Origin of the sequence: Chryseobacterium vietnamense, assembly GCF_031454475.1 — a bacterium.
In the GTDB taxonomy this organism is placed as follows: domain Bacteria; phylum Bacteroidota; class Bacteroidia; order Flavobacteriales; family Weeksellaceae; genus Chryseobacterium; species Chryseobacterium vietnamense.
Map to the genome: position 1 here is coordinate 115,344 of NZ_JAVDQX010000002.1, position 57,671 is coordinate 173,014.

Annotated in this window: 59 protein-coding genes and 1 tRNA gene (2 of these 60 cut by a window edge); 34 read left to right on the plus strand and 26 right to left on the minus strand. The window is 35.4% G+C overall.

Annotated features, from left to right (window positions below):
• The 4 genes from J2786_RS09765 to tilS form a co-directional block, all read right to left on the minus strand.
• Positions 1–220, minus strand: the 5' end (the start) of a protein-coding gene (locus J2786_RS09765) for a protein-disulfide reductase DsbD family protein (RefSeq protein WP_047435602.1). 1,850 nt of this gene lie to the left of the window's left edge; the window shows 220 of its 2,070 coding nt (coding positions 1–220); its start codon is at positions 218–220; its stop codon lies beyond the left edge, outside the window.
• 330 nt (positions 221–550) lie between these two features.
• On the minus strand, positions 551–1,492 hold the full coding sequence (locus J2786_RS09770; protein ID WP_185097570.1) for a redoxin domain-containing protein: 942 nt from the start codon (positions 1,490–1,492) through the stop codon (positions 551–553).
• A gap of 98 nt (positions 1,493–1,590) precedes the next feature.
• A complete protein-coding gene (locus J2786_RS09775) occupies positions 1,591–2,151 on the minus strand; it encodes an RNA polymerase sigma factor (RefSeq protein WP_310024969.1) in 561 nt (186 codons plus the stop codon).
• Positions 2,124–3,476 carry a tRNA lysidine(34) synthetase TilS gene (gene tilS / locus J2786_RS09780; RefSeq protein WP_047435597.1) on the minus strand — a complete coding sequence of 451 codons (1,353 nt, stop codon included), beginning with the start codon at positions 3,474–3,476 and terminating at the stop codon, positions 2,124–2,126. The genes J2786_RS09775 and tilS overlap by 28 nt, the downstream gene beginning before the upstream one ends.
• Positions 3,477–3,563: 87 nt before the next feature.
• On the opposite strand from tilS, the gene J2786_RS09785 reads away from it, so the two are divergent.
• Complete coding sequence (locus J2786_RS09785) at positions 3,564–4,397, plus strand: OmpA family protein (protein WP_047435593.1); 834 nt, start codon at positions 3,564–3,566, stop codon at positions 4,395–4,397.
• Between the two features lie 55 nt (positions 4,398–4,452).
• Here J2786_RS09785 and J2786_RS09790 read toward each other — a convergent pair whose 3' ends face one another.
• The 3 genes from J2786_RS09790 to J2786_RS09800 are packed head-to-tail and all read right to left on the minus strand — an operon-like array spanning position 4,453 to position 6,635.
• Positions 4,453–5,454: an HTTM domain-containing protein gene (locus tag J2786_RS09790; RefSeq protein ID WP_310024974.1), complete on the minus strand. Its 1,002-nt coding sequence runs from the start codon at positions 5,452–5,454 to the stop codon at positions 4,453–4,455.
• Positions 5,417–5,989 (minus strand): hypothetical protein, encoded by a 573-nt coding sequence (locus J2786_RS09795; RefSeq protein ID WP_047435590.1) that lies wholly within the window; start codon positions 5,987–5,989, stop codon positions 5,417–5,419. Before J2786_RS09795 ends, J2786_RS09790 begins: the two co-directional genes overlap by 38 nt.
• Before the next feature lie 52 nt (positions 5,990–6,041).
• Positions 6,042–6,635, minus strand: a complete 594-nt coding sequence (locus J2786_RS09800) for a hypothetical protein (protein WP_047435587.1) — start codon at positions 6,633–6,635, stop codon at positions 6,042–6,044.
• 782 nt (positions 6,636–7,417) lie between these two features.
• Between J2786_RS09800 and J2786_RS23090 the strand changes: the two genes are divergently transcribed.
• From J2786_RS23090 to J2786_RS09825, 6 genes are all read left to right on the plus strand, one after another.
• Positions 7,418–7,573 (plus strand): CCPGW family putative bacteriocin, encoded by a 156-nt coding sequence (locus J2786_RS23090; protein ID WP_445343317.1) that lies wholly within the window; start codon positions 7,418–7,420, stop codon positions 7,571–7,573.
• A 129-nt stretch (positions 7,574–7,702) separates the two neighbouring features.
• Positions 7,703–8,350, plus strand: a complete 648-nt coding sequence (locus J2786_RS09805; protein WP_047435582.1) for an O-methyltransferase — start codon at positions 7,703–7,705, stop codon at positions 8,348–8,350.
• A gap of 83 nt (positions 8,351–8,433) precedes the next feature.
• A complete protein-coding gene (locus J2786_RS09810) occupies positions 8,434–9,150 on the plus strand; it encodes a C40 family peptidase (RefSeq protein WP_310024978.1) in 717 nt (238 codons plus the stop codon).
• A gap of 22 nt (positions 9,151–9,172) precedes the next feature.
• On the plus strand, positions 9,173–9,640 hold the full coding sequence (locus J2786_RS09815; RefSeq protein ID WP_052187140.1) for a DUF1648 domain-containing protein: 468 nt from the start codon (positions 9,173–9,175) through the stop codon (positions 9,638–9,640).
• Complete coding sequence (locus tag J2786_RS09820) at positions 9,637–9,981, plus strand: cupin domain-containing protein (protein WP_047435575.1); 345 nt, start codon at positions 9,637–9,639, stop codon at positions 9,979–9,981. Before J2786_RS09815 ends, J2786_RS09820 begins: the two co-directional genes overlap by 4 nt.
• 4 nt (positions 9,982–9,985) lie before the next feature.
• Positions 9,986–11,224 (plus strand): 3-deoxy-D-manno-octulosonic acid transferase, encoded by a 1,239-nt coding sequence (locus J2786_RS09825; RefSeq protein WP_047435572.1) that lies wholly within the window; start codon positions 9,986–9,988, stop codon positions 11,222–11,224.
• On the opposite strand, the gene J2786_RS09830 is transcribed toward J2786_RS09825, so the two are convergent.
• From J2786_RS09830 to J2786_RS09840, 3 genes are read right to left on the minus strand one after another with little or no spacing between them, the layout of a single operon-like run.
• The gene (locus J2786_RS09830) at positions 11,216–11,842 is read right to left on the minus strand and encodes a hypothetical protein (protein ID WP_047435570.1); all 627 of its coding nucleotides are present in this window, start codon (positions 11,840–11,842) and stop codon (positions 11,216–11,218) included. The two genes, J2786_RS09825 and J2786_RS09830, sit on opposite strands and share 9 nt — an antisense overlap.
• Positions 11,842–12,597 carry a glycosyltransferase family 2 protein gene (locus tag J2786_RS09835; RefSeq protein WP_047435567.1) on the minus strand — a complete coding sequence of 252 codons (756 nt, stop codon included), beginning with the start codon at positions 12,595–12,597 and terminating at the stop codon, positions 11,842–11,844. The genes J2786_RS09830 and J2786_RS09835 overlap by 1 nt, the downstream gene beginning before the upstream one ends.
• A gap of 22 nt (positions 12,598–12,619) precedes the next feature.
• Entirely contained in the window at positions 12,620–13,651 is a 1,032-nt protein-coding gene (locus tag J2786_RS09840) for an acyltransferase family protein (RefSeq protein ID WP_052187139.1), read from the minus strand.
• Positions 13,652–13,796: 145 nt separating this feature from the next.
• Here J2786_RS09840 and J2786_RS09845 point away from each other — a divergent pair, with 145 nt between their 5' ends.
• From J2786_RS09845 to J2786_RS09905, 13 genes are all read left to right on the plus strand, one after another.
• Entirely contained in the window at positions 13,797–14,273 is a 477-nt protein-coding gene (locus tag J2786_RS09845) for a lipocalin-like domain-containing protein (protein ID WP_047435565.1), read from the plus strand.
• Positions 14,274–14,445: 172 nt separating this feature from the next.
• Positions 14,446–17,259 carry a leucine--tRNA ligase gene (leuS, locus tag J2786_RS09850; RefSeq protein WP_047435564.1) on the plus strand — a complete coding sequence of 938 codons (2,814 nt, stop codon included), beginning with the start codon at positions 14,446–14,448 and terminating at the stop codon, positions 17,257–17,259.
• Positions 17,260–17,499: 240 nt separating this feature from the next.
• Positions 17,500–18,363: a MotA/TolQ/ExbB proton channel family protein gene (locus tag J2786_RS09855; protein WP_047435562.1), complete on the plus strand. Its 864-nt coding sequence runs from the start codon at positions 17,500–17,502 to the stop codon at positions 18,361–18,363.
• A gap of 61 nt (positions 18,364–18,424) precedes the next feature.
• Positions 18,425–19,033, plus strand: a complete 609-nt coding sequence (locus J2786_RS09860) for an ExbD/TolR family protein (protein ID WP_047435560.1) — start codon at positions 18,425–18,427, stop codon at positions 19,031–19,033.
• Positions 19,034–19,044: 11 nt separating this feature from the next.
• A complete protein-coding gene (locus J2786_RS09865; RefSeq protein ID WP_047425067.1) occupies positions 19,045–19,614 on the plus strand; it encodes an ExbD/TolR family protein in 570 nt (189 codons plus the stop codon).
• A gap of 29 nt (positions 19,615–19,643) precedes the next feature.
• Positions 19,644–20,483 (plus strand): energy transducer TonB, encoded by an 840-nt coding sequence (locus J2786_RS09870; RefSeq protein ID WP_047435559.1) that lies wholly within the window; start codon positions 19,644–19,646, stop codon positions 20,481–20,483.
• Between the two features lie 75 nt (positions 20,484–20,558).
• Positions 20,559–20,756 (plus strand): DUF308 domain-containing protein, encoded by a 198-nt coding sequence (locus tag J2786_RS09875; RefSeq protein WP_171006307.1) that lies wholly within the window; start codon positions 20,559–20,561, stop codon positions 20,754–20,756.
• Positions 20,746–21,618, plus strand: a complete 873-nt coding sequence (locus J2786_RS09880; protein WP_047435557.1) for a PstS family phosphate ABC transporter substrate-binding protein — start codon at positions 20,746–20,748, stop codon at positions 21,616–21,618. The genes J2786_RS09875 and J2786_RS09880 overlap by 11 nt, the downstream gene beginning before the upstream one ends.
• A 91-nt stretch (positions 21,619–21,709) precedes the next feature.
• Positions 21,710–23,362, plus strand: coding sequence for a tetratricopeptide repeat protein (locus J2786_RS09885; protein WP_047435556.1), 1,653 nt, complete (start codon positions 21,710–21,712; stop codon positions 23,360–23,362).
• 82 nt (positions 23,363–23,444) lie between these two features.
• The gene (gene bshB1 / locus J2786_RS09890; protein WP_047435554.1) at positions 23,445–24,164 is read left to right on the plus strand and encodes a bacillithiol biosynthesis deacetylase BshB1; all 720 of its coding nucleotides are present in this window, start codon (positions 23,445–23,447) and stop codon (positions 24,162–24,164) included.
• Between the two features lie 35 nt (positions 24,165–24,199).
• Positions 24,200–24,275, plus strand: a tRNA-His gene (locus tag J2786_RS09895).
• Between the two features lie 151 nt (positions 24,276–24,426).
• Positions 24,427–26,097 carry a T9SS type A sorting domain-containing protein gene (locus J2786_RS09900; protein WP_047435553.1) on the plus strand — a complete coding sequence of 557 codons (1,671 nt, stop codon included), beginning with the start codon at positions 24,427–24,429 and terminating at the stop codon, positions 26,095–26,097.
• A 207-nt stretch (positions 26,098–26,304) separates the two neighbouring features.
• Positions 26,305–28,632: an FG-GAP repeat domain-containing protein gene (locus J2786_RS09905; RefSeq protein WP_142018024.1), complete on the plus strand. Its 2,328-nt coding sequence runs from the start codon at positions 26,305–26,307 to the stop codon at positions 28,630–28,632.
• Between the two features lie 132 nt (positions 28,633–28,764).
• On the opposite strand, the gene J2786_RS09910 is transcribed toward J2786_RS09905, so the two are convergent.
• On the minus strand, positions 28,765–29,100 hold the full coding sequence (locus tag J2786_RS09910; RefSeq protein ID WP_027375472.1) for a DUF3276 family protein: 336 nt from the start codon (positions 29,098–29,100) through the stop codon (positions 28,765–28,767).
• Positions 29,101–29,199: 99 nt separating this feature from the next.
• Complete coding sequence (locus J2786_RS09915) at positions 29,200–30,861, minus strand: ABC transporter ATP-binding protein (protein ID WP_047435549.1); 1,662 nt, start codon at positions 30,859–30,861, stop codon at positions 29,200–29,202.
• Positions 30,862–30,952: 91 nt separating this feature from the next.
• On the opposite strand from J2786_RS09915, the gene J2786_RS09920 reads away from it, so the two are divergent.
• The 5 genes from J2786_RS09920 to J2786_RS09940 all read left to right on the plus strand — a co-directional run bounded on the left by J2786_RS09920 (position 30,953) and on the right by J2786_RS09940 (position 34,730).
• Positions 30,953–31,858, plus strand: coding sequence for a transcription antitermination protein NusB (locus J2786_RS09920; protein ID WP_034693040.1), 906 nt, complete (start codon positions 30,953–30,955; stop codon positions 31,856–31,858).
• Position 31,859: 1 nt separating this feature from the next.
• Positions 31,860–32,366 carry a DUF1573 domain-containing protein gene (locus J2786_RS09925; RefSeq protein ID WP_047425084.1) on the plus strand — a complete coding sequence of 169 codons (507 nt, stop codon included), beginning with the start codon at positions 31,860–31,862 and terminating at the stop codon, positions 32,364–32,366.
• Positions 32,367–32,376: 10 nt separating this feature from the next.
• The gene (yajC, locus tag J2786_RS09930; RefSeq protein ID WP_047435547.1) at positions 32,377–32,739 is read left to right on the plus strand and encodes a preprotein translocase subunit YajC; all 363 of its coding nucleotides are present in this window, start codon (positions 32,377–32,379) and stop codon (positions 32,737–32,739) included.
• A gap of 138 nt (positions 32,740–32,877) precedes the next feature.
• On the plus strand, positions 32,878–33,612 hold the full coding sequence (locus J2786_RS09935) for an SDR family NAD(P)-dependent oxidoreductase (protein WP_047435545.1): 735 nt from the start codon (positions 32,878–32,880) through the stop codon (positions 33,610–33,612).
• Positions 33,613–33,884: 272 nt separating this feature from the next.
• Complete coding sequence (locus J2786_RS09940) at positions 33,885–34,730, plus strand: mechanosensitive ion channel family protein (RefSeq protein WP_047435543.1); 846 nt, start codon at positions 33,885–33,887, stop codon at positions 34,728–34,730.
• Positions 34,731–34,781: 51 nt separating this feature from the next.
• On the opposite strand, the gene J2786_RS09945 is transcribed toward J2786_RS09940, so the two are convergent.
• The 4 genes from J2786_RS09945 to ku all read right to left on the minus strand — a co-directional run bounded on the left by J2786_RS09945 (position 34,782) and on the right by ku (position 38,693).
• On the minus strand, positions 34,782–35,192 hold the full coding sequence (locus J2786_RS09945; protein ID WP_156121600.1) for a hypothetical protein: 411 nt from the start codon (positions 35,190–35,192) through the stop codon (positions 34,782–34,784).
• 167 nt (positions 35,193–35,359) lie between these two features.
• The gene (gene ligD, locus J2786_RS09950; protein ID WP_047435540.1) at positions 35,360–37,231 is read right to left on the minus strand and encodes a DNA ligase D; all 1,872 of its coding nucleotides are present in this window, start codon (positions 37,229–37,231) and stop codon (positions 35,360–35,362) included.
• Between the two features lie 71 nt (positions 37,232–37,302).
• Positions 37,303–37,908 carry a DNA polymerase ligase N-terminal domain-containing protein gene (locus tag J2786_RS09955; protein WP_047435538.1) on the minus strand — a complete coding sequence of 202 codons (606 nt, stop codon included), beginning with the start codon at positions 37,906–37,908 and terminating at the stop codon, positions 37,303–37,305.
• Positions 37,908–38,693 carry a non-homologous end joining protein Ku gene (gene ku, locus J2786_RS09960; protein ID WP_047435536.1) on the minus strand — a complete coding sequence of 262 codons (786 nt, stop codon included), beginning with the start codon at positions 38,691–38,693 and terminating at the stop codon, positions 37,908–37,910. Before ku ends, J2786_RS09955 begins: the two co-directional genes overlap by 1 nt.
• Before the next feature lie 146 nt (positions 38,694–38,839).
• Here ku and J2786_RS09965 point away from each other — a divergent pair, with 146 nt between their 5' ends.
• Complete coding sequence (locus tag J2786_RS09965) at positions 38,840–39,409, plus strand: Crp/Fnr family transcriptional regulator (protein ID WP_047435534.1); 570 nt, start codon at positions 38,840–38,842, stop codon at positions 39,407–39,409.
• A 172-nt stretch (positions 39,410–39,581) separates the two neighbouring features.
• A complete protein-coding gene (locus J2786_RS09970; protein WP_047435530.1) occupies positions 39,582–40,853 on the plus strand; it encodes an adenylosuccinate synthase in 1,272 nt (423 codons plus the stop codon).
• A 67-nt stretch (positions 40,854–40,920) separates the two neighbouring features.
• Here the strand turns inward: J2786_RS09970 and J2786_RS09975 are convergent, their stop codons facing one another.
• The 6 genes from J2786_RS09975 to J2786_RS10000 form a co-directional block, all read right to left on the minus strand.
• On the minus strand, positions 40,921–42,252 hold the full coding sequence (locus tag J2786_RS09975) for a M12 family metallopeptidase (protein ID WP_047435527.1): 1,332 nt from the start codon (positions 42,250–42,252) through the stop codon (positions 40,921–40,923).
• 504 nt (positions 42,253–42,756) lie between these two features.
• Positions 42,757–44,511 (minus strand): aspartate--tRNA ligase, encoded by a 1,755-nt coding sequence (gene aspS, locus J2786_RS09980; RefSeq protein ID WP_047435524.1) that lies wholly within the window; start codon positions 44,509–44,511, stop codon positions 42,757–42,759.
• Between the two features lie 138 nt (positions 44,512–44,649).
• On the minus strand, positions 44,650–45,012 hold the full coding sequence (locus J2786_RS09985; protein WP_142018015.1) for an ankyrin repeat domain-containing protein: 363 nt from the start codon (positions 45,010–45,012) through the stop codon (positions 44,650–44,652).
• Positions 45,013–45,162: 150 nt separating this feature from the next.
• Complete coding sequence (locus tag J2786_RS09990) at positions 45,163–45,603, minus strand: ankyrin repeat domain-containing protein (protein WP_047435520.1); 441 nt, start codon at positions 45,601–45,603, stop codon at positions 45,163–45,165.
• Between the two features lie 12 nt (positions 45,604–45,615).
• Complete coding sequence (locus J2786_RS09995) at positions 45,616–45,819, minus strand: helix-turn-helix domain-containing protein (protein WP_082002040.1); 204 nt, start codon at positions 45,817–45,819, stop codon at positions 45,616–45,618.
• A gap of 2 nt (positions 45,820–45,821) precedes the next feature.
• Positions 45,822–46,406: a DUF2975 domain-containing protein gene (locus tag J2786_RS10000; RefSeq protein ID WP_047435517.1), complete on the minus strand. Its 585-nt coding sequence runs from the start codon at positions 46,404–46,406 to the stop codon at positions 45,822–45,824.
• 185 nt (positions 46,407–46,591) lie between these two features.
• On the opposite strand from J2786_RS10000, the gene J2786_RS10005 reads away from it, so the two are divergent.
• Both J2786_RS10005 and J2786_RS10010 read left to right on the plus strand, forming a co-directional pair.
• The gene (locus J2786_RS10005) at positions 46,592–47,986 is read left to right on the plus strand and encodes an MATE family efflux transporter (protein ID WP_047435515.1); all 1,395 of its coding nucleotides are present in this window, start codon (positions 46,592–46,594) and stop codon (positions 47,984–47,986) included.
• A gap of 228 nt (positions 47,987–48,214) precedes the next feature.
• On the plus strand, positions 48,215–48,334 hold the full coding sequence (locus J2786_RS10010; RefSeq protein WP_082002039.1) for a 30S ribosomal protein THX: 120 nt from the start codon (positions 48,215–48,217) through the stop codon (positions 48,332–48,334).
• Positions 48,335–48,394: 60 nt separating this feature from the next.
• Here the strand turns inward: J2786_RS10010 and J2786_RS10015 are convergent, their stop codons facing one another.
• A complete protein-coding gene (locus J2786_RS10015) occupies positions 48,395–49,054 on the minus strand; it encodes a DUF937 domain-containing protein (protein WP_047435512.1) in 660 nt (219 codons plus the stop codon).
• Between the two features lie 111 nt (positions 49,055–49,165).
• Positions 49,166–49,675 (minus strand): DUF2480 family protein, encoded by a 510-nt coding sequence (locus J2786_RS10020; RefSeq protein ID WP_047435509.1) that lies wholly within the window; start codon positions 49,673–49,675, stop codon positions 49,166–49,168.
• A gap of 78 nt (positions 49,676–49,753) precedes the next feature.
• On the opposite strand from J2786_RS10020, the gene lpxB reads away from it, so the two are divergent.
• Entirely contained in the window at positions 49,754–50,860 is a 1,107-nt protein-coding gene (lpxB, locus tag J2786_RS10025; RefSeq protein WP_047435507.1) for a lipid-A-disaccharide synthase, read from the plus strand.
• A gap of 33 nt (positions 50,861–50,893) precedes the next feature.
• On the opposite strand, the gene J2786_RS10030 is transcribed toward lpxB, so the two are convergent.
• Entirely contained in the window at positions 50,894–51,589 is a 696-nt protein-coding gene (locus J2786_RS10030) for a GLPGLI family protein (RefSeq protein WP_052187138.1), read from the minus strand.
• 202 nt (positions 51,590–51,791) lie between these two features.
• Positions 51,792–52,436: a hypothetical protein gene (locus tag J2786_RS10035; RefSeq protein ID WP_310024999.1), complete on the minus strand. Its 645-nt coding sequence runs from the start codon at positions 52,434–52,436 to the stop codon at positions 51,792–51,794.
• 348 nt (positions 52,437–52,784) lie between these two features.
• Here J2786_RS10035 and J2786_RS10040 point away from each other — a divergent pair, with 348 nt between their 5' ends.
• The 4 genes from J2786_RS10040 to J2786_RS10055 form a co-directional block, all read left to right on the plus strand.
• A complete protein-coding gene (locus J2786_RS10040; protein ID WP_047435498.1) occupies positions 52,785–53,876 on the plus strand; it encodes a glycoside hydrolase family 99 protein in 1,092 nt (363 codons plus the stop codon).
• A gap of 141 nt (positions 53,877–54,017) precedes the next feature.
• Positions 54,018–55,790: a ComEC/Rec2 family competence protein gene (locus J2786_RS10045; RefSeq protein ID WP_047435496.1), complete on the plus strand. Its 1,773-nt coding sequence runs from the start codon at positions 54,018–54,020 to the stop codon at positions 55,788–55,790.
• 145 nt (positions 55,791–55,935) lie between these two features.
• A complete protein-coding gene (locus J2786_RS10050) occupies positions 55,936–56,598 on the plus strand; it encodes a succinate dehydrogenase cytochrome b subunit (RefSeq protein ID WP_047435493.1) in 663 nt (220 codons plus the stop codon).
• Positions 56,599–56,613: 15 nt separating this feature from the next.
• A protein-coding gene (locus J2786_RS10055) for a fumarate reductase/succinate dehydrogenase flavoprotein subunit (RefSeq protein ID WP_047435492.1) crosses the window boundary here: on the plus strand, positions 56,614–57,671 show its 5' portion. Its footprint extends 955 nt past the window's final position; 1,058 of the gene's 2,013 nt are visible here — the first part of the coding sequence; it begins with the start codon at positions 56,614–56,616; its stop codon lies off the right edge, out of view.

Genomic DNA, 57,671 nt, shown 5'->3' on the forward strand with positions numbered 1-57,671 from the left:
TCCCTGTTACTTTATACTCCGTCGGAATTCCGGTATCTTCCGGTAAATCTTTAGAGTAAATGTGCCATCCGCTTTCCATGGTAGCATTCAATACCGCTTCGTATTGATTGTTTCCCAGTTCGTTGATGGTGAATTTAAACTTTACAGGATTTTTTATCTGCGCATTAATTCCTGTCGCTAAAAATAGTAGAATTAATAAAAACCAATTTCTAAATTTCATTGTTCATTTCATTAAAGTTTTGAGACTCCATTTCGTTTTCTCATTCTTTGCATATCTTCTGTTTTCCCTTAAGAACAGCTGTCGAATACAGTATTTTTCCTAATGAGTGCGTGTCCGGATTTTTTGCCTCGCTAAAATAGATAATTTTTCGTCCCTAAAAAATTTAGAAACTTTCTTTTTTTAAGCCTGATGCGTAAAATATTTTATCATATGCTCCAATCACAATACATATGTTGCTTATTTTGCATTCAAAATGATTATTGATTTTTTCAATTTTGCCAACTTGGTATGATCATTTGAATTTTTACCAGGATAGAAAAACTGGAAAAATCAATTCAGATTTTTTAAAATATCTTCTACTGATGCTCTTTTTTTATAATCGGGATCAAAATGTCTCCATGTAATTTCTTTACCTTCATTAAGAATGAATGTTGCGGATACAGGAAGTCGTCCTGAATGATCTGATCTGCTGTCAGCAAAATCCTCCTTTAATTTTGAATTGTAAAAATTAAGAGTTTCACTATCAGGAGTGTAAAGAACATCAAATGCTTCTGCAATTTTATACCCTTCGTCATATAAAACAGTATAGTCTGTCTTTGTTTTACTGATCGTCTTCTCTATAAATTCCGGTTTTTCGGGAGAAATAATAACGAGTTTTGCATTTTTCGACTTCAATTCCGGAGACAGATTCTGTAATGTTTCAATATATTTGTTACAGTACGGGCACCATTGTCCGCGGATAAAAACAACCACCAGTTTTTTGTTTTCTTTTGATGAAGAAAATGTATTTCCCAGGTGATCTTTCGCATTGAAATTATCAATTTTATCTCCTACCATTTTTCCTTTTACCTGATCTAAAGTTTTACCTGACTGGGGCATTTTTTTTTCCAGAACAGATGCTCCTACGCCTAAAAACTGTTCTGCATTATAATATCCGAAATCATATTGAACCAGTTTCCCATTAGAATCCAGGAATAAAAAGGAAGGATAGTTGACCACTTTAAACTCTTTGGCGAGTCCCAGACCTTCTTTTTCTGCGTCTATGGCAAGGTTTACAAAATTTTTGTTGAACATCTCTCCAACTCTGGTGTCTGTGAAGGTGTTTTTTGCCATGAGCTTGCATGGGCCGCACCATGTGGTGAACAGGTCAATGAAGATAAGTTTATTCTCTTTTGCCGCTATTTTTTTCGCCGCCTCTAAATCAATTTTTTGAAAACTGATACCTGTGCTTTGTGCATTCAATGAAATTCCTATTGCTATAAGAAAACTCAAAATGATTTTTTTAAACATATATTTCTTTTCTTATTAGGTTCCCTGATCCATAAAAAAATCACCCATCATTAAATTACTTTTTTTTAATAACTTGATTGTCAGGTAGAAAAAACACTGTTGTTTTTTATCTTTTTGATCTGTTCTACACATTTGTATTTTTGATTCTGAGCATTATGCCTGCTTGAATACTGATACTTGTTCTGGATTTCCTCAATACTTTTATTTTCAATAAAAATGTCATGGATCAGATTCTGGCAGTGTGAAGAAATAGACTTGATATAACCCGCCAGCTTTTCCCAATAATATCTTTCATCTTCAATGGCAGCACTTATTTCCTGCTGATGTTCTATGAAATAGATTTCGGGAGACTCTATATAAAAATTTCTGTTTCTTAATTTTTTTAACCACAGATTTTTAACAATTCCGATAATGTAGTTTCCCAGACAGGTTTGAACTTTAAACTCATCGGCATTCAGTTTTTCATACAGAATGAGCAGGACATCCTGGAAAATATCTTCTGCATCTTGCAGATTCCCTTTATTCCTGAGAATGAATTTTTGAGTATAACCAAAATACTGTTGGTATAAAATTCCAAAAGCTATATTGCTGTCTTTCTTAAAATCATCAACAGCTAACGAATTAGTTGTTTTTCTGTCCACGTTACAGTTATCTTTTTTTGAGTTGTCCTGTCTGCCTGATACCTGCGATCCTGTCTGAGAGGGATGACGCCCAGAATATGGTTTCCAAAGTCACATAATAACCAGATATTTTCCCTGACCAAGGCAGATAATTTTTCGTCCCTAAAAAATTTAGAAACTTTCTTTTTCCCTGAAAATCCTGTTGGATAAAATTCATCTCCATCCTGTTGTTTTCTCAAAAGAAGAGGGAACTGGAGCTTTTCAGCATCGAAGTCCCATTCAAATTCTTTATTGATTTCAACAATGTTTTCAAGATCATCTACGAGATCGATGCTGATCTGGTTTTCGGAAAAATCAAAGTGGTCAATCAGTACTATTTCTTCCGGAGTTTCCTTTTTTCCACTTTTATCAATAAAGATCAGTTCATCACGATTGACGATCAGCTGATAATCTTTTGAAAAAAAAGAACTGTTGTTTTCTGCTTTAAAAATTTTGGGGATTTCTTCCTCCTGATTAAATCCGTATTTCTTTAAAATTTCAAATTTTACGAAATCACTTTCCAGATCCAGCTTTTCCTTTGATAAGATTTTATAGTTTTGGTTAAATAGGGTAAGGCGTTTTTCTATCTCCTGAATTTGTTCATGAACAAAATCCTTAGTCTGATTAAGATATAAAGAACTCTTTCTGAAATTTTCCAGAAAATGATCGTTGGTTTCCATCAGCATCGGAACAATCTCATTCCTGATCTTATTCCTCAGATAATCACTCTTTTTATTAGAAAGATCTTCCCGGAATTCAATAGTATGCTGCTCAGCAAACTGATAAATTTCTTTTTTTGAAACACTTAAAAGGGGACGAAGGATTTTATTATCATTCGGAGGAATTCCACTCAATCCATTGATGCCTGCAGCTTTGGAAAGATTAATGATGAACGTTTCCAGCTGATCATTAAGATGATGGGCAGTAACGAGAAATTCCAGTTTTTCTTTTTCCTGAATTTCTTTAAAAAAGGCGTACCGAAGCTCTCTTGCCCAGAGCTGGATAGAATTTTCAGGCTTATGATCTTTTTCCGAAACTTCATACAGATGAAATTTTATATGATTTTTCTCACAAAAATCCTGCACCGTTTTCTGGTCCATATCCGAATCATTCCCCCGAAGTTTATAATTGATATGCGCTACCTGAAACTGAAACCTGGCATCTTGAATTTCCTGCTTTAAATCCCTGAATAATGAGGCTAAAACCATAGAATCTGCTCCTCCGCTTACTGCTAAAAGATAGGAGTGGTTTTCCGGCTCGTGAACAAGATTTTTTAATTGACTGATAAAGGTTAATTTATTCAACATCGATGTTGAGAATTTCTTTTATGCAAAGATAACCGATATAATTCAATTGAATTTTCCTAACTTTGAGTAGTCTAAAAATGATTATTTATGAAGATTTTAAAAATTTTAGCAGTTTCTGCAATGGCGCTGGGGATGACATCATGTGTCAGCAAAAAGCAGTATGATGCTTTGAGCACAAACTATAAGCAGTGTATTGAAAATATTGGAGAAAGACAGAGAGAAATTCAGGATTTGAAATCTCAAAACTCTGCATTGGCAGGTGAAAACAACTTGTTGAAAAGCCAGCATGATGCTTTAAAATCATCACTTGATGCATGTCTGTCCAATACTGGAAAAAGTTCTGCAAACATTGATAAACTGGTAGGAGAAATCAATGCTTCCAATTCTTATATCAAGCAATTGATCTCCAGTAATGCTAAAAATGACAGTCTGAACCTTGCATTGTCTAATAAGCTGAAGAGATCTTTGGATAATGTATCAGATGAAGATGTACAGGTGAAAGTACTGAAAGGTGTTGTAATGATCTCTCTTTCAGATAAAATGCTATATAAAACCGGAGACTACAATATTCTACCTGCAGCTCAGGAAGTGTTAGGTAAAGTAGCGAAAGTTATCAACGACTACGATAAATACTCAGTATTAATTGAAGGTAACACGGATAACGCTCCGTTGAACTCTCCAAATCTTCCGAGAGACAACTGGGATCTTTCTGCGTTAAGAGGTACTTCTGTTGCTAAAGTTCTTCAGACTCAGTTTGGAGTAGATCCGGCAAGAATTACTGCCGGCGGACGTTCTGAATACAACCCGAAAGCAACTAACATGAGCGTTTCAGGAAGATCAGAAAACAGAAGAACGGAAATCATCATTATGCCTAAACTTGATGAGTTTATGAAACTGATGGATATCGCTCCTAAGAAATAATGACTAAACCCTATATCATCATAAATCCCGAAGCAATTCGGGATTTGTTTTTTTATCAACCGGCCTGTTTGGGAATATATTCTGTTGATATTTTTTTCTTTGAAGAAAAAACAGTCTTTTTAGCGGGCTGTTCAAAGTAAAAGTTGGTGATATTCCAGACGATCATAATGGCTGAAAAATAATATAAATTCAGTACGAGCGCAATTCCTATATGCATAGAGATGGTAAGAAAAAGCCATATTTTCTGTGTAGGTTTGTACCAGATAAAGAACGGGTAGCACATCTCAATGATAATGGTGCTCCATCCGATCAGACTTACAATATAAGAGTGTTCTGCCAGCCAGCTGAAATCAATATTCAGGTCTCTGTTGGAATAGGGAAGATGAATGGCTTTCCATATAGATTCACCGTTCCACCAGTTGAAACCTAAAGCTTTGTCAAGTCCGGAAAAGAAATAGGCCATAGAAATATGAACCTGGAATAATCTTTTGACCGGAGTGAAATTACGATCATCCGGTTTTCTGCTGAAAATAAAATTCCTTAGCGAAAAATGCTGATCAGCAGGAAAAATAATCAGATAAAATAAGGACATGCTCGTGAAAAAATCTGCACCGTAAGCAAAGAATGAACTTCCTTTGAGCAATGCAATCTGCAGTATAAGTAACAGAAGTGCTGACACTCTTGAATACAACCCGATGATGATAAAAACACAAAACGTAATAAACGACACCTTGGTTATTACTATTGTTGTACTTTCTTCAATTCCGAAAGTTTGTAAGAAACTGACAATTTTTGAAAACGTAATCAGCCAGTCTGGAGTGAAAACACCCATAATATCCTGTGGAATAATACTGCTGCTTGAAAATAATTTGTTAAAATCCGGCAACACTGCAGTAAACTGTAATAGGATAACGATTCCTATGGCCACCCGGAAGAAACTTAAGAATTCTGTTTGGTTATCTTGTTTGAAAAAGAAATTTTCAATTTTGTTGTAGAGTATATTCAGCTTTTTCATCACTTTAGTATTTGAATTCATCAATAAGGATAAGGTTTTCATTCGTTTTTCCTTTTTTGAAATCTGCAATAGTAGGGTAGTCGTACAGATAAAGTTTTGTGGTAATGCTGGCCGCATTTGGGTTTTCTGCCATCACATGGGCAGCAATCTGTCTGATGATAATATCCAGATATTGATAGTATTTTTTATCGTATATATTTTTAGTGGAAATTTTATCAAGAAACATATTGAAGACAGTGGTATATCTCACCCGGCTTTCTTTGTTTTTAAAGTAGGGAAGTGTTTTTTGTTCCACAACCTTTCCATTCTTATCTCTTAATTCAAAACTCATGACAAAGTCGCTGGCAACATTCGGTGCGTAGAAACCATATCCCGTATCAAAACCAGTGTAAGAAGTAAATATGTTGACAGGCTTTGACTGGGCAATGTCTTCAGCAATACTATAGGCCAATGGTTTTTCATAGTTTTTGTCTTCATAATAAAAACCATAATATCCATCAAATGTTCCTTTCATACCAATTGTAAAGACTACCAGCAGAATAATGAAAATTCCGGATAACTGAAGTTTTTTTTTCATGGCAAAAAAATTAAGAAAAGGCTGTCTTCAGACTAAAAACAGCCTTTTTAGGTTATTTGTAATTCACCAATACGTTATTCAGTTTTACATTGATTCTGGGATCAATAGCTGTATTGGTTTTGTAAGATTTTATAATCACATTGGTAAGATTTCTTCTACCCATAGTAGGTGGGCAGATGGTGTATTCTTCTGCTCCTCTAACAGTTAATCTGCCTAAAGAGGCGATGTCTTTCTGGCTTAGTAAAGCAACATTGGTAGCAACCTGGTTGTTTTGAATTGCATAATAATCTGTTCCCAATTCTTTAGCTCCATATTTTTTCAGGATGCCTTCTACTTTTGCTCTCAGATCACCGTATTTTTTCCAGTCGATATTAGCTTTCATTAAACATCCGCGGATTACATACTGTCTGTTGATTTTGTATATAATAAAATTGGTACCCAAACTGTTCTGATGAAGTTTCTGAAGGCTTAACAAACTTTTCATGTCTTCATCTGAAATTTTTTTAACATCTTTCAGAATGTAATTATTGTCTACAATGTAATTGCCTTTTTCTTTGTAAAAAGACATCTCCTGAGGTTTTAGCTGGGAAAATATCATAACAAGTCCCACTATTGCTCCGATTAATAATAAAGTCTTTGTTTTCATGTGGCTGCTTTTAAAATATCCCTACTCTTTTTAGGATTTTCGGGTTCCTCCTTGATTTGAATGTTTCATGGTTGGAAAACTTATCTCAAAGGTAGAGGCATGCAGGAAATTACATACGGGTGTTTTTCCTGTTTTTTATGAGGATTTTGACTTTTAAAGAAGGAATATTAATCAGAATTTTTGAAAAGCAGCCTTTGTTCAAAGAGATTTTAAGCTGATTGGATAAACTTAAAATATGACTCTGATAAAAGATTTTTAGAATGAACTTGGTAAGTGCTGTAGAATGAATGTTGGGAAAATGGAAATGAGATCCCATAGTGTAAAAAAAATAAATCCCGAAGGTGGCCGGGATCTATTCTTAATCAAATTAATTCTTCCTTTTTCAGGAGCGAAATAATTCGTTGCAAAAATGAAGTGGATATTTCTGTCTTACTTTTTGCTGCAGAAGAATCAGTTCTACTTTTCAGTACAACTTTTGTGTGATTCTCATGGTTAGTTTGTGTCTCTCCTGCAATCATCATGTTTTCTCTTAGTGTTTTTACCCCTTATTCTTACTGCAAACTTAAAGCTAATACCACAAAAATAACATCCGTGTTTTCCCGGTATTTTATATGGGGTTTTCACTGATATGTAGGTTTTTATACGCTCGAAAAATAATTTTTAGGTATATAATTAGTTGATTAATAAAAGAATATGTATATTTAAGTCCCTGATAAAGGAAATACATAAAGAGGTATCCGAAAATCTAAAGAGTAGGAAATTAATACTAAACTAAAATCATTATGAAAAATTTAAAAAAACTTTCAAGAGGAGAAATGAAAACTGTACAAGGTGCTATTAACGGGTGTAATCCACAGATATTTTGTACCAGCCCACAAACACAGTGTTGCCCGGGATGGGTTTGTGCTGGTATAAGACAATATTGTATAGCCATATAATGGCTTTTTACATACAATTTAGATCTTGCTAAGAAAAAGAGAGGGATTAATTTCTCTCTTTTTTTGTATCTTCTTGTTGAATTTAAAAACTAGCTTTAAAATCCTTAAATTTGTTTAAATTAAAATGGTATGAGTTTTTTTGAAGAAAAGAATCCTGAAATGGACAGATATTTGGAGGCACATGCTTCTTCGGAATCCGAAATTCTGAAAAAGCTGCGAAGAGAGACGTATCAGAAAACAACACAGCCTCACATGATTTCCGGATATCAGCAGGGAAGACTTTTGACGATTATTTCCCAGATGCTGCAGCCGAAAAACATTCTTGAAATAGGAACATTTACCGGATATGCTACTTTATGTCTTGCATCAGGACTGGCAAAAGACGGAAAAATTACAACACTGGATGTGAATGAGGATCTTGCCTATCTTCCTAAAAAATATTTTGAGTCTAGTGAATATGCCAGTCAGATTGATTTTAAACTTCAGGATGCCAAGGAATATTTAAAAGAAACAGATGAATTTTTTGATCTGGTTTTTGTAGACGCTGATAAAGAAAATTATGCTGACTATTTCAGACTGATTAAACCCCATACAAAGTCAGGAACGGTGATTCTTTTTGATAATGTATTGTGGTATGGAAAAGTGCTGGAAGAAAATCCGAAGCTGAAATCTACCCAGTCTATCCAGGAATTGAATGATTTGGCAGCAAAAGACGAAGATTTTGAAAATCTTATTTTACCTTTGCGTGATGGAGTCAACTTTCTACGCAGAAAGTAACTAAATATTCAAGGATTAAACATTTAAAGAAGTATACATTATATTGTAATCTTTAAATTATTCAATCTTTAAATTGAAAATTAATGAATAAAGGAGTTTGTATTGTTACAGTAGCGCCGGTTCGTGCAGAAAATTCTGACAGAGCTGAAATTGTTACGGAAATATTGTTTGGGGAAAGTGCAGATATTTTGGAAGTAGATAAAAACTGGACCAGAATAAAGATGCATTATGATGGCTATGAAGGATGGATGGATACCAAACAGCTGAAACCTGTGACAGACGAAGAGCTGGCCAAAAGAAAATTGACTGTCGTTACCGAAGATTTTTCTTCCGTATTAATGAACGATGGGAAAACTTTACTCTCTATGGGGTCCGAAGTGGAATTCCCGGTGGTAGCTTCAAGAAGAAGCCATGATGTGCGTGAAAGTATCGCTCTTACAGCAAAAGAATTCCTGAACGTACCATATCTGTGGGGAGGGAAAAGTTTTTTTGCGGTAGACTGCTCCGGATTTACCCAATTGGTTTATAAAATTCACAATATAAAAATACCCAGAGACGCTTCACAGCAGGCTGAGGTGGGAGAACCGCTTACTTTCGTAGAAGAAACACAGCCTGGCGATCTTGCGTTCTTTGAAAATGCAGAAGGAAAAATTATCCATGTAGGAATTATGCTGGAAAATCAAAAGATCATCCATGCATCCGGAAAAGTAAGAATTGATACGCTGGATTCCACGGGAATTTTTAATAAAGAAATGAATAAGCATACTCATAAACTGAGAGTGCTGAAAAGTGTAATCTAACCTTAATTCAATCTCATCTGAAATGGAAAATATTCTTTTTATAATTTTTGATATTTTAAATTTTGGATGGGTCGCTTTCTTATGGGGATTTACCCTGAAGAACTTTAGCACTTTGCCAGAGAGAATTCCCGTACATTTTGATATGGAAGGAAAAGCAGACGGATTTGGAGGGAGGGCGTATGCCTTTCTGATGCCTGTATTAGCTTTGGGATTGTATGCGCTGTTCGTATATGGTATGAGACATCCCGAAGACACGAATTTCCCGGTAGAAATTACAGATCAGAATATGAATGCTCAGTTCTTGATTATGAAAATCGGATTGAGAATTCTTTTTGCTGTTCTGGCAATAATTTTTCTGAATCTTCAGGATTATATGTTCAGATATGCGGTTGATGATAAGGCTAAACCCAGAATTTCAATGGCCACTATATTTTTATCAGTTGTTTTATTTACTCCGGCATTACTTTTTATAGCTCATTTGTTTAAATGATACATTCTAAAAATAATTCAGAACATTATAAGTGGGGAAACCAATGCGACAGCTGGATCCTTAAAAATACCCAGGGCTTATCCGTAAAGCAGGAGAAAATGCCTGCAGGAACTTCAGAAAGACTGCACTTTCATCAAGTGGCAGAACAGTTTTTTTATATTCTGAAGGGAGAAGCAGTATTATACATCAATAAAGAAAAATTTTTGGTTCGCCAGGGAGAATCTATATCCATTGAACCCGGAGCAAAGCATTTTATTTCTAATGAAACAGATGAAGAAATTGAGTTTTTAGTCATCTCAAATCCTCCCACGGATCATGACAGAATTGAAATTAAAGAATAAGTAAATGGCTTTTTTATACAATATATTTATCAGTCTTCTTACCTTCGGTATGAAGGTTTTTGCGTTGATTAATGATAAAACTAAAAAAGGCGTTGAAGGGAGAGGGCAGTCTTTAAATATAGTAAAGTCTGTACTTTCAAAAACAGATAAAGTGATCTGGATGCATGCGGCAAGCCTTGGTGAATATGAGCAGGGATTACCTGTTCTGGAGAAACTGAAAGAGAACTTTCCACAACACAAGATCCTGGTGACCTTTTTCTCGCCGTCAGGGTATGAAAATGTTGTTAAAAAGAAACATATTGCGGACGTTATCTGTTATTTGCCTTTCGACAATAAAAAGACTGTAAAAGAATTTACAGAACAATTTAATGCTGAACTATTCTTTACGGTTAAATACGATTATTGGTACAACCTCCTGGCTGAACTGAAGAGTAGGGGGACGAAGATTTATGTTATTTCGGCGTTGTTCTACGAAAGACAGTCTTTCTTTACTTCCTATGGAAAATGGTTTGTAAAGCAGCTTCAGAAAAATGTAGATTGGTTTTTCCACCAGACTCAGTTTTCATTGGCTTTGGCGAAAAGTGTTGGATTAACGAAGTCTACTGTAACTGGTGATACAAGATTTGACAGAGTAAAACAGCTCCGTGAAAGAAATAATCATGTAGAGTTCATTGCTGACTTTATTGGTGAGAAAAAAGCGGTTGTTTTCGGAAGTTCATGGCAGGCGGAAGAGAAAATAGCAGAAGTGGTTTCGCGTAAAAATAATATGGTAAAACTTATCATAGCACCTCATGATCTGAAGCGAGTGGAACATTTGAAAAATAGATTCCAGGATGCTTTACTGTACAGCGAAATACAGAATACTCAAGGGATGACTTTTGATACGCAGGTTCTGATTATAGACAGTATTGGTTTATTATCAAAACTATACTCTTATGCGGATGTAGCTGTTGTAGGAGGAGGATTTCATGATGCCGGACTTCACAATATTCTGGAAGCCGCTACGTTCGGTGTTCCGGTGATTTTCGGGAATCATTATAAAAAGAATCCGGAAGCTGACGACCTTATCTCAGCAAATGGCGGAAAATCTTTCTCGGACGAGTATGCAGCCTCAGAATTTGTGTTATTTCTCGTGAATGAAGATAACCGAGAAGAACTTACTTCAATCTCCGGAAATGCGGGAAAATTTGTAGATGGGAAACCAGATTCTACCAGAATGATACTTCAGAAAATCTTAGCGTAAATATCCCTGACTTTTCATTTCCTTCATGATCTGATCAATGTTTTCTGGAATTCTGTCGCATTCCAGCCAGTTGAGGTCAAGACCATTATTGGTACACAATTTTTGAAGATAATGGTTTTCTGCTATTTTCTTGTGAGTATCACGAAGATATTCATCAATTTCCATCCAGTAATCTTCGTCCAGTTTTTTTACCAGAATCAATGATTTAAAGACTTTATTGATAATATAAATATAAAGCTTGTAAACATTGTCGAACCTTTGTCTGCTAAGGTCGCTGTTGTTTTCCAATATCTTGTTGACAAGAAGAAGATTCAGTGAGATCTCACCGAATTTATCAGTGGTAATTTTTACATGCTCTGTAATCTCAGCACTTATTTTTCGAACAGTGGAAAGGAAATATTTGGCATTTCCCACATATTTTGAAGCGAGAAGAACCTGTTCTTTCACATGTTCTTCCATGGCATCTCTTTTATCATCCGTAGTTTCCGGATCAATGAGTTCAAAATAGAGTTTTTTCGACAATAATTTATCCTTTCTCAGGAGTCTGAAAATTAGTTTGTCCTTTTCCGCTCCGGAAAAAGCACTCAGAGCAGCTTTGAACTCTTTTGAATATTCCATTAATTAAAAATTTTCGAATATTTCAGGAATCCGTTTATTGCCCAATTGGCAGTATAATACAATGATTTTACTGTTGAGAATCCCATGAAATCTTTATAGACAAGATATTGATCTTTGATGATATTTTTTTTATTTCTTGAAACACTGTTTTCACGCATCCTGTATTTTGCCAGTGTTTTTTTTACCGGAATCCCTTCCGGAATTACTTTTAAAAGATTCAGCCACATGACATGATCTTCACGTTTGCTTTTTACAGGGAACAAAAATTTGCCAACTCTCTGAGTGTCATACATGGTAGAAACCGGTGCCAAACGGCATGTTTTCAACAGATTCGAGAATGTAACCACTTTGTCTGCCAAAAAATCTTTCAGAATAGGCTGAAGCTGTTCATCGCATCTTGAATAATTACAATAAACAAGTTCTGCACTGTGATCCTTCATATAATCTGTCATCGTTTGCAGATACTCAGGATACCAATAGTCATCAGAATCCAGAAAAGCGATATATCTTCCCTGAGCTCTTTCCAGGCTGTTATTTCTGGCATTTCCTGCACCACCGTTTTTCTCCAGCACCTGCAGTTTTATTCTCGGATCATTATATTTTCTGATGATCTCCACAGTAGTATCTTTGGAAAGGTCATCTGTAATCAGCCATTCCCAGTTTTCATAGGTTTGGTTAAGAACAGACTGTATGGTTTCCTCGATAAATTCTGCAGAATTATAACAGGGAGTAATGATGGAGACAAGATCTTTCATTTGTGTTTTTTAAACTGCTAAATTATAAAAATCTTTTTTCATAAAGATGCCAGGAGCTTATACCTACTGCAATTACCACCAACATACATACCAAAGCCATTACAAATGGATTGTAATCTTCAAATAATCCTAAAGTCTGGAAAGTCCTGATAATAGGGAAATGGAAAATGTAGATTCCATAGGTGAAATCCCCGTATTTTCCAAAATTATTTAAGAATTTGAATGAATAAGCAATGTACATTACGATAACACCGATCATCATTGGAGAAAAAAGCTGGATTTTTAAAAATAAATCAATCCACACTGTGGCGATAGCAATGATGAAAATTATATTTTTATGTTTGATAAACTTGTCAAAATTAAAATAGATCAACATTCCCGGGATAAAATAGGATAATGTTCCAGGAAGTTGTTTGGCTAACGAAATTTTATTTAAGGATTCAAAATAATTGAGATAAATAAGTGATAAAAAGTATAAGATAATCAAACTTATATTTCTGTATTTATTATTCTTTCCGAAAAGCAAAAACAACAAAGGTACCGCAAAATAGTAGCACATTTCTATTTTAAGTGTCCATAGGGCTCCATTTACTGCCTGATTCCCAAAAACTCCGGGAAGCCATGGTGCTTTAAAATTTAAAAATAATGAATTCCAGAAAAGGTATTTGTAAACCTGTGTATTGCTGAAATATTCGGTGAAGGAATAAGTGCTGACTAAGCTTAATAAAATGGCACATAAAAAAATTACCAATAAGTAAGCGGGAACAATTCTTTTGATTCTCTTTTTCAAATAACTTTTCAGGCTTGAAGATCTTTCATAGCTCCTTGCAATAAGAAATCCACTCACTGCAAAGAAACCGAAAACGGCAATTTCAATGGGACTGTGCTCAAAGATCTTGAGATCAGGAGAAGCGCTGAGGGTGCCAAGATGTCCAAGAAAGACAATAAAGGCAAGGAGAACACGTATAAAATCAAAATTGTTTTTCGTAATATCCTGCATTTGTATTTTGTTTCCTGCAAAAATAACTTTTTTAATAGAATGAATGATGCTCATGTATTCATTATTTCTTAAATAAAGGGAAAATAGGGTGTCACTATTTTAAAATATATATAAATAATCGCCGATGAAATAATTTTTCATAAAAAATAGTAATATAAATCAAAAAAATTATAATTTTAGCGCTTGAAAAAATTGATCTATGAAGAAATTAGCATTACTATTTGCAGGTTTATCCTTGTTTGTTGCAGCTACAGGCTGTAGTAATGACAATGATACTGTTCTGGAAGCTCCTCTTGTTGGGACATGGCAACCGTTAAAAGAAGTAGTTACCACGGTAGAAGTTGGGGAAGACCCGGTTTCTAACACGATTACTTATACAGATTGTCAAAAAAAGACAAGATGGTGGTTTAGTGTTGACTCTAAAGGAGGGAAGACGAACTGGGGAGATACTGCTACACCGGGTCAGTGTGCTATTCTTTCAGATATAAAATTCAATTATACTTATAATAAGGAAGGGAAAGACGTTCAGATGAAAATCCAGGGAATAGTGGAGCCGCAAAATGCAAAGGTTATTACTTTGGATGCTACAACGCTCAATCTTGCGGTAAGAGAGGAGACTCAGGATCCTACTATATTCCAGACAAGAACATATACCTTCAAAAGAGTTACTCAATAATAGTATATACTTCAGGATATAAAACAGATCTCATCTCCGGATGGGATTTTTTTGTTGAGGATAGAATTGCAATTCATTATAAATTCAATTTCTATTTACTTTAAAATCATTATTTTTGTGAATCTTGACAAAAAGATAAATAATTCAGTCTAACATATAACATATATATCAAGTGTTTTACGATCATCAGCAGATAGAAAAAAAGTGGCAGAAATACTGGGAGGAAAATCAAACCTATAAAACCTCTAATAACACAGACAAACCTAAGTTTTATGTACTCGATATGTTCCCGTACCCATCAGGAGCAGGACTTCACGTAGGTCACCCGCTGGGATATATTGCATCCGATATCTATGCGAGATACAAAAGACATCAGGGGTTTAATGTACTTCACCCGGTAGGATATGACAGCTTTGGACTTCCTGCTGAACAGTATGCTATTCAGACAGGACAGCATCCGGCTATTACTACAGAACAGAACATCAACAGATACGAAGAGCAGCTGAAAAAAATCGGGTTCTCATTCGACTGGAGCAGAGAAGTAAGAACTTCTGATGCTTCTTACTATAAATGGACACAATGGATTTTTATCCAGTTGTATCATTCATGGTATAATAAATATACAGATAAGGCGGAATCTATTGATTCTTTAATTCAGCATTTTGAAGAAAAAGGGACAGAAGGATTAAATGCCAATCAGAACGACGAATTAAATTTCACTGCAGAAGAGTGGAAGAATGCTTCTGATATTGATAAAGAAGATATCCTTTTAAATTATCGTCTGGCTTACAGAGCTGAAACTACTGTGAACTGGTGTCCTGCATTAGGAACTGTACTGGCCAACGATGAAGTGAAAGACGGTAAATCTGAAAGAGGAGGATTCCCTGTTTTTCAAAAGAAAATGATGCAGTGGAGTATGAGAATTTCTGCGTACTCTGAAAGATTGTTACAGGGATTAAATACTTTAGATTGGCCGCAGCCATTGAAAGATTCTCAGGAATACTGGATTGGAAAATCTCAGGGAGCACAGGTTCGTTTCAAAGTAGAAGGACATGACGAGACTGTTGAGGTATTTACAACAAGACCTGACACCATCTTTGGAGCAACCTTTATGGTATTGGCTCCGGAAAATCCTTTAGTGGAAACCATTACTACGGATGCTCAAAAAGTAGAAGTAGATACTTATATAGAAGAAACTTCTAAAAAGACGGAGAGAGACAGAATGTCTGACGTGAAAAACGTGAGCGGAGCTTTCACCGGCAGTTATGCGATCAACCCTTTCAGCAATGAAAAAATGCCAATCTATATTTCAGACTATGTGTTGATGGGATATGGAACAGGAGCAGTGATGGCGGTTCCGGCACATGATGAGCGTGACCACAGATTTGCGAAGAAATTTAATCTTGAAATCAAGAAAGTTGTAGAAACCGAAGAAGACGTTCAGGAAAAATCTTTTGATTCCAAAGATTCCGTTTGTGTAAACTCTGATTTCTTAAACGGATTACATTATAATGAAGCGAAAGCAAAAATGATTTCTGAGATCGAAGCAAAAGGCATCGGTCACGGAACTACCAACTACAGACAGCGTGATGCTATTTTCTCAAGACAGCGTTATTGGGGAGAACCCGTTCCTATATATTATAAGGATGGAATGCCCTACACGTTGCCTGCTTCTGCTTTACCGTTGGAACTTCCTGAAGTTGAAAAATACTTACCTACAGAAGATGGAGATCCGCCACTGGGAAATGCAAAAGAATTTGCCTGGGATGAGGTAAACCAGAAAGTAGTGGCTACAGATTTAATTGATGATAAAACTATTTTCCCGTTAGAATTATCTACAATGCCAGGTTGGGCAGGAAGCTCATGGTATTTCCTTAGATATATGGATCCGAATGATGAAGAAACTTTTGTTAAAAAAGACTTAGCAGATTATTGGGGACAGGTAGACTTATATATAGGAGGAAGCGAACACGCAACCGGACACTTATTGTATTCCCGTTTCTGGAATATGTTCTTAAAAGACAGAGGATATATTAATCATGATGAACCGTTCCAGAAATTGATCAACCAGGGGATGATCTTAGGGATGAGTGCATTTGTGTATAGAATTGACGGAACCAATCAGTATGTATCTAAAAATTTAGCTAAAGACTACCAGACTCAGCAGATTCACGTAGACGTATCCTTATTAAAAGGAACCTCTGATGACTTGGATACCGAAGCTTTCAAAGCATGGAGACCGGATTATGCTGAGGCAGAATTTATTCTGGAAGACGGAAAATACATTACAGACCGTGAAGTAGAGAAAATGTCCAAGTCAAAATATAATGTAGTCAATCCTGATGACATCTGTGAAGAGTATGGAGCAGACGGATTAAGATTATACGAAATGTTCTTAGGACCGTTGGAACAATCCAAGCCTTGGAATACGCAAGGGCTAAGTGGAGTATATGGTTTCCTTAAAAAATTCTGGAACCTTTATTTCAATGGGGAAGTATTTGAAGTTTCAGACGAAGAACCTACAAAAGCAGAATACAAAGTTTTACATACCTTAATAAAGAAGGTAGTATATGATATTGAGAATTTCTCTTTCAATACCTCAGTATCTTCATTTATGATCGCTGTGAACGAGCTTCAGAAAATAAAATGCAACAAGCGCAATATTTTAGAACCGCTTGCCGTTATCATTTCTCCGTATGCTCCTCACATCTGTGAAGAACTGTGGAGTTTATTAGGAAACGATACATCAATAGAATTTGAAAAATTCCCGGCATTGAATGAGGATTATCTGGTTGAAGATGAAATTGAGTATCCGGTAAGTGTAAATGGTAAAATGAAGTTCAAAATTTCACTTTCCGCTCAATTATCTGCCAAGGAAGTAGAAGATTTGGTGATTTCGAACGAGAAAATGCAACAGATTTTGGAGGGTAAAACCCCTAAAAAAATCATTGTAGTCCCTCACCGTATTGTGAATATCGTAATTTAAAAAAAAATTAACATTGGGAAATTAAAAAAAATGGGTGTCTTATTTTTATGATTTTTTAATTCAAATGTTAAATTTGGAAAAAATAAATAAAATAATTTAAAATAATTACTATTTCGAAATCGTATTAAAAATTCTTTATCAAAAAAAAGCAAAATGTTTAATTAAGACTCTTGCATTTTAATTAATTTTGCCTTTAATTTACACCCTGTAAAATTTTAAAACAATATAATTTAGTTAAATATGGAAATGAATGTTTCAAAAAATGATGAGCAAGTAGTTGCTAGAAAGGCAGGAGGTTTAAATCCAGCTGTTATTATTCCTATTCTATTTGCTATAGGAGTATGTATTTATTTATTCGTTCTTGGTAGCCCAGGAAACTTTAAAGATGCAGATAAACTAGGAAGTGGTTCTGTAGCTTTTTCAACTGTTGAAGGAAAAGACATTCACCCAGAATCGTTTTTAGGTATTATCTACAAAGGAGGGGTTATTGTACCAATCTTGATTACTTTCATGATTACTGTAATCGTTTTCTCTTTTGAAAGATATTTCGTTCTTGGTAAAGCAGCTGGAAAAGGAAACTTAGACAACTTCGTTGTACAAGTAAGAAGCTTACTAAACCAAAACAAAATTGACGAAGCTATCGAAGAGTGTGACAGACAACAAGGTTCTGTTGGTAACGTAGTAAAAGAAGGTCTTACTACTTACAAAGCACTTTCTCACGATACTACATTAAATAAGGAGCAGAAAATGGTAGCTCTTAACAAAGCTATCGAAGAAGCTACTACTCTTGAGATGCCAATGCTTGAGAAAAACATGATGATCCTTTCTACTTTAGGTACTGTTGCAACGTTAGTAGCACTACTTGGAACGGTAATCGGGATGATCAAGGCGTTCTTCGCATTAGGTTCAGGAGGTGGTACTCCGGATGCTGCTGCTCTATCTACAGGTATCTCTGAAGCCTTGATCAACACGGCTTTAGGTATTGGTACTTCAGCAATCGCTATTATCCTTTATAACTTCTTTACATCTAAAATTGACGGATTAACTTACAAGATCGATGAGATCTCTATGAGTATCCAACAATCTTTCGCTGAATTCAACTAAGAATTAGCAAGATATTTGCATTAGCAATTAAAAGAAGTTTAATTAAAAATATTTTATAATAATGGCGAGAGTCAAACCAAAAAGACATGGAGTAATTACGGACATGACTGCAATGTGTGACGTTGCGTTCCTACTCCTTACGTTCTTTATCTTGACCACTCAGTTTAAAAAACCTGACGTGGAGCAGATCAAACCGCCATCTTCAATTTCGGAAAAATTGCTTCCTGATGCTAGTTTAATGACTATCAACGCTACTCCGGATGGAAAATTCTATTTTCAGCCAGTAGAAAATGCATCAGAAAGACTTGCTCTTTTGGATAAAATGGGACAAAAGTATGGTATTACTTTTGACAATAACCAAAAAGCTGCTTTCCAGAAAATTCAGGCAATTGGAGTTCCAATGAACCAACTTAAAGGGTACTTGGATCTGCCTGCAGATGAGCAGAAAAATTATAAGAGTCCTACAGGTATTCCTATGGACAGTACAAATAAGCAATTAATTGATTGGGTAAAAGAAAGTTTGAGCGTTAACCCTGACTACAAGTTAGCGATTAAAGGTGACGTTACAACTGAGTATCCTAAAGTTAAAAGCCTATTTGAGGGTTTAAGAGATATTGATTTTCTTAAATTTTGGTTGATTACATCACAAGAAGGTAAACCTAACGAATAATATCGATAGAAATGGCAGAAGTACAAGTACAAGAGAAAGGCGGCAAGGGCGGCAAGGTCCGTTCCAAGAAGCAAAGTACCAGAGTCGATATGACTCCGATGGTGGACTTGGGTTTTCTATTGATTACCTTCTTTATGTTCACAACTACGTTCAGTAAACCGAACGTGATGGATTTGGGTCTTCCGGCTAAACCGAAAGATGAAACAAAAAAACCACCTCCAACAGAAATTAAACTTTCTAACTCAATTTCTATCTTATTAGGAAAAAATAACAGAGTTTTCTGGCACCAGCAGGATGCTACATCCTTGAATGACCAAACTCTTATGGAAACTACTCTTGACAGAGAAGGAATTAGAAAAGTAATTCAGCAGGCAAAATCTAGAGCTGCAGATCAAACGAAATTTACCGTGATCATTAAGCCAACTGACGATGCTGTATATAAGAACTTTGTTGATATTCTTGATGAAATGGCAATTACCAAAAGTGAGCAGTACGGTGTTACTGACATTAAGCCTTGGGAAAAAGCTGTTTACGAGAAAAAAGTAGGAGGTGCTGCTGCACCAGCTGCTGCTACAAAGTAATTTAACCATAAAATTGTTATATCTAATCTATGGCAGATGAAAATGTATACGGTCAGAATCTTACATTAGACGAGATCGTATTTGAAAATAGAAACAAGGAATATGGTGCCTATGATCTTAGACATCAGTATCCGAGACTTTTAACAAAGTCTTTTATTATCGGAACCGCTTTATTCCTTTTGGCAGCTTTGTCTCCGTTCATCTATCTTACGATTAAAAATCTTACAGCCCCGCCTAAGCAAGAAGTTAAGGCAGATCTAGTAGATATTATCGAAGAAGAACCGATTATTGAGCAGCCTAAAGAAGAAGAACCACCACCACCTCCTCCTCCAAAAGAGGAAGAAAAAATTGAGGTGATTCAGAACGTAGTTCCTGAGCCTGTAAAAGCTCCGAAAATTGAAACTCCACCACCACCGATTTCTAAGCAGTTGGAAACTACAACTGGTCTGCAGAATCAGGAGGGGGTAAAAGCTCCGGCTTATACGCCACCACCGCCACCACCATCTACAGGTACTAAAGCTAGTACAGTAGAAGTAAAAGCGAACAACCCTAACGAGATCTATAAAGATGTTGACCAGTCTGCAGAATATCCTGGAGGTATGGGAGCATTAAGAAAGTTCTTGGGAGATAACTTCGATACATCTTTGATGGAAGGAGGTGAAGGAACACTTAAAGCGAAGCTTAAGTTCGTTGTAGAAAAAGACGGAACTGTTTCGAATGTTACTATTGAAGAGAAATCTCCAAATGGCGACTTCAACAGCGAAGCAATGCGTGTAGTTAAGAAACTTAAAAAATGGACTCCTGCGAAGAGAAACGGGGAGAGCGTTAGATCTTACTATAGCGTACCATTTACTATGAACTTTGAATAAGACTTATTTATTCAAAATATAAATAAAAAGAGAAGCATATGCTTCTCTTTTTATTTTTTTTGGTATTTTTGTTACATGATGTTCAATTGGTTATCCCTGGTTACGGGATTGTTTTATATCGTTTTAGGAATTGTAGTGATTGTCTACAAATTCTTCTTTACTATTTTAGAGCCTGCTGTTGCTTATGCATTAGGAGTGGTGCTTATTATTTATGGTATTTTTAGAATTTACAGGGCGATCTCAAGAATTAAAAAATCGAGAAATGAAGAATAGTTTTAAGCTTGCAGTAATTTTTGTTTTGAGCATGATGCTGGCAAGTTGCAAAAAGGAGAAAAATACTCCTTCCTATCACAAAGGTGATCTTACAATTTTTACTGACGAATCTTTTCAAAGCGTTACAGAAGCATTAGCTGAAGGATATATGATCAACTATCCTGAAACACATATCAAAGTAGAAACGAAGAAAGAAGACCTGGGACTTCTTGATCTTTTGAAAGGAAGTGCTAAAGTGGTGGTAATGTCCAGAAATCTTAATCCTGAAGAAATAAAAACATATGAGGAAAGAACAGATTTAAAGTTTCTTCCTGCTAAATTCGCTGCAGATGCAGTGGTTTTTGTTGTTCCTAAAGATTCTCCGAAAGAAAGTATTTCAATGGAAGAAATCAACAGCGGTTTGATATCTGATAAAAAGGAATTTATTTTTGACGGAACCAACTCCAGTAACCTTAATTTTGTTGCTGAGACACTGAAAAAACAACCAAAAGACCTGAAATTTTCCATTATCCCGGGAAACCAGAAGATTATAGAGGAATTAGGAAAATATCCTGATAAAATAGGTGTTGTTGGATTAAATACTTTTAGCCGTCCTTATGATAAAACTTCAGAAAAATTGAGAGAGATGGTGAAGGTTCTTCCTGTAGTAGAAAATGGAAAATCGTATAATGCGGATTTTGACGGACTTCGTACCATGGAATATCCGTTTACAAGAGTACTTTATTTCCTGATCAACGAAGGGAATTTCAATATTGCCAATGGATTTATAAGATTTTCATGTACTCATTTAGGACAGAAAATTGTACAGAAAGAAGGCCTTCAACCTTATAATATTTATAAGAGAGAAGTGCAGATGCGTTAAAAAATATTAAATTCACAATTTATCCCCATTAAAAATTTTGATTTGGTCTGAAAATTGTGTAGAATAAAACTCAATTATTAGAAAATATAAAATGAAAGATATAATGAATATGAATGTAAAGAAGATTGCTTTTGGAGCAGCCGTGGTATTTTTTACCGGTTTTGCCTCTGCACAGACATTGCAGGATGGTATCAACAGTATAGACAGTGATAAATTTGCACAGGCAAAAACAAACTTCACTGAAATGATCGCTAAAGAACCTACAGCTGAAAACTACTTCTATTTGGGAAATACTTTCTTAAGACAAGGAGAGCCGGATTATGCTAAGGCCATTGAAAATTTCAATAAAGGCTTAGCTGCTGATGGTAAAAGCTATCTGAACAAAATCGGTTTAGCTGCTGTGAAATTAGGTAAAGGTGATAAAAATGCCATTGCTGAAATTCAGAAAGTAGTTACTGATTCAAGAGAAAAAGATGCTGAAGTTCTTTTCAGAGCAGCAGAAGCTTTAACTCTATTCGAAAAAAACAGTTCACCGGATCTTGCTATCCAGTTTTTGACTAAAGCTATCGAGAAAGCTGAGAAAAAAGGTGTTCCTGCACATTACTATTATACATTAGGAGATGCTTACAGATTAAAGAGAATGCCGGGAGAGGCTATGTCTGCTTATGATAAAGCATTACCTACTGCTAAAAATAAAGCTTCCGTTTACACAAGAATGGCAACTTTATGGATGGCGGCACAAGTGTGGAAAAATGCAAAAGAAAGTATTGATAAAGCAATTGCTGTAGATCCTACTTATGCTCCGGCATACAAAGCGTTGGCTGGTTATGATATCAGATATCAGCAGAATGCAAAAGCTACGCAAGACCTTATCAACTATACAAAATATGCTGATGAAGATCCGTATACTCAATTGGAAATTGCAAAACTATACTTCACAAACGAAGATTATGCAAACTCTAAAATGGTATTAGACAAGATTTTTGATAAAATCGACGATCCTATTAAATTCAAATTAAGAGCTTACAATGCATATGCCGATAAAAACTACGCAGATGCTAAGCAAAATATGGATACTTTCGTTTCTCAGGCTGAGAAAACAAGAGTGCAGCCTGCTGACCAGGGTTTACAAGGTCTTATTGCAGCAGGTTTAGCAAAAGATGAAAAAGATGCTGCTAAAAAAACAGCTTTAATGACAGAATCTCAGCAGAAAGTTGCTATTGCAAAAGCTGCGAAAGATGAAACAATGAAATGGGATCTTGAATTAGCAAACATCGCAGGTGGTGGAGGTGCTTCTCAAGCTGAAGCAGATAAAGGACCTACTAACCCTGCTATTGAAGCATTGAAAAAGCAGGTTGCTGCCAATAGCCAGGATTCTGATGCTTTATTCAAGTTGGCAACAGCTTATCAGGATGCGAAAAACTGGAACGGAGCAATTCTTACATGGCAAAAAATGTCTGCTCTTCTTCCGGATTGGGCTCCGGCATATTACAGTCAGGGATATTCTTACCAACAAGCTGGTAACAATGAAGCAGCAAAATTGGCTTATGAGAAATTCATCAGTACAGTAAAACCTGCTGATCAGGAAGCTAACAAGCAGACTCTTGCTTACGCTTACTTTGCAGTAGCTTACATGAGTAAAGATTCTGATGCTGCAAAAGCAAAAGATTATGTTGCAAAGTCTTTACAGTTAGATCCTACTTATCAGGATGCTGTAAAATTAAATGCAGAAATCAACAAGTAATTTAAATTTTAAATTATAGCTATTAAAACTTCCCATTCCTTATGTTTGGGAAGTTTTTATTTTAAATCCTATCTTTGAATTTATGAAAACTGATATACTTGCTTTTGGAGCTCATCCCGACGATATAGAACTTGGATGTGGCGGAACTATTGCTAAAATGGTCTCTGAGGGAAAAAAATGTGTGGTCGTAGATCTTACCAGAGGTGAGCTCGGAACAAGAGGCACCGATGAAACCAGAAAAGCCGAAGCTGCAGATGCTGCCAAAATTCTGGGACTTTCTGCAAGAGAGAATCTGGGAATGAAAGACGGATTTTTGGTCAATTCTGAAGAATATCAAATGAGGATCGTAAAAATGATCCGCAAATACCGCCCGGAAATCGTCTTAGCTAATGCGATTGATGATAGACATCCGGACCATGCAAAAGGAGCGAAATTAGTGTCGGATGCATGCTTTTTGTCAGGACTGAGAAAAATTGAAACAGTACTTGATGGAGAATCCCAGGAAGTGTGGAGACCAAAACATGTTTTTCATTATATTCAGTGGAAAGATATCAAACCAGAATTTGTCATTGACATTTCAGAACATCTTAACAAAAAGCTGGAAGCCTGTATGGCATACAAAACTCAGTTTTATGATCCAACATCTAAAGAACCTGAAACTCCAATTACCACCAAAGACTTTTATGAAAGCTTAACTTACCGAGCTCAGGATTTAGGGCGATTATCGGGAGTGACTTACGCTGAGGGCTTTACATCTGAGAAATTAATTTCTTTGAAAAATTTTGATGGAATTGTTTGGTAGTTGAGGAAATTGTCCTATATTTGCACTCAGAAAACGGTGATTGTAGCTCAGTTGGTTAGAGCGTCGGATTGTGGTTCCGAAGGTCGTGGGTTCGAGACCCATCATTCACCCTAAATTAGCACATTTTCAATAAGAAAATGTGCTTTTTTTATGTCCGAAAAACAATCAAACTGTATTAAAATGACACTTTTTGGTGTGTTATTTTTTTTATCCTGACTTATAAAAAGTATATTTGCACGATAATTATGAACATCATCGGCTAATGAAAAAAATCTACTTTTTACTTTTTATATTGAATTCCATTGCAATTTCTTCAACAGTAAGGTATGTGAATATTAATTCCAGTACCGGAAGTGCACCTTACACTTCTTGGGCTACAGCAAGTAATGATTTACAGACAGTCATCAATGCGAGCCAGATTGGGGATGAAATCTGGGTATCCAGCGGAACTTATATTCCAGCAAGAGACCCCTTTGGAAACAGCTCTCCTTCGGATAGTCAGGATAAAACGTTTTATTTAAAAGACGGTATTTCTGTGTATGGTGGATTTAATGGAACTGAAATATCTTTAACAGACCGAAATATCAACAATAATATAACAATTCTGAGCGGTGATATAGGTACCTTAGGAACTAAAACTGACAACTGTTACCATGTTGTATTGTTTTCTGGTAATAGTATCAATGCAATTGGTGTGAGATTAGATGGATTTTCTATTACTAATGGCTTTGCGAATGGTACTGTTAATAATAATCTAAACGGAAATGTTGCTTCGAGATTAGCAGGTCCTGCCATCTATTTTATTAATGGAAATAATACAATTTCGAATAACAGGATTTATATGAATTCCGGCTATTCAAGTGGAGGCATTTACACGTCAAATGGTAATAATATCATTTCTAACAATGAGATTTATAATAATAAAGCCTTCTATGATGGTGGAGGCGTTAGTGTATTTGAAGGAACCAATACCATTACCAATAATTATATTCATGATAATACTGCTACCGGCGATGGTGGGGGTATATATGCAGTTTTAGGTGTAAATAATGTGATCAGTAAAAATGTGATCGCTAAAAATAAAGGAGGGATCAGTCTGATTGATACTTATTATTATGGCGGCGGCGGTATTTATACTGAAAAGGGTTCGAATCTCATCGTCAATAATCTCCTTTACGAAAATACTACAAACTACATGGGAGGAGGTATTTTTCTTTATTATGGAAACAATAAAGTCATCAACAATACCATTTATAAAAATACGGGAACAAGGGGAGGTGGATTTTTTACCTATCTGGGAAATAACTACGTAAAAAATAATATATTCTGGGGTAATATTAATGGTACAGATAGTCAGCCCGGAGCAGATTATAAAAATCATAATGACTGGCCGGCTGAAAATTACTTCTATAATAACCTGTTTCAGTTGCCGCAGGGATTTTATACTTTGGCAAACCAAAATTCTTTATATGGTTATCCTAATAATATATTTCAGACGAATCCAGGTTTTACAGATGAAACCAATATTTTTGGAGCAGATGGAATTTTAAGAACTTCAGATGATGGATTGTCCTTGTTACCTAATAGCGTTGCTGTTAATTACGGGATGATGACAGATGCTCCTACAGATGATATAAGAGGAACAGCCCGTATGGGTAACCCTGATGCCGGAGCTTATGAATTGATGGGAAGTCTTGGTGTGGCAGAAGTACCCATTCATGATTTTAAAATTTATCCAAATCCTGCTAAAGATGTTTTAAATATAAAAACTGGTGATAAAATTGTAAAGGTTGAAATTTTTAATCTGGCAGGTCAACTCATAAAAACTACAAAGGAATCACAAATAAATATTTCAGCATTTCCGAATGGAAACTATATCCTAAATGTAGTCACAGAAAAGAAAATAATTACAGAACAATTTATTAAAGAATAAGTTATTTGTACATCTTAACCTATTTTTAGCCTTTCAAAATTTGAAAGGCTTTATTTTTTTCAAGTCTGAGCTTTAACTTTTCGCTTGCTTTACTGGGGGGGTAATGTTCACAAAATAAATTCCATGATTGGTGACTAAAACACTTATATTTGTTTAAGTAGATTCATGAGAAAAATCTCACTCAACTCACTTAATCAAAGCTATAACATGAAAAAAATCTTTACAATTCTTATTGTTTTTTTTGCAATAAAATCCTATTCTCAATCAGGTTCCCAATCTTATTTTAAACGTCTTTTTGATACCAGAGGCCTTGATCAATGGAATGGTAATTCAACAAGTACAGATCAGCTTGAGTTCGCGTGGGCTGTCCCTGCCCATATGGAAGCATTGGTTTTAATGTATGAAAAAACACTTGAAAAAAAATATGCTGAAACTTTAATCCAGTGTATCGGAAATACCATTGACAGGAGAGATGATTTGAGAAATCCTACATTGGGATACCCGATAATTTATGATTATCGCCATGTTTCCGGTGCTGCCTGGTCTACTAACCATTATAATGCGGTAACAGATACAACAGGGTTGCCTTATTCGCATTTGGTACATAGTGCCAATATTACCTATCCTATGGCTAAGTTTGCAGCAATCGTTAAAAAAGACAGTACTATTCAAAACTTAACATATGATTCAATAGGTCGTTATGCGGGTCAAACCTATATAACAATTGCTAATGATCTCATCCAAAAAATAAAAGAAACACTTGCTTACCATACGGGCCAATGGTTTATAGAACCTGGTTCTAATAACACGATAGGATATTACAAAGAACGCAGCGATAATAATCCACCAATAGCTTTTCCGGGAGTAATCTTACCTTTTAATATGCAAAGCTCTGTTGGAAGAGTGCTGGTGCAGATGTACAGGGCAACGGGTGAAAACAATTATCTTGTCCAGCTCAATCAAATTGCCAATTTTATAAAAGCAAATACACAACTTAATGCCAGCTTAGGATCTAATGTCTGGACCTATTGGAAGCACGATACTTTACGTGAAGATATTTCTCATGCTGATTTAACGGCTGCCTTTCCTTATGAATGCAATAAGTATGGTATTTCAATTAATGGAAACCTTATTTATACCACTGCAGATATAAATGCCTATACTAAAACGCTGACTAAAGATATTTATATCTCTCCTCTGCATATAAAAAATGGGGTTAATTATAATGGTGAGAATTGGAATATCAAGTATAATATTAATACCTCTGATCCTGCTGTAACTCCCAGATATGGCACTTATACAGCTTATTTATGGTTGTATTTATCTCAATATGACGATAAAACACTATATCAGATAGTTTCAGATTTACAGGCAGCCAAAAATTATTACAGCAATATAACCGTATTTGATTCTTCTATCACGTGGGCTCTTTTATCAAATTTTGAAAACTTAATTGTGCCCGTCAATACAGATCATGAGTATGGAGAAGATTCTGACTGGAGGGGAATTGCAAGCGGTAATTTTGATGGAGACAGCGACGATGAATTTGTCGTGATAAGAAATTTTGATGGGTTGATGCAGACTCTGGAACCCCATGACAGAGCGTTTCAGCAAGTGACCAGCAGTAAAGTAATGGGAGCTTCATATAACTGGAAAGGTCTGGCTGCCGGTGATTTTTTTGGAGACAGCAAAAGTGAAATTGTAGCGTTAAGTGATCATGCAGATGCCAGCGAAAATGGGATATATGTTTTAAAAGTTGATAATGGTAATATCGTTCAGCATGCAAAATATACTGGTTGGGGAGCGCAGTCAGAATGGGTAGGTGTAACAGCAGGAAACTATATCAGTGGGGGAAAAGATGATGTTATTACAGTAAGAAATTATAATAAAGAGGTTCATGTATATAAGTTCAATGGTACAGATATACAGTCAGTATATGTAAATTCACTTAATCTGCCTGCTAATTCTAAGATCAAAGCAGTGGCATCCGGTGATCTCGATGGGGATACAAAAGATGAGATCGTATTACTTGTTGATGCGGATGACAATAATTTAATGTATAATGGTATACACGTTTACCGTGTTAACGATAGTGGCGTTCTCACAAAAGTTTCTGAATTTACAAACTGGGGCTCTGCGTCAGACTGGAAAGGACTGGCTGTAGGAGACATTGATGCAGATGGTGTTGCTGAAATTATAGCGCACAGGAATTTTGACGGAGATTATAAATTATTCAAATTAAACGGAACCATCCTATCCGGGATTACTGCTGAAAAGTTTCCGCTCCTTCAAACCAAAAATAATGTAATGTGCTTCGGAAACTTTGACCCGAGTACTAAGAATGAAGAATTGGCAACTCTCAGAAAAGATGGAGGAATTGTAATGTTTTCTGCAGCAAAAGTTACCAATAGAAGCCTTAATACGAATAGAACCTCTGAGGATCCTTGTCATAATGAGCTGCCGGATGTATTATTCAGTTTTATGAATAAGGAAGATTCAAAAGAAATCGTATCCATAACAAAAGAAAATCAGTAATAACGGATTGAAATAGTCATCATAATATTCAATGGAAACGGGCTTTAGCCCGTTTTTTTTATAGCAAATGCTGAATGTAGAGCATAAAAAAAGCATCTTTTTCAGATGCTTGTGTTTTTTAGATATTCTTTTTTAAACTTCGTCGTCAGAATCAATTGTGAAAGATCTGCTTTTGAAGTCTTTGTCATGTTTTTCTGAAATTACATCCTCACCCTTTTCATTAATGATGAAATCTGTGGACTCATTAAACATCTCCTGGAAACTCTTAAAATCTTCCTTGTAAAGGTAAATTTTATGCTTCTCGAATGTAGCTTCCCCATTCTCTCCGAAATTCTTCTTACTCTCAGTGATTGTAAGATAATAATCTCCTGCTTTCGTCTCGCGCACATCAAAGAAATAAGTTCTTCTCCCTGCTTTTAACACCTTCGTGAAAATCTCATTTTCATGGCGTTCCTTGTATTCACTCATTGTTAGATATTTTTTAATCTTGTTAAGAACAAATATAAAAGAATTCTTTTAATCACAAAATTTTTTTTATGATTTATTTAACAATTGAGAATGAAATGGCTAAGCGGTTACAGAATTGGCAATTTCGGTCAGGTTGATAATTTGATGGGCTTTTTGAGCGCTAGACTCTCTGTGTGTGATAATTATGGAAGTTGCGTTACTGATTTTTTTGTCAATATTTTCCAGAATATTCTGCTCCGTTTCAGTGTCCAAAGCAGATAAAGAATCGTCAAAAATAATGATATTGGGGTCCTTAATTAAGGCTCTTGCGATACAAATTCTTTGCTTTTGTCCCCCCGAAAGCATGACTCCGCGTTCACCAACAAGTGTTTTATATTGGTCTTTAAACTCTACAATATTTTTGTGAACATCCGCAATGTTGGCATACTCTACCACTTTCTCGTGAGAAGGATGGTCAATGGCAAAACCAATATTATTTTCAATGGAATCAGAGAACAAATAGCTCTCCTGGGGAATATACCCGATAAAGTTTCTGTAGTTTTCCAGATTATGGTCTTTCAGGTTTTTACCATCAATGAGAATCTCTCCTTCTGTAGGATCTATTAATCGGCATAACAGCAGGGCAATAGTTGATTTTCCACTACCGGTTTTACCCATAATAGCTAATGATTCTCCGGCTGTTACTTTGAAACTTAGATTGTCCAGTGCTTTGATTCCTGTATTCGGATATACATAAGAAACATTTCTGAATTCGATATCTCCTTTGATAGGATAGTTTTCAAAATTAGTATTAATGATCTCAGATTTTTTATCCATGAATTCATTGATTCTTTGCATGGATGCCTCAGCTCTCTGGTTAACAGAAGTTACCCATCCTACCATAGAGAAAGGAAAAATCAGGGTGTTGATATACATGAAGAAATCTGCAATCTTACCAATACTTAATTCTCCGGCAATATATTTTGTTCCTCCAATCCAGATAATAGCAACATTTAATAATCCGATGACAAAAAGAATAATGGTGAAGAAATAAGCCTCTGTTTTGGCAAGATCCAAAGCTTTATTCTGATAATCGGTGACTTTGATTCCGTAGTTTTTTTCAATGTATTTTTCTCTGGCGAAAAATTTTACCACACGGATTCCGGAAAAGCTGTCCTGAACAAAAGTTGAAATCGCAGACTGGCTTTTCTGCATGATCTTCGACTTTTTGTTGATGATTGAGCTTACCTTATAAATAGCAAAAGACAAAATAGGAAGTGGAAGCAAGGTCCACATCGTCATGGATGCATCCGTTTTCACCATATAAATTGCCGTGATCACTACCAGAACGATCAGGTTGGCAACATACATCACGCCAGGGCCAAGATACATTCTCACAGCAACAACATCCTCACTCAATCTGTTCATTAAGTCTCCGATAGTGGTTTGTTTATAATCCGTTAAAGATAAATCCTGATAATGTCTGTAGATTTTATTTTTAAGTTCATATTCTATTCTTCTGGAGGCAACAATAATGGTCTGTCTCATCATAAAAGTGAAGAATCCTGTCAAAAGAGAACATCCTACAATAATTCCAACATAGATTAAAACCTGCTGGTTGAAGCCAAGGTTTCCACTTTTTGTAAGTTCATCCACAGATTTTCCTACAAACTGGACTTTATATATATTAAAGAAATTACTGGCGATGATAAAGAGTACCCCCCAAAACAATAGCATTTTGTGTTTCCAAAAATAAGGGTTTAAGGTTTTTAGCGCTTTCATATAGTTTGACAAAATTACAAAAATGTCATCACACTACGAATTTCATCAATTTTAAATTTTGTATCTTTGCAGCCATAAAAAAGCTCTTTGAATGTTAGGAAGACGACAAATCCGTGAAAAAGTAGTACAGACCGTGTATTCTTACTACCAAAATCCTGTAAAATTTGATGTTTTAGAGAAAAACATGTTTGCCGGGATAGAGAAAATCTATTATCTATACATCTATCAGCTCAACTTTTTGGTGGGTCTGAAAGATTTGGCAGAAAATCAGATCGAAATTGGTAAGAATAAATTTCTTAAAACTGATGCTGATATTAATCCTAACCAAAAATTCATCAATAACCAGGTATTACTTAAGCTGGAAGAAAACCCTGAAAGATTATTTTTCACGGGTCAGCACAAGCAATTGAAATGGGATATGCATGATGACTTATTGGTAAAGACTTTCCAGAGAATTACTGCTGGGAAACGTTATCAGGATTTCATGAAAGAAGAAGGATATTCCTTTGAAGAAGATCAGAAATTTATCGGGAAATTATTCTTAAGATACATTGCTGAAAATGAAGATTTTCATGATTACTTAGGTGATAAGGAACTTTCATGGTATGATGATATCCATATTGCCAACTCCATGGTACAAAAAACAATCGGTTTCCTGAGAGAAGATGAAGAAAGCAGAACTTTGATCAAAATGATTAAAGATGAAGAAGATAAAACATTCGCTGCAAAATTGTTGAGAGATACCCTGAATAACTGGGAAAACAATGAAAAGAAACTTGAAGAAAGACTGGAAAACTGGGATCTGGAAAGAGTTTCTTTAATGGATAAAGTGATTTTGTCTACAGCCATTGCAGAGCTTGATAACTTTGCTTTCACCCCTTCAAGAGTGATCATTAATGAATATATTGAAATTGCAAAAGTATTTGCTACAGACCGTTCCAATATCTTCATCAATGGTATTTTAGATAAATATTGTAAAGATCAAAATAGAATATAAAATGAAAAAGACGTTATCAATTATCGCCTTGTCAATTATAGGCTTTGGGTTAGTTTCATGTAAAAAAGAAAACAAAGAAACTCAAAGTACTGAAACTGCAACTACTGATTCTGCAGCTGTTGCGGCTCCGGTAACCACTGATTCTGCGGCAGCCCCTGTAACTGGTGAAGCAGCTGCTCCGGTTTCTAACGAACCATCTACTTCTGTAGCTTTATCTGAAAACAGCTTCGATTTTGGAAAAATCAAAAAAGGAGATAAAGTAGAGCACGTATATGAAATTACCAATACGGGTAAAAACCCATTAATCATTTCTGAAGTGAAACCAGGATGCGGATGTACAGCTCCGGATTTTACAAAAGAGCCAATCATGCCTGGTAAAAAAGGAAAAGTTACATTGCACTTTGACTCTTCAAGCTTCGACGGAAATGTTCAGAAGTATGCAGATGTTTTTGCAAACGTAGAAAAAGCTCCAATCAGATTAACGTTCACAGCGAACATTCAACCATAATATTTAGAATATGTTGACACTATTTTTACAGGCAGCAGGTGGATCTTCACCTATGATGCTGATCATGATGGGGGTAATGTTTGTAGGGTTTTATTTCCTGATGATCAGACCTCAGATGAAAAAGCAAAAGCAGGAGAAAAACTTTCAGGAAAACCTTAAAGTAGGAACAAGAGTAGTTCTTACATCAGGTCTTCACGGAAGAATTGCTCAGGTTCAGGATGACGGTTTTGTTATTGAAACATTATCCGGAAAACTGAAATTCGAAAAAGCAGCAGTTTCAAGAGAAATGACTGAAGCTCGTTTTGGAGATAAAGCAAAAGCTGCTGAGAAGGCAGAAGACAAAAAAGAAACAGTAACTGAAGAAAAAAAATAATTCAGTCTGAAAATATTTAGCTGCGGCGGGTGAACTCTGTTCACCCGCCGCAATTTTTTTACACTGGTTTGAAAAATTGTGTCCATTTGTGAAAAACAATTAGTGAAATTAGTGTTTAATAAAAATTATCTTTGCTTCATGAATCAAAATACAAACAAAACCGTTCTTATTCTGGGGGCTAATTCTGATGTAGCAAAGCAATGTATAAAACAATATGTGGAGAAAGGGTTTTCCGTAATCGCAGCTTCCAGGAATACAACCTCTTTGAATGATTTTATTGATTCAAACAATCTTGACGGCTCAAAAGTAATGGTTATGTATTTTGATGCTGCTGATTTTGATTCTCATCATGAATTTTACTCCAGTCTTTCTGTAAAGCCTCATATTGTAGTGTATGCTGCTGGGTTTTTAGTAGACAATCAAAAAGCGCTTACTGATTTCAAAGGAGCAAAGCAAATGATGGAGGTCAATTATATGGGGGGCGTGTCTATCCTGAGTATGATTGCAATGGATAGAAGCAATATAAATCTGGAAAGGATAATTGGACTCTCTTCTTTGTCCGGAGTAAGAGGAAGAAAAAGTAATTTTGTCTACGGAAGTACAAAGGCTGCGTTTACACAGTTTCTGGCAGGATTGAGACAAGAATTAGCTTCCAGAAAGATTATTGTGAATGCTTTGGTTATTGGTTATATCAGAACAAAAATCAACGAAGGCTTAGAACTCAATGAATCTCTGATCATGGAACCTGATTACGTGGCAAAATTTATTGTCAACGCAGGAAGTTCTTTTACCATTGTCCCTAACTTTAAGTGGAAAATTATCTATCATATTCTTAGACTTTTACCGGAAAGCCTTGCTGCAAAATTGCCTTAAGGAATTTTCATTAACGTTATTTTTCTTTAAGAGGAGACAGTTCGGTATTGTTTTTGTAATTCTATGTCCCAAAAATTATTTCTTCCTGCAAGATTCAGTTTCTGAATAATTATTGAATAAAGCTGAAATATTCTTTTTCTGCTGTCAATCTAATTCAAGGATAAATATGTTTTACCTTCGCTCAGGTAGGGAAGGGCGTATTTCTTTTTTCCAAATCCTGCAGAAGATATCAATCCTGTATTGATACAAATAGTAAAACACATAGTATAAAAATGGACGATTTAGAATTGAACAAAATTCAACAACACTGGGACACTTTAATTTCTTCAGCCATCTCGTGGGCACCGAGAATCTTTACTGCAGTCATTTCTGCATTATTGATTTACCTGATCGGATCCTGGATGATCAGAATGATTAAGAAACTGGTGGAAAAAGCTTTCAAAAAAAGAAATATGGAAGCTTCACTGCAGCATTTTCTTTTAAATATTATCAACTGGGGACTTAATATTCTTTTGTTTATTGTTGTTGTAACTCAGCTTGGAGTACAGACTTCCGCGTTCGTCGCAATGATTGGTGCCGCAGGTCTGGCAGTAGGTTTAGCTTTACAGGGATCCTTAACGAACTTTGCAGGAGGAATCTTAATTCTACTATTAAAACCTTTTAAGATTGGTGACTTTATTTCTACCAATTCAGGGGTTTCAGGAACTGTAGATGCCATAGATATTTTTCATACGAAACTGATCACGCCACAAAACCAACTGATAGTAATTCCAAATGGGGTAGTATCAAATAACAGCATTACCAATTTTACCCAACTGGGAACAAGAAGAACGTCATTGGATATTGGCGTTGCTTATGATGCAGATCTTAGACAGACCAAGGACCTTTTAATGAATGTTATTAAGAACAATCAATATGCACTTGCAGTACCAGCTCCACAGGTAGTAGTGACAGAGCTTGGAGACAGCGCTGTCAATATCTCGGTAAGAGTAAGTACTTCCACAGAAAACTTCTGGACGATGAACGAAGAGCTAATCATCGGTTGTAAAGAAGCTCTCGATAAAGCAGGAATCGGAATTCCTTTTCCACAAAGAGATGTACACATTTACAATCAATAATTATATTTAATTTTTTTAAGAAGCTCCCGCATTATTGTAATGTGGGAGTTTTTACTTCTCTTTTCTAGAATATTGCTGTAAAAAATCTAATAAAATTTTATATTCATTCTTTTTAAACTCAGGTTCTGTAAAAATGAAATTAATATTTTTATTAACCATATTTAAAATAAGGTATTGATTAACCATTTTATAATGGGTCTTCTCCCAAACACAATTGATGGTATTGAATGGATTTTTAACAGTAATACTATCCTTGTGAAGGGTTATAAAACTTATTTCAGCATGTTTGTTTCTAAGATTTTCAATTTGTTCCTCTATTAAATTGAAGGTTTTATTTTTGGCACTGAAATATTGATATAAAAGAAGAAAAATATATCCTGCAAATAAGAAACTACCATATTTAAAAATAACGGAAACAGGACCAAGATTCATAGATTTTAAAGGAAAAAATCCTAGTGCCATGAATAGAACAGCATATATGATTGCTTTTTTTAGTTCAACCAAATGCTTTTTCCATGTATACTGAAAGAAAAATTTCTGATTTTCTCTTTCTATGTTTTCATTGAAATATAACTGTAATTTGATTGAATCATCCAGGGGTAAAAGCTTTGAAGGCAAAAATAAAGAAATTAATCAATATTTTGCAGTAGTTCCAAAGCCTTCATCATATCGATTCCTTTCCCCAAAACCGGTTTAAACAGATCTCCTTTCTCCTTAATTCTTTCAAGGGCATTGTTAATAGTAAAATCTGTTGGTTTCAGGCCTGGTTTCACCTCGTCCCATTCCAGTGGCATGGAAACTGATGCTCCGGGTTTTGGTCTGAGGCTGTAGGCGCTTGCGAGTGTTTGTCCTGTTCTGTTCTGCAGATAATCAAGATAAATTTTTTTGTTATCCCTTTTCTGCAGGCTTCTTTCCAACGTTGTAATCTTAGGCAGTTTTTCGTTTACCTGTTTCATGAGAATATGGGCGAAATCTTTTACCTGGTCAAAATCATATTTACCTCCCATCGGAATATAAGTGTGAATTCCCGTACTCCCGGAAGTTTTGCAGTAGCCTTTTATTTTAATTGATTTTAAAACTTCATTCACCTGCAGCGCTGTTTCAATTACCTCATCAAAAGTATTCTTTGAAGAAGGATCCAGGTCTAACACCAGATAGTCAGGATGCTCAAGATCCGGTAATGAACTGTTCCACGGATTAAGATCTATACAGCCTAAATTATTCAGATAGGCTAAGGTTGCTTTGTCATTGCAGTAAATATAATCAATGTATTTATCATTCGATTCAGAATATACCTGGGTGGTTTTTATCCAGTCAGGAACATGATCTCCTGCATCTTTCTGATAAAAGCTCTGTTCTTCAATTCCATTGGGAAAGCGGTTGAGAGAAAGCGGACGATTTTTTAAATAAGGTAAAATATATCGGGATACCGATTGGTAATATTCAATAACATCTCCTTTCGTAATACCATCTTCAGGAAAATATACCTTATCCTGATTGGTAAGCTTTACAGGATGCTTATCTAAGGTAACTTCTTTCTCTTTCTCAGAAGTCTTTGTCTTTTTTGGTGAAGCTTTCGTATTCATATCTTTAGATTTTTCGGTGAAGGATGGATCTTTAATGTCTTCCGAGCTTTTGTCCTCTCTGATGGTAATAAAAACCGGATGTCTGAAGATTCCGTCCTTGGTAATTTCAGAATATTTGATTTCACATACCAGTTCAGGTTTTACCCACGTTACCGGCATATTGGTTTTTGGAACTGTTTCGAACGGGGATGACTTTACAATTATTTTTTGAAGTCTCTCATACACTTCTTTTAAAGAAACCGTATTAAAACCTGTTCCTGTATGGCCACAGTAAGTAAGCTGACCATCGATGAATTTTCCTAATATCAGTGCTCCGAAACTTTCCCGCGATCCTCTGGGTTCTGTAAAACCACAAATAATGACCTCCTCTGTATTGGAAAATTTGATTTTAAGCCAATCGGTGGTTCTGTGATTTTCGACATACAGACTGTCTGCCCGTTTTGCAATCATTCCTTCCAGCTGCATTTCTTTCATTTGTTCAAAAAATTCAATGCCCTTTTCAGGAATATGATCGCAATATTTGATCCGTTCGGTTTCCGTTAATGCTTCTTTTAAAAGTTCTTTTCGTTGAATTAAGGGAAGATCTTCCGTAGAATGACCATTGAGCCATAGAAGGTCAAAAACCTGATAGGCAAGAGCCGCATCAGGATTGTCTCCAATTTGCTGCAAAAGCTGAAAATCAGGCTTTCCCTGATCATTATAGACCACAACTTCGCCATCCAGGATCATACTATGCTTTTGCTGGCTGAAATCCTCAGCAATTTTGTCAAATTTTGATAAAAAGGAAATTCCATTCCGGGAATAGAAAAGTGGAGCATCATGGCTGAGGTCTGCAATAGCCCTGTAACCATCCCATTTTATTTCAAAGATCCAGTCTTTATCATTGAAGGCTTCCTCTGAAAGCTTAGCCAGCATAGGTTTAATGAAAGACTTAAGCTTTTTTTCGTTCGTTAACGAATTGAAATTCCTGAAGGGTTTTTCAGAAGTTATGACTTCTTTTTTTCTTTTATTTTTAGGCTTTTTTTTTCCTCTAGAAATTGGGTGACCAGTGATTTTGGTGAAGTATTTTCCTCGGCATCATAAGGACTTTCTGCAAATTCATCCTTATGCTTGATAAGCAGCCATGAGTTGTCATCCGTATTTTTCATTTTAACCAGAGCAAATTCACCTTTCAGCTTTTTACCGTGTAAAATAAACTTTAAAGAACCGGCATGAAGTTCCTTCAGAAGTTCTTTTTCATCAGAAAGTTTAGAATTCTCTTCCAAAGGCTCATAGGTTCCGCTGTCCCATACTTCCACTTGTCCGGCACCATAATTTCCTTCCGGAATATTCCCTTCAAAATCTTTATAGTCGTAAGGGTGATCTTCTACCATCATGGCAAGACGTTTGTCTTTTGGGTCCAAAGACGGGCCTTTCGGAACAGCCCAGCTTTTCAGTACACCTTCCATTTCAAGCCGGAAGTCATAATGAAGTCTGGAGGCAGCATGTCTCTGAATCACAAAAATCAGTTTGTCTTTGCTCTTTTTTGTTTTCCCTTTAGGTTCGCTGGTTTCATCGAACTTTCTTTTGTTATGATAATCTTTGAGAGCCATTATGATGCAGATTTGGATTTAGAGGTATTCAGGCTGGCTTTTAACTGAGCCATAAGGTCAATCACTTTACCTTCTTTAGCAGGCTGAGCTTTTTGGGCTTTTACATTTTTGCCTTTTGCTTTCTGCTTGATGATCTTCATCAGCTCATCAGAATAGGTATCTTTATACATGGCGGGATCAAACTCCTGTGAAAGCTGCTCAATCAGGCTGACAGCCATCTTCAACTCTGCAGGTTTCGGAGCCTTCCGGGCAGGAATTTTTAAATCCGAATAATCTCTTATTTCCTGATCAAATCTTAAACGGTTCAAAACCAATATGTCGTCATTGTAAGGACGGATCATCCCAATGGCTGCGCTGTCACGAAGCACAAAAGTTCCAATTCCTACCATGGCAGTTTTTTCAAGAGCTTTTAATAAAAGTCTGTAAGCATTTTCACCATTTTTCTGAGGTTCCAGATAATACGGAGTCTCAAAATACATACTGTCTACTTCTACTTCCTTTACAAACTGGTCAATAGAAAGTATTTTTGTTTTTTCAGGGCTTGCTGCTTCGTAATCTTCTTCGTCAAGAACGATATATTTGTCGTCCATGAGATAACCTTTGACGATGTTTTCCCATTTAACTTCTTTCCCCGTATTTTCGTTTACCCGTTTGAAACGGATGTTTGAAAAATCAGATTTGTCGAGCATATCGAGATCCAATTTTGTGGTTTCCGTTGCGGAATAAATTTTAACAGGAATGTTGACTAATCCGAAGCCAATTGCGCCGTTCCAAATTGCTTTCATTGTCTTACGTTTTTAAAAATCAAGCAATTAATATGCCGACAGAAGCCCGTGTGGTACCTTTCGTGGACTTTGTTGTCAAATGACAATTGTTTTTATCCGCGACTTTTATACCTTTATATTTCCGCAATCCGTGGTTATATCAAAATATGGAAGAGCTTTTTACTTATATCAAAAAATTCGGAACACTGAATCCTCAGGATGAGCTGTTGATTGCTGAAGGAATTCAGGAAATAACGGTCAAAAAGGGAGATCCTTTCATAGAAGCCGGGAAAGTAAGTCAGAGAATTGCTTTTGTGAAGGAAGGTGTTTTCCGGTCTTTGTACTATAACAAGCAAGGTGATGATTTTACACGGTATTTTATTTATGAAGGACGATTTATTGGAGACTTTCAGGGCTTTACCGATCAGCTGCCGGCACATGAAGATATTGAAGCGATTACCGATGCTATATTGCTGGTCATTGACCGTGAGCATTTTAAAATCCTGGAAGAAAAAATTGCGGTATGGCCTATTTTGTTTGCAAGAATCCACGCTTTTGTAGTAGAAAATAAACTGAAGGTCGCCAGTATCATGCTCAATCAGGATGCAAAATCTCGTTACATTCATTTTTTAAATCATTATCCAGGGCTGGCCAACAGAGTTCCGCAATCTATGCTGGCTTCCTATCTTGGCGTGACCCCTTCTTCACTGAGCAGAATCAGGAGAAATATAGTGTAGGATTATTAATGATAGATGTTAATTGATTAATGATGTGAGTGGGAGAGTTGTGAATGGCTTCTAACCTCTGATATTTAGCTTCTCATTTCTGATCAGATCTCTTTTTATCAAATGGCAATGGTGTTTCCTGCTGACTGTCATAGCTTTGCTTCATAAAATTTAAAGTACGAATATGGATATTGTATTAGGACTACAATGGGGAGATGAAGGAAAGGGAAAGTTCATTGATCTGATCAGTGAAAATTACGACATTACAGCTCGTTTTAACGGCGGATCTAATGCTGGGCACAGCATTGAAAGAAACGGACGCAGAATAACGCTTAAAATGATTCCTTCGGGAATCTTTATGAATGGAGTGAAGAATATAATCGGAACCGGAACTGTTATTGATCCGGTAAGTTTTAAAAAAGAAATTCTGAATCTTCAGGTATTTGATAAAACCATTCAGCCGGAAAACAGTATCATTATTTCCCAAAAAGCACATCTGGTAATGCCAACGCATAAGCTTCTGGATATTTTTATGGAGGAAAGTCCCGGGTATACCACTATCGGAAGTACAAAAAATGGGATTGCCCAGGCGTATTCAAACAAAATATTAAGACAGAATCTAAGAGTAGGGGATATATTTTTACCGGATTTTCAAAGCAGAGCGCAGCATATTCTTAATAGAGATTACAAAATGCTGGAAGAGGAAGGAATGATTGTTCTGCCTGCTTTGGAAGAAATCAGTAAAGAGTTTTTTGATGCGGTGGAATTCCTTAAAAAATTCAGTTGTACAGAGACTGAAATTTATCTTAACACAGCTTTATCTGAAGGTAAAAAAGTATTGGCAGAAGGATCTCAGGCAGCCATGTTGGATATTGATCATGGTACCTATCCGTATGTAACGTCTTCCTCAACGACTGCATCAGGAGCGAGTAGCGGTTTGGGTGTTTCACCTAAAAAGATCGGTGAGATTTACGGAATAGCGAAAGCATATTGTACCCGGGTGGGAAATGGAGCATTTCCAACGGAACTCTTAGATGAATTTGGAGATGATCTCAGAATGAAAGGAAATGAATTTGGTTCCAATACAGGACGCCCGAGAAGAACAGGTTGGCTGGATTTGCCTGCTTTAAAATATGCAGTAATGATCAACGGAGTCACTCAGCTGGTTCTGACAAAAGCTGATGTTTTAAGTGGATTGAAATCTGTGGCAGTTTGTACCCATTATGAACTGGAAGATGGAAAAACAGTCGCTATTTCAGGTTTGCTTCCGGAAAACGGAAAACCCGTACTGAAATGGATGAATGGCTGGAATGCTGATTTTTCTGCAATGAAAAGTCCTTCTGAATTACCCGGTGAAATGAACGAATTTCTATCATTTCTGGAAACGGAACTGGGAATTCCGGTGGCTTATCTTTCTACCGGGCCTGGAAGAAATGAAATGTTGAAATTAATCTAATAAATAGTTCTCAAATAGAAAGAGGTTAGGAAGTTTATTTCCTAACCTCTTTTTTGTAAGAAGAAATTTAATTAACTTTTGTAAGGATAAAGCGTTGCTTTATAGAAGGCTGCACCGTTTGATCTGTAGTACCGATGACAATAGGAGTAAGATTGGTTGTTAAACCATCTTTTACTTCTAGCCTCAGTGCCGGCGCATTCTTGGGAGCAAATCCAAAACCATTATTTCCCAGATTGAATAATAACCATTTCTGAGAATCTGTATTAGCATTGGTTCTTAATTCAACAGCTGTTCCATTTGTTGTCCCATTACTTTTCACAGTTAAAACCTTTGCAGGATCCAATATTGATTTAATAATGTAATACCCATGATCTGATTTAGTGAAAGTAAATCTCTGGTTGTTCCCTGTAGAAGCTGAATACAGAATTATACCCGTGCCATCTGTAGTGGAACTTCCGGTAATATCTACATTTTTATCATTCGCTAAAGCTGTTGTCATCGTATAAGTTCCGTTGATTGCAGAACTGGCATTAACAGGTCCATATAAATGATTGATACCCGCATAATCACCTGCAGACAATCCTGTTCTTTGCTTGGTAAATGTAGATCCGTCCAGTTTGGTCATTACCGGTTGGCTTGCGTCTATAGCAAAGTCTGTAGACTGATACATCATGACTGAACCGAAATCAAATGCACCATGTCCTGCATAATCATTATAAAGATTGAAGTTATGACGGCTTCCTTCCACCGCTTTGTTAACATCTACAATGATGTACTGATCTCTATCTGGGCGGCACTGCTCATGCATGATTCCCATAGAATGCATTATTTCGTGAGCAATAATGGCGGGATAGGTAATGTTGTAAATTTTAATACCGTTAACTCTGTTTTTTTGCCATCCAAGCGGAGAACTGTTGGACGTTGTATAAGTAAAGGTGATATATTCTGTCTGGTTGGTCCGTTCAACAAACTGCATACTGGTTTGTGAAGAAATCATATCAAACGCTTTGTTGATATTGGTCAGGAATGTATTATAATTCTGAGTACTCAGAGTTCCCTGGCTTGGTAATGTATAATACACTGTTGCATTGGGCCATGTCTTAATAAAGGAACTTACAATGGTACTTTTTTCGGCAGTTGATATTTCAGGGTTGGCCTGCTTTTGTAATACACTAAACTGTTCGGGGCTAATCGTAATATCTTCTGCATAAAAGTATTCTCCATTTACTTCATTAATGTACGTGTATTTTTCGTCAATTAATAATTTGTGAATCTTTGCATTGTCCAGCTTTGTGGTTGTAGGATCTGTTGAATCAGTTTGAGGACTTTCAATGTCTGACCTACATGAATTCAGGGCCAGAACAAGGCATCCTGATAATAGTAATAGTTTGCTTTTCATATTATTTAATATTGGTTTGGTGATCAAGGTTTAAAATATGAACAGCTCTATTATTATCCTACGCATCAAATTATAAAAATACATCAATTCCTAAGTTTTGATTAAGTTCTTCATTATAATTCAGCTGTGTAATGTAAATATATTAATAAAAATGATATTTACATATAACATAATATAATGATTGTTTTGTTGTATTTTTATTTATAATGTGTATTTATTTCGTTAATAAAATTATTTTAATTTAATTTTTGCTGTTAAATTTTAAATTTAATTATTTCACGGATTTTTGATATAGTGTATTGAAATACATATTTTACCGGCATAAAGTTTATTTTGTTAGAAAATTGATAAGATATGCTGGAATTTTTAATATTCTTCGACTCTAAATAATACTATTTTTTTCCTATTATTTTTTTTAAATATTAGGGTCAGGATACAACGGGTCGATTAAGGCTTCCTGTAATACAGATATAAAAAAAGCGGGGAAAATACCCCGCTTTATGTTTATGCTTTTAAATTCAATTGTAATTCTAATTCGTCGAGCTGTGCATCGGCAATAGAAGCTGGTGCGTCAATCATTACATCTCGTCCTGAATTGTTCTTAGGGAAAGCGATATAATCTCTGATCACTTCGTTTCCGTCAAGAATCGCTACCAAACGGTCAAACCCGAATGCTAAACCTCCATGTGGCGGAGCTCCATATTTGAATGCATTCATCAGGAATCCAAACTGAGCTTCCGCTTCCTCTCTGGTAAATCCTAATAAATCAAACATTTTAGACTGAAGATCTCTGTTAAAAATTCTGATAGATCCTCCTCCGATTTCGTTTCCGTTCAGAACCATATCATAAGCGTTGGCTCTTGCTTTTCCTGGATCAGTTTCCAGTAAGTGGATATCTTCCGGTTTTGGAGACGTGAAAGGGTGGTGCATTGCATGGTATCTTTCAGTGTCTTCATCCCACTCCAATAGAGGGAAATCAACAACCCAAAGTGGTGCAAACTCGTTTCCTTTTCTTAATCCCAAACGGTTTCCAAGTTCCATTCTCAATGCTGAAAGCTGTGCTCTTACTTTATTTTCGTTTCCGGAAAGAATCAACATTAAGTCTCCTTCTTTTGCTCCGAATTTTTCAATGATTTTTGCTAAATCTTCCTCGTTGTAGAATTTGTTCACTGATGAGGTTTTTACACCATCATTCTGGAATTTTACCCAAACCATTCCTGAAGCTCCGATCTGAGGACGTTTTACCCAATCCACAAGTTCATCGATTTGTTTTCTTGTGTATTCTGCGCATCCTTCTACATTGATTCCGACTACTAATTCAGCGTCATCAAATATTTTAAAGTCTTTTCCTTTTACCAGTTCATTCAGTTCTACGAACTCCATTCCGAATCGGATATCCGGTTTGTCATTTCCGTATTTTCTCATCGCATCTGCGAAAGTCATTCTTGGGAAGTTTCCGAATTCCTGACCTGTAATATCTTTTAAAAGGGTTTTAGTCATTCCTTCAAATACGTTCATAACGTCTTCCTGCTCTACAAATGCCATTTCACAGTCGATCTGTGTAAACTCCGGCTGTCTGTCGGCTCTTAAATCCTCATCACGGAAACATTTCACAATCTGGAAATATTTATCCATTCCACCTACCATCAAAAGCTGTTTGAATGTCTGTGGAGACTGTGGTAATGCATAAAACTGTCCAGGGTTCATTCTGCTTGGTACAACAAAATCTCTTGCTCCTTCCGGAGTAGACTTGATCAAAACAGGTGTTTCCACTTCAATGAAACCTTCTTCAGATAAGTAATTTCTTACTTTTTGTGCCATCTTGTGACGGAAGATCAGTTTATCTTTTACCGGATTTCTTCTGATATCCAGGTAACGGTATTTCATTCTTAATTCTTCACCGCCATCCGTTTCATCCTCAATAGTGAAAGGAGGAAGCTGAGAATCGTTCAGAATAGTCAGTTTCTCTACCAGGATTTCAATTTCCCCTGTTGGAATATTAGGGTTTTTGCTTACTCTTTCAATAACTCTTCCGGTAGCCTGAATCACAAATTCACGGCCCAGTTTCTTAGCTTCTTCCATCAATTGTGCTGAAGAGCGGTCCTGGTCAAAAACCAGCTGGGTAATTCCGTAACGATCTCGAAGATCTACCCAAATCATAAATCCTTTATCACGGATAGTCTGTACCCATCCTGATAGTGTAACTTCTTCATTCAGATTTTTCAGAGATAGCTCTCCGTTGGTGTGTGATCGAAACATAATTATTTGTTTAAAGTTCAATGTTTAAGGTTCAATTCCGAACCTTGAATTTTTCGTTGGCAAAGATAAGATTTTTGCAGGTTTTATAAATAAAAAAAACTCCCTTTCGGAAGTTTCATATATTGTTTTTAGATTTTTTTAAATTCTGTTACCACCTTTTGCGATCAGAATTCTCTTTACTTCTTCGCTGCCTTTTGTTTCATCAGCTACTTCAAGAGGTGTTTTATTCTGACATTTTTTATTCACATTCGCTTTGCTATCCAAAAGGAAGTTGATAATATTCTTTCTGTCAGACATTACGCTGAAACCAAGAGGTGAATAAAGTATATTTCCAACAAGGAAACATTTGTTGTAATCTCCCGGGGCAAACTGTTTCTTAAATGTTGCTATATCATCAGAATAAATGGCTTTCATCTTTTCCTGAGTCATCTTCTGAGCAGATAACATACTGCCAGACAGTAACATTCCAAATAGAAAGGTAGTAGAGATTATTTTTTTCATAAGAATAATTTTTAAGAATATACAAATCTAAATTAAATTTTATTACCAATTGCTAAGTTTTGATAATAATTATCTTTCTATTCATTAGCTTATTCTCTTATTAATTATAAAATCGTAAAACTCCTGTTTTGCAGATTATGTTCTCCATCCTTATTCCAAAAGCTTGATGATATCAGGTTTTTCATATTTTTTGGCATAATCCAGAGCTGTATAACCGGACGATGTTTTAGTATCCTTCTTTACTCCATTTGCCAGGAGTTTCTTTGCAAATTCAGTGTTGCCATATTTTGCTGTAAACATCAATGGCGTTTTTCCGTCACAAGTCTTTTCTAAATCTGCCTTTTCATCAATCAGCTTTTGAAATACTTCTTTACTGTTCATTTTAATAGCTAGGCCTAACAACGTATAAGCATTGTTTTCAATTTTATAGCATGCATTCATGTTGTCTTTGTTGATGAGGTTGTTAAAATAAGCTGTATTATCGTACTTTAACATTTGTTTGTGCTCATTGGTGAGTTCCTGTGCTGTTGCTGCAATTGAAAATAGCACGAATGTGACAATAATTGTTTTTAAAGTTAGATAGAGTTTCATGTTATATATTTTTTATGGTTTAAATTCCAGTATATCTCCAGGTTGGCAATTCAATGCTGTACAAATGGCTTCTAAGGTTGAAATTTTTAATGCTTTGGCTTTTCCATTTTTTAAAATTGAAAGATTAGCCTGTGTAATTCCTATTTTTTCGGCCAACTCCTGGGACTGCATTTTTCGTTTTGCAAGCATTACATCAATATTGATTATTATCGGCATGATTATATAGTTAAGTCATTTTCTGATTGTAATTCATATCCCTTTTTAAAAAATTCTATAATAAAAAGTATAATAATTCCTAAGGTGAGATGGAGCAGTATAAATATTGGATCTATGCTGTATATAGATTGATCCATGAAATATAAAATAGTGCAATAAATGGGGATAAAGATTATATTAAGCACAGCAAAGAGTTTTAGATCCTGAATAACTTTTGTATTAAAAATAATCTCCGAACTCATTCCTTTGAAAATTCTAAACAAATAAAAAGTAAACAGACTGTAAAATCCGATGAAAAAAGAAATTGAAATAAAAGTGTGTAAGGTGTAACTTCCTTTAATAATAGAATCAGATAATGGTATTTTAAATTGAAAATCTAAAGAATCAGAAGCTGTTTTTGTTAATTCATTGTTGAAAATTCCAGTTTTAAAAGTTTCGGAAAAAAAATGAGTTCCCTGGTGTATATTAATATATATGATAACGAAACCAAAAATTATATAGCTTACATAGAGTAATTGAGCTATTGAGCCAGCCAACAGGATTTTATTTAAAACAGTGGAGATAGATTTTTCACCAATTAATTTCATGAGATATTTTATTTGTTGTAAATATATAATAATTTATCGTATTACGATAAATTATTATTGTAAAATTGATTTTATTTGATTTTACTTTACATGGGGATTACCAGAAAAAATATTAAAAACTTTTCATATGCGAACTTTTAATTGTTTTTGAATAGATACTTTTGCTAAGTAAACTAAAGAGAATCATGACAAAATATATTGAATTTTTGAAAAAAGCTTTCAGTGGTGAAGAAACTGATTTTACGAAAGTGAATATCAGAAGTGCTGTACTGCTTTTAGCAATTCCCATGATGCTGGAAATGGCTATGGAATCCGTATTTGCGCTTGTGGATCTTTATTTTGTCGGCCATCTGAAAGAAAGTGGGTTTGCTATTCAGACCGTAGGACTTACCGAATCTGTACTTTCCATAATGTATTCCATTGCGATTGGAATGAGTATGGCAGCAACAGCGCTGGTAGCAAGACGAATTGGTGAAAAAAATCCGGAACAGGCTTCCAGAAGTGCGGCGCAGGTATTACTCGTTTCATTTGCGATCACTTTTGTTTTAAGCTTACTCGGAGTATTCTTTGCTGAAGAAATTCTGATTCTGATGGGTTCAAAACCGGAAGCAGCAGCTTATGGGAAGGATTTTACCAGAATTATGATGGGAAGCAGCACGATTATTATGCTTTTATTTTTAATTAATGGTATTTTCAGAGGGGCCGGAAATGCAATGATAGCGATGAAAAGCTTATGGATAGCCAATATTGCCAACATTATTCTCTGTCCGATTCTGATAAAAGGCTTAGGACCAGTTCCTGCTTTGGGGCTTACAGGAGCTGCTTTGGCAACCACAATAGGACGTAGCATTGGGGTTATTTATCAGTTGTATCATCTTTTAGTAGCCGATACTCAGATAAGAATTAAACTTTCTTATTTTAAACCAAATTTTGAGTTAATTAAATCTATTATAAAAATTGCAACTCCCGGAATTTTTCAGTTTGTCATTGCTTCATGCAGTTGGATTTTCCTGGCGGAACTTGTAGCGACTACGGGAGGGGAAAATGCATCGGCAGGTTATCAGACTGCTTTAAGACTGATGATGTTCTTTATGCTTCCGGCATGGGGATTGAGTAATGCTGCCTCTACATTGGTGGGACAGAATATGGGAGCGAATGAAATGTTGAGAGCAGAACAGTCGGTGATGAAAACAGTAAAATATAATGTCATTTTTATGCTGATAGTAAGTATGATATTTCTTTTTATGGGTAATTTTTTAGTTGGGTTTTTTACTCAGGAAACTGCCATTAAAGACTTTGCCAAGAATGCACTTCAGATTATGAGTATAGGATTTATTTTCTATGGCATCGGGATGGTGATGATTAATGCCTTTAATGGAGCCGGTGATACATGGACTCCCACCTGGGTTAATCTTTTTGGATTCTGGCTGTTTCAGATTCCGCTGGCGTATTTTTTATCAAAATATCTTGATATGGGTCCAAAAGGAGTTTTTATCTCGATTCCTGCCGCAGAAACTTTAATTACCATTGTTGCTTTTGTTCTATTTAAAAAAGGAAAATGGAAGACGGTAAAAGTTTAAAAGGCTGGAAGATGTTCCTGGCAGCATTAAATGTTTAAACAGTCCTTTGTTAGCAAAATGAAAAAAGATAACTGATCTGCAGATTAAGAATCGAAATTGGTAACCTGATGGTAACTTCCAGCCTCCTCTTCCAGCTTCCTTCTTATTTTTATAAAACTTTAACAGCTTTATTAATTGGATTTTAGTATTGTATTTTTTAAATTCGTACAACAACAAATACATACTACTATGGGAAAAGGTGACAAAAAATCAAGAAGAGGAAAAATTAATTCCGGAAGTTATGGTAAAAGAAGACCTAAAAAAGCTTCAAAATCTTTTGCCGCTTCTGCAGAAAAATCTAAAAAGTAATTAAAAATAAAAAAGACCGAAGATGATATCTCCGGTCTTTTTTTATGAAAATTAAATTAATTATTTACCTCCCAAAATATTACCAAGGATGCTGCCTAAGCCGCCACCTTGTTGCTGGTTCCCACCGCCACCTAATACACTTCCCAAAATATCGTTCAGTGGATTTCCTGATGATTGAGATTGCCCGCCGCCGCCTCCGAGAACACTTCCAAGAATGTCATTCAAAGGATTAGACTGCTGAGCTTGTGCCTGATTGGAAGCATTTCCAAGGATTCCTCCTAAAAGATCTCCCAGGCCGCCCGCTCCTACATTACTCTGTTGTTTTTGCTGTCCGATATAACCCATTACTACAGGTGCCAGCATGGCAAGGATAGGACCAATTTTGTCTATTGAAATTCCTGTGTTTTGTGACAATTGGTTTTCAACAGTACTTTTTTGTCCACCGAAGATATGATCAAGAATAGATCCTCCTTCAGCCTGTCTTGCTTCAATTTGTGAAGCATCATTTAAAATACTTCCGTTATGGTCTTTATCTAAAGCATTATTTAAAGCTTCTGCTTCTTTAGCATCCTGAGATTTATTTCTGAGATAAGAAATGATAAGAGGTGTAGCAACAGCTAATAAGGCAATTACCTGGTTTTTGCTGATTCCGAATTTATTTTCAGCCTGTTCAGCAACCTGGTTGCCTGTGTTCCCTGTAAGTAGGTCAATTAAACTCATTTTTTGTGTTTATTTAGTATTAAGTACACCAAAGTTATCAAAAAATATGCCTCAGAAAATGACCGTTTCTCACAATTATTGTTAAAGTTTCTGAGAGCTGTTGAGAAGGTCTTAGTTTTTAATGATAGGAACATTTGAACATGCTTCTCCGAACATCAGAGATTTTACAATAGGTTTTAGCTGTTCTACCAGTTCTATATAAGCATTTTCAGGAATTTCTTTATCCGAACATCCTTTCACCAGTACTCTTTTTCCTCTCATTTCCTCAAAATCATGGGTCTGGATTGCATTATGCATTAAGATAACTTCCAGATCCTCGCGGTTTCCAAAAACCACTTTCTTTGCTACATCTGTAATTTTAGCTGTCAAAACAAAATAAGCCCAAAGAGGAATAATAGTGTCTACAGAATTGTAAATGTATATATATGCGTCTTTATATTGTTCCGTATCGATAGCATCTACCTTTTCACGGAAATCTTTTTCTTTCAGGATCATCTCCTGAAAAAGGAAATCTTTAAGGTCAATACCCTTTCTTTCCCCTTTTGGCAGTAAAGTGGTAAGGTCAAAATTGATAAGGCCGCTTTCTGCAACTTTATTCCGGATTTCAAATTCTTCTGACATTTTTTATCATTATCTTTGAACAAATTTACGAATTAAGATTATATCTGTCTTAATTTGTTCTCTATCCTTACTATAGAAATGAAGTATTATATTATTGCAGGAGAAGCTTCCGGTGATTTGCATGGCAGCAACCTGATGAAAGCCTTACAACAAAAAGATCCCAACGCGGAATTCAGATTTTGGGGTGGCGACCTGATGAAAGCTCAGGGCGGAACGTTGGTGAAACATTACCGCGATCTTGCTTTTATGGGATTTCTGGAAGTGGTGATGAACCTCCGTACCATTCTCAATAATATTAAGTTCTGTAAAGAGGATATTCAGAAGAACAGACCTGATGTATTGATCCTGGTAGATTATCCGGGGTTTAATCTGAGAATTGCCAGATTTGCCAAAGAACTTGGGATCAAAGTCGTTTATTATATTTCACCACAGCTTTGGGCTTGGAAAGAAGGGCGGGTAGAGATTATCAAAAAATATGTGGATGAAATGATGGTCATCCTTCCTTTCGAAGAAGATTTTTATAGAAAACATGGGGTTCACTCTCATTTTGTAGGGCATCCGTTGCTGGATGCTATTTCGGATCTGCAGGAAATCAGCATTGAAAAATTCAAAGCAGAGCATGGTTTGAACGAAAAAGAGATCATCGCATTGCTGCCAGGTTCCAGAGAACAGGAGGTAGAAAAAATGCTTGAGATTATGCTTTCCGTAAGACCGCAATTTCAGAACTATCAGTTTGTGATTGCCGGAGCACCAAGTCTTCCAAAAGAATTTTATGAGAAATATGTGGATGCCAATGTTCATTTTGTTTCTAATAAAACCTATGATCTGCTGAGATGTTCAAAAGCCGCTCTGGTGACTTCCGGAACTGCAACATTGGAAACTGCTTTGCTGAATATCCCTGAAGTAGTTTGCTATCGTGGAAGTAAGATTTCCTATGCTATTGCTAAAAGACTGGTTAAAAATATCAATTATATTTCTCTGGTTAACCTGATTATGGACAAAGAAGTGGTGAAAGAATTGATTCAAAATGATCTGAATACTAAAAACCTGGTAGAAGAGCTCAATAAAATTATATCAGGAGAGAAAAGACAGCAGGTTCTGAATGATTATCATCTTCTGAGAGAAAAGCTTGGCGGAAAAGGAGCTAGTGAGCACGCTGCTGACGTGATATTAAGATACAATTAATTATAAAAAAAGCATCCTTTGTGGGATGCCTTTTTATAATATTTCTCTTAAAGTATTGATTTTTTTTTCTTTTTCACTTATTGATTCAAGTTTAGTTTCTAGTTTTAAATTTAAATTACCTAGACTCTTTAAAAGAGCATCATTTTTTTTAGAAAGACTATTGAATAGACTTTCATACTTCTCATATGAAATTTCTTTTCTGTCGCCTATTATTGGAGAGCATTCGTTCTTTAATGTACGAATTTCTAAAAGCTCAAATCTGTAATTATCATTTTCCATCATAAGAATTAACCCAGGCAAGCCATTAAAAATAAAAGGACCTTCCTGAAAAGGTAAATCATTGGTAAACCAAGCGATCCATTTTTTGTTTTTATAAATCACTTCTGCTTGCTGACAATTATATTTTCCAATAGTTTTTTTTCCTTTTTTTATTATCCATTCTAGCTTAAGAGGTTTACTGGTCATAATGTTAAGTTCTCCTACCTTGTCGAATAATTTAATATCAAATGATTTATCTTTAAAAATAATCAACTCTGACCTAGACACTATGTCTTTAAAACAATATCCTGACTCATAAAATAAACTATAATCTTTTTCAAGATTTAAATCATAATCTGAAATAATAGTATTTTCTTTTATAAATCTATATTTTACTGTAAGATTTTGAGAAAGAATAGAAATGGAGCTAAAGAAGATTCCAATGAAAATTAATCTTTTGAATTTATTCATTAGAACGTTTATTTAACTCTGATGCAAAGAAAATTAAAGGCCCAATAATTGGCATAAAACATACAATTAAATGCCATATTAATCTTTTATGTGATTTCAATTTACTTATTTTAATAATTGCTATGCAAAAACTTAAAATAAGTAAGAAATAGAAAATTAAAAGTATTGTTAATGAAATATTCATCATAATTTTTATTATAATTTATCCTATAGGAGCAAATGATTTTACTGGTTTATTACCAGACGCTGCGCAGTGTGCTGCTGCCACACCATACATTATCACTGCACATTGTGGTGATAAATCACAAGTAATAGAACATGCTGTGTCGCTGTCGCAATTTTTCTTAATATAATCATACGTTTCTTTAATACAAGAAAGTTGATCTACTAATGATATTGAAGGATTAACAAAACCTAATTTAACATTATATTTTCCATCTACTTTTTGTGCATCAAAATGTGCAACAAGTGTACCATTTTCATCATATTGCTCTATGGAACCATTTCCAGTTTGATTGAGAAGCGTCTTCTCATATAATGCAACAGTATTATAAGGCATAAGTGTTACATAGTCAATCCTAGACCCATTACAAACTTGTAGACGTATTAGGTTTGAAGTTTCATTAATTTTAATAACTTCAGCCGTTTTCAAATCAAAATTTTCTTTCTTAATATTAAAGTTTTTAGAAATTTTTAAAAAACTTTCTGTTTTGAAAAAATCTTCAATTTGATTGGTAGGAACTGATTTTTTAGAAAGAACTATATCTTTCTTAGAATTAATGTTTGCTACAACAGTTATTGTTGGCATTGTTATCAATGCAAATGCTAAAATAATTTTTTTCATCATTTGTAAATATAAAAAGTTATGTTTCGAATGTAAGGTAAAGAATAGAATAATTCTAGTGAATTTTAGAATATTTTATTATGTTAATTGCTGATAATGAGTAATGTGTGTTTTTCGTGCAAAGCTCGATTTTTTTAAATTATTATTGAGTTTATGTGTTTAATCCATTTGTTTTTATAAGGGAAATTTCTTTTTTTAGAAAAAGAATTCTAAAATTATTTATCTTTACATTATAGTAATTAGACCAAAACTTAAAGGCTTAGAAGCATGAAAGAACATAAATACAGTATATTGCTGTGGTCATATTGAAAGTATAGTTCTTGCTGAGTTTCTGATTATTTAATTTTAACTATGAAGTATTGTACCCGTTTTTTGTTATTACTGACTCTCACATTATTTTTCTCAAACAGTTTTGCTCAGCAGAACACTCAAAGAGATAAAGTCCAGATATTTTATTACGGCTGGTACGCCAATCCTGCAACAGACGGAGATTATCAACACTGGAATCATGAGATCCTTCCGCACTGGAGCAATCCGAAGTGGAACAATCTGGGGCATCATAAAGGAGGAGATGATATCGGAGCTAATTTTTATCCTGCCCTTGGAAATTATAGTTCCAATGACACAAAGATCATTGAAAAACATATGGAAATGATCAAAGAATCCGGAGTGGGAGTGGTCGTTGTGAGTTGGTTGGGAAAAGATTCGTTTACAGATAAAAGTCTTATCAAATACCTTGATATTGCGGATCGGTTTGATTTAAAAATAGCATTTCACATTGAGCCATTTTATAAAAACACTTCAGAATTAAAAGAGCAGCTTTCTTATCTTGTAAAAACGTATTCCAATCATCATGCCTTCTATAAAAAGGAAGGGAAACCTCTGTTTTATGTCTATGATAGCTATAAAATTCCTAAAGAAGAATGGGTGAAAATACTATCCAAAGATGGAGAAAAAACAGTCAGAAATACAGATCTGGATGCTTTTTATATCGGGCTGTGGGTGGAGAAAGATGATGCAAAGTTTTTTGAGTCATCCGGCTTTGATGGTTTTTATACCTATTTTGCCAGCGAAGGATTTGTATATGGAAGTACAACTGCGAATTGGGATTTTATGGCCAACTTCGCTAAAGATCACCATCTGATTTTTATTCCTTGTCTGGGCCCTGGATATTCCGATACAAGAATCCGTCCATGGAATGAAGCCAATTTCAAAAGCAGAGATCAAGGAAAATATTATAAAAAAATGTTTGATGCTGCTGTGAAAGTAAATCCTGAATTTATTGGGATTACCTCATTCAATGAATGGCATGAAGGAACACAAATAGAGCCTGCTGTTCCTAAAAAGGCAGGTGATTTCAAATATGAAGATTATGGTAACGATCCTTTATTTTATATCAAAGAAACGAAACGTTTGACGGATAAATTTCTGAAAAAGAGATAGTATACTTTTAAATGTAATTTTTAGAAAAAAAAATTAAGCGTTCTGTTGACATTTTTATGGAAGACAGAACGCTTATTTAGTTTTTAAAGAGATCATGAATGTCCCATTCATTGCTTATTTTAAAAGGATAATTAATGGAAATTGAACAAGCAGCCTCTTCTTATTCTGGCAGTATGTTTTATTCTTGGAATTCTTTTTCAGGATAAAATGATATGGACAGAGATCATTGTTAATGGAGTTGTAATGATCTGTTCAGTATTGTTGATTTTAATCTGTTTTCATTCTTATTTTCTGCATAAAACCAAAACCATTTTTCTGATGCTTCTGTTATTTGGAGCAGGAATTGTTCTCCATTTCTATAACACCTCTTCACCCCATTATGAACTTTTGGCAAGGAAAAATGAAGTAGTTGCATTTAAGATCTCCCAGAAATTAAATTCTTCTGAAAAATATAGAAAATACGAAGGCTTAGCGCAGAGAGGAAATACATGTTTTAATGCCATTTTTTATGTTCCGAAAGATAGAGGAGAACTGGATTTTATTCACTATTACAAAGCTGAAGCTTACGTTACGCAACCTCAGGTTTCATTATATGATTTTCAGTTCGATTATGCTAAATATCTCAAAAGAAAACATATCGATTACCAGATTTATCTTTCAAAAGAAATGGTATCTGCGGAACGGAATGACTTAACGTTGGCAGATCAGCTTAAGCAATATAGGTTTGCTGTTCTTAAAAAAATTGATAAAACAAAAATTTCAGAAAGAACTAAAGAATTTCTGAAAGGCATTATTCTGGCAGATCGGACGGAAATTGATGCAGACACTGTAAGAGATTTCAATAAGTCCGGACTGGTTCATTTTCTGGCTATTTCCGGAACTCATATTGTGGTTGTTTTTGGGGTGTTCTACTTTTTTCTGATTCGATTTGCTCCTTTGCAATGCAGAAAATATGCTGTTATTTTCAGTTTGATTTTTATCTGGTTCTTTGCTGCTTTTATAGGATTTGGTAATTCAGTACTGCGGTCCTGTATCATGTTGAGTGTATATTTTATTTTTGTTTTACTTCAGCGAAAACCAGATCTGCTTCACTCATTAGCCTTGTCTGCTTTTTTTATTCTAACCGGAGATACGCAACAGCTTTTTGATGTGGGCTTTCAGCTTAGCTTTCTGGCTGTTTTAGGAATTTATTGGCTGAACCAGCCTCTGCTGAAGTACTGGCCAAAACAGGATAATTATGTTAAAAAACTTCTCTTTAACACGATTACAATATCTTTGTCTGCGCAGCTGGCAACACTTCCTCTTGTATTGTATTATTTTCATCAGTTTTCACTGATATCAGTCATTGCCAATTTTGTTATTGTTCCTTTCTCTGAGATAATTATTATTTTCTCTTTTTTAATGACGGTTCTTATTTCTTCTGGAGTTGATTTTGAATTGATAAATGTTGTGTATAATGAGGTGATTCAGATTTTACTGGAGATGATTCATTGGTTTGCTGAGGTTGATGTACTGTTCTTTGAAAATATTCCAATGAATGGAATAGAAGTGATGTCAGCATCAGTGTTTGTATATTTATTAAGGCCGGCAATACTCAAATTCAATGTAAAAAACAGGATGAGACTGGTGACGGTAGCGTTGCTGTTTCTGATAATAAGAAGTGGAATCACGGCTTTTGAAAATCAGAAAGAGGAGATATTGGTTCATCATTTTAATAAAAATAAAATTTTTTCAGTGAAAAATGGCGGCAGAGTCTGTTTCTGGATTTCGGATATGAAAAATAAGACAAAGATTTTACAGTATATAATCAATCCGTATTGTGCTTCGAGGAGAGTAGACCATTTTGAGATAAAAACCTTGTCACCTACCATTCAAAAAGTAGTTTTCAGAGACAAAATTTATAATCTGAAATGACGGTTCTGAATTTACCCATTTTCCTGTATTTATAATGGGTGAAAATCTTATTTAGAAACATTACAAACTGTCTATTTGTGAGATTTCTCACTTTTCGATATTGTTAAACTTTCTTAATTTTGTGGAAATTCAAATTTAAACTTATATGGCAGGTTTAACGAGTTCTACGATAGGTAGAAAATACGCTATGGCATTATCAGCTATGTTTTTGCTGATTTTTCTTATACTGCATTTGACAACCAATTTGTTATCAGTTCTAAACAAGGATGCATTTAATACAGCATCTGACTTTATGGGCTATAATCCTTTTGTGCAGTTCTTAATGCAGCCTATTCTTGGTTTTGCAGTAATATTCCATTTTGTAATGGGATTTGTCCTTGAAATCAAGAATAATAAAGCGCGTCCGGTAAAGTATGCAGCTAACAACGCATCAGTGAATTCTTCATGGATGTCCAGAAATATGATTATTTCGGGAGCTGTTATTTTAGCTTTCTTGGCGCTTCACTTATATGATTTCTGGCTACACGAAATGAATTACAAGTATGTAGAAGGATTAACTCCTGATGCTGAACGTTTCTGGCCTGAGCTTCATGAAAAGTTTGCTGATCTTTGGAGAGTGGCATTGTATGTAATTTCTTTTGTTCTATTGGGATTACACTTAGCTCACGGGTTCCAGTCTTCATTCCAGTCTATCGGTGCTAGACATCCAAAATATACGCCGGTGATCAAAGCTTTCGGGACATGGTATTCCATCCTTATCCCTGCAGGATTTATCATCGTAGCAGTTTTCCATTTTATAACTCAATAATATCAATATACTAGTATGAGTAAATTAGATTCAAGAATTCCAGCGGGTCCTCTTAAAGACAAGTGGAAAAATCATAAAGACCATATGAACCTTGTTGCACCAAACAACAGAGATAAGATTGATATTATTGTTGTAGGTACAGGTTTGGCAGGAGGTTCTGCTGCAGCTACATTGGCTGAGCAAGGATACAACGTAAAAGCATTCTGCTACCAGGATTCTCCAAGAAGAGCACACTCTATTGCAGCTCAGGGAGGGATCAACGCAGCTAAGAATTACCAGGGAGATGGTGACTCTACTTACAGATTATTCTACGATACCATCAAAGGTGGTGACTATAGAGCCAGAGAAGCTAACGTTTACAGATTGGCTGAAGTTTCTGCAAATATTATTGACCAGTGTGTTTCCCAGGGGGTTCCTTTCGGGAGAGATTACGGCGGTCAGCTGGATAACCGTTCATTTGGTGGGGTTCAGGTAAAAAGAACTTTCTACGCAAAAGGGCAAACAGGGCAGCAGTTATTATTAGGTGCATATTCTGCAATGAGCCGTCAGATCGGTAAAGGAAGAATCAAGATGTACAACCGTCATGAGATGTTAGATCTTGTTATTGTTGACGGAAAAGCAAGAGGAATTATCGCAAGAAACCTTGTAACAGGTGAAATTGAAAGGCATTCTGCTCACGCTGTTGTAATTGCATCAGGAGGATACGGAAACGTATATTTCCTTTCTACCAACGCAATGGGATCAAACGTGTCTGCAGCGTGGAAAATTCACAAGAAAGGTGCTTACTTCGCAAACCCTTGCTACGTACAGATTCACCCGACTTGTATTCCTGTTCATGGAACACAACAGTCTAAATTGACTTTGATGTCAGAATCATTAAGAAACTCAGGAAGAATCTGGGTTCCTAAGAAAATTGAAGATTCTGTAGCGATCAGAGAAGGTAAATTAAGACCTGAAAATATTAAAGAAGAAGATAGAGATTATTATTTGGAAAGAAGATACCCTGCATTCGGTAACCTTGTACCTAGAGACGTTGCTTCCAGAGCTGCTAAGGAAAGATGTGATGCCGGATT

Coding starts and splice junctions, on each gene's coding strand:
- tilS (WP_047435597.1), bottom strand. CDS start 3,476: ATGTTGAATAAATTAACCTTTATCAGTCAATTAAAAAATCTTGTTCAC.
- J2786_RS09785 (WP_047435593.1), top strand. CDS start 3,564: ATGAAGATTTTAAAAATTTTAGCAGTTTCTGCAATGGCGCTGGGGATG.
- J2786_RS09790 (WP_310024974.1), bottom strand. CDS start 5,454: ATGAAAACCTTATCCTTATTGATGAATTCAAATACTAAAGTGATGAAA.
- J2786_RS09795 (WP_047435590.1), bottom strand. CDS start 5,989: ATGAAAAAAAAACTTCAGTTATCCGGAATTTTCATTATTCTGCTGGTA.
- J2786_RS09800 (WP_047435587.1), bottom strand. CDS start 6,635: ATGAAAACAAAGACTTTATTATTAATCGGAGCAATAGTGGGACTTGTT.
- J2786_RS23090 (WP_445343317.1), top strand. CDS start 7,418: ATGAAAAATTTAAAAAAACTTTCAAGAGGAGAAATGAAAACTGTACAA.
- J2786_RS09805 (WP_047435582.1), top strand. CDS start 7,703: ATGAGTTTTTTTGAAGAAAAGAATCCTGAAATGGACAGATATTTGGAG.
- J2786_RS09810 (WP_310024978.1), top strand. CDS start 8,434: ATGAATAAAGGAGTTTGTATTGTTACAGTAGCGCCGGTTCGTGCAGAA.
- J2786_RS09815 (WP_052187140.1), top strand. CDS start 9,173: ATGGAAAATATTCTTTTTATAATTTTTGATATTTTAAATTTTGGATGG.
- J2786_RS09820 (WP_047435575.1), top strand. CDS start 9,637: ATGATACATTCTAAAAATAATTCAGAACATTATAAGTGGGGAAACCAA.
- J2786_RS09825 (WP_047435572.1), top strand. CDS start 9,986: ATGGCTTTTTTATACAATATATTTATCAGTCTTCTTACCTTCGGTATG.
- J2786_RS09830 (WP_047435570.1), bottom strand. CDS start 11,842: ATGGAATATTCAAAAGAGTTCAAAGCTGCTCTGAGTGCTTTTTCCGGA.
- J2786_RS09835 (WP_047435567.1), bottom strand. CDS start 12,597: ATGAAAGATCTTGTCTCCATCATTACTCCCTGTTATAATTCTGCAGAA.
- J2786_RS09840 (WP_052187139.1), bottom strand. CDS start 13,651: ATGAGCATCATTCATTCTATTAAAAAAGTTATTTTTGCAGGAAACAAA.
- J2786_RS09845 (WP_047435565.1), top strand. CDS start 13,797: ATGAAGAAATTAGCATTACTATTTGCAGGTTTATCCTTGTTTGTTGCA.
- J2786_RS09855 (WP_047435562.1), top strand. CDS start 17,500: ATGGAAATGAATGTTTCAAAAAATGATGAGCAAGTAGTTGCTAGAAAG.
- J2786_RS09860 (WP_047435560.1), top strand. CDS start 18,425: ATGGCGAGAGTCAAACCAAAAAGACATGGAGTAATTACGGACATGACT.
- J2786_RS09865 (WP_047425067.1), top strand. CDS start 19,045: ATGGCAGAAGTACAAGTACAAGAGAAAGGCGGCAAGGGCGGCAAGGTC.
- J2786_RS09870 (WP_047435559.1), top strand. CDS start 19,644: ATGGCAGATGAAAATGTATACGGTCAGAATCTTACATTAGACGAGATC.
- J2786_RS09875 (WP_171006307.1), top strand. CDS start 20,559: ATGATGTTCAATTGGTTATCCCTGGTTACGGGATTGTTTTATATCGTT.
- J2786_RS09880 (WP_047435557.1), top strand. CDS start 20,746: ATGAAGAATAGTTTTAAGCTTGCAGTAATTTTTGTTTTGAGCATGATG.
- J2786_RS09885 (WP_047435556.1), top strand. CDS start 21,710: ATGAAAGATATAATGAATATGAATGTAAAGAAGATTGCTTTTGGAGCA.
- bshB1 (WP_047435554.1), top strand. CDS start 23,445: ATGAAAACTGATATACTTGCTTTTGGAGCTCATCCCGACGATATAGAA.
- J2786_RS09900 (WP_047435553.1), top strand. CDS start 24,427: ATGAAAAAAATCTACTTTTTACTTTTTATATTGAATTCCATTGCAATT.
- J2786_RS09905 (WP_142018024.1), top strand. CDS start 26,305: ATGAAAAAAATCTTTACAATTCTTATTGTTTTTTTTGCAATAAAATCC.
- J2786_RS09910 (WP_027375472.1), bottom strand. CDS start 29,100: ATGAGTGAATACAAGGAACGCCATGAAAATGAGATTTTCACGAAGGTG.
- J2786_RS09915 (WP_047435549.1), bottom strand. CDS start 30,861: ATGAAAGCGCTAAAAACCTTAAACCCTTATTTTTGGAAACACAAAATG.
- J2786_RS09920 (WP_034693040.1), top strand. CDS start 30,953: ATGTTAGGAAGACGACAAATCCGTGAAAAAGTAGTACAGACCGTGTAT.
- J2786_RS09925 (WP_047425084.1), top strand. CDS start 31,860: ATGAAAAAGACGTTATCAATTATCGCCTTGTCAATTATAGGCTTTGGG.
- yajC (WP_047435547.1), top strand. CDS start 32,377: ATGTTGACACTATTTTTACAGGCAGCAGGTGGATCTTCACCTATGATG.
- J2786_RS09935 (WP_047435545.1), top strand. CDS start 32,878: ATGAATCAAAATACAAACAAAACCGTTCTTATTCTGGGGGCTAATTCT.
- J2786_RS09940 (WP_047435543.1), top strand. CDS start 33,885: ATGGACGATTTAGAATTGAACAAAATTCAACAACACTGGGACACTTTA.
- J2786_RS09945 (WP_156121600.1), bottom strand. CDS start 35,192: ATGGCACTAGGATTTTTTCCTTTAAAATCTATGAATCTTGGTCCTGTT.
- ligD (WP_047435540.1), bottom strand. CDS start 37,231: ATGCTGGCTAAGCTTTCAGAGGAAGCCTTCAATGATAAAGACTGGATC.
- J2786_RS09955 (WP_047435538.1), bottom strand. CDS start 37,908: ATGGCTCTCAAAGATTATCATAACAAAAGAAAGTTCGATGAAACCAGC.
- ku (WP_047435536.1), bottom strand. CDS start 38,693: ATGAAAGCAATTTGGAACGGCGCAATTGGCTTCGGATTAGTCAACATT.
- J2786_RS09965 (WP_047435534.1), top strand. CDS start 38,840: ATGGAAGAGCTTTTTACTTATATCAAAAAATTCGGAACACTGAATCCT.
- J2786_RS09970 (WP_047435530.1), top strand. CDS start 39,582: ATGGATATTGTATTAGGACTACAATGGGGAGATGAAGGAAAGGGAAAG.
- J2786_RS09975 (WP_047435527.1), bottom strand. CDS start 42,252: ATGAAAAGCAAACTATTACTATTATCAGGATGCCTTGTTCTGGCCCTG.
- aspS (WP_047435524.1), bottom strand. CDS start 44,511: ATGTTTCGATCACACACCAACGGAGAGCTATCTCTGAAAAATCTGAAT.
- J2786_RS09985 (WP_142018015.1), bottom strand. CDS start 45,012: ATGAAAAAAATAATCTCTACTACCTTTCTATTTGGAATGTTACTGTCT.
- J2786_RS09990 (WP_047435520.1), bottom strand. CDS start 45,603: ATGAAACTCTATCTAACTTTAAAAACAATTATTGTCACATTCGTGCTA.
- J2786_RS09995 (WP_082002040.1), bottom strand. CDS start 45,819: ATGCCGATAATAATCAATATTGATGTAATGCTTGCAAAACGAAAAATG.
- J2786_RS10000 (WP_047435517.1), bottom strand. CDS start 46,406: ATGAAATTAATTGGTGAAAAATCTATCTCCACTGTTTTAAATAAAATC.
- J2786_RS10005 (WP_047435515.1), top strand. CDS start 46,592: ATGACAAAATATATTGAATTTTTGAAAAAAGCTTTCAGTGGTGAAGAA.
- J2786_RS10010 (WP_082002039.1), top strand. CDS start 48,215: ATGGGAAAAGGTGACAAAAAATCAAGAAGAGGAAAAATTAATTCCGGA.
- J2786_RS10015 (WP_047435512.1), bottom strand. CDS start 49,054: ATGAGTTTAATTGACCTACTTACAGGGAACACAGGCAACCAGGTTGCT.
- J2786_RS10020 (WP_047435509.1), bottom strand. CDS start 49,675: ATGTCAGAAGAATTTGAAATCCGGAATAAAGTTGCAGAAAGCGGCCTT.
- lpxB (WP_047435507.1), top strand. CDS start 49,754: ATGAAGTATTATATTATTGCAGGAGAAGCTTCCGGTGATTTGCATGGC.
- J2786_RS10030 (WP_052187138.1), bottom strand. CDS start 51,589: ATGAATAAATTCAAAAGATTAATTTTCATTGGAATCTTCTTTAGCTCC.
- J2786_RS10035 (WP_310024999.1), bottom strand. CDS start 52,436: ATGATGAAAAAAATTATTTTAGCATTTGCATTGATAACAATGCCAACA.
- J2786_RS10040 (WP_047435498.1), top strand. CDS start 52,785: ATGAAGTATTGTACCCGTTTTTTGTTATTACTGACTCTCACATTATTT.
- J2786_RS10050 (WP_047435493.1), top strand. CDS start 55,936: ATGGCAGGTTTAACGAGTTCTACGATAGGTAGAAAATACGCTATGGCA.